General features: G+C 53.2%; 62 protein-coding genes, 1 riboswitch and 1 other annotated feature (2 of these 64 only partly in view). Of the genes, 7 read left to right on the top strand and 55 right to left on the bottom strand.

The genetic code is table 11. The annotated features are described in order from the left end of the window. Positions 1-278, top strand: partial view of a polysaccharide deacetylase family protein gene (locus FHS19_RS11215; protein WP_183581925.1) — the 3' end only. 661 nt of this gene lie to the left of the window's left edge; 278 of the gene's 939 nt are visible here — the last part of the coding sequence; the start codon falls outside the window, past its left edge; the stop codon is at positions 276-278. A 38-nt stretch (positions 279-316) separates the two neighbouring features. Here FHS19_RS11215 and FHS19_RS11210 read toward each other — a convergent pair whose 3' ends face one another. The 3 genes from FHS19_RS11210 to FHS19_RS11200 are packed head-to-tail and all read right to left on the bottom strand — an operon-like array spanning position 317 to position 2,201. After that, positions 317-1,174 carry a metallophosphoesterase gene (locus FHS19_RS11210; protein WP_183581924.1) on the bottom strand — a complete coding sequence of 286 codons (858 nt, stop codon included), beginning with the start codon at positions 1,172-1,174 and terminating at the stop codon, positions 317-319. Then, entirely contained in the window at positions 1,168-1,611 is a 444-nt protein-coding gene (locus tag FHS19_RS11205) for a hypothetical protein (protein WP_183581923.1), read from the bottom strand. Before FHS19_RS11205 ends, FHS19_RS11210 begins: the two co-directional genes overlap by 7 nt. Continuing rightward, positions 1,608-2,201: a CPBP family intramembrane glutamic endopeptidase gene (locus tag FHS19_RS11200; RefSeq protein ID WP_183581922.1), complete on the bottom strand. Its 594-nt coding sequence runs from the start codon at positions 2,199-2,201 to the stop codon at positions 1,608-1,610. The genes FHS19_RS11205 and FHS19_RS11200 overlap by 4 nt, the downstream gene beginning before the upstream one ends. Positions 2,202-2,448: 247 nt before the next feature. Continuing rightward, positions 2,449-2,683: a binding site (T-box leader), on the top strand. Between the two features lie 243 nt (positions 2,684-2,926). Here FHS19_RS11200 and serA point away from each other — a divergent pair. Further along, positions 2,927-4,522 (top strand): phosphoglycerate dehydrogenase, encoded by a 1,596-nt coding sequence (gene serA / locus FHS19_RS11195; protein ID WP_076170068.1) that lies wholly within the window; start codon positions 2,927-2,929, stop codon positions 4,520-4,522. A 167-nt stretch (positions 4,523-4,689) separates the two neighbouring features. Here the strand turns inward: serA and FHS19_RS11190 are convergent, their stop codons facing one another. The 34 genes from FHS19_RS11190 to FHS19_RS11025 form a co-directional block, all read right to left on the bottom strand. Then, a complete protein-coding gene (locus tag FHS19_RS11190) occupies positions 4,690-6,123 on the bottom strand; it encodes an ATP-binding protein (protein ID WP_183581921.1) in 1,434 nt (477 codons plus the stop codon). A 1-nt stretch (position 6,124) separates the two neighbouring features. Further along, positions 6,125-6,841, bottom strand: coding sequence for a response regulator transcription factor (locus FHS19_RS11185; protein ID WP_076170066.1), 717 nt, complete (start codon positions 6,839-6,841; stop codon positions 6,125-6,127). A gap of 179 nt (positions 6,842-7,020) precedes the next feature. Next, entirely contained in the window at positions 7,021-8,283 is a 1,263-nt protein-coding gene (ccsA, locus tag FHS19_RS11180) for a cytochrome c biogenesis protein CcsA (protein ID WP_183581920.1), read from the bottom strand. Further along, a complete protein-coding gene (resB, locus tag FHS19_RS11175) occupies positions 8,280-9,971 on the bottom strand; it encodes a cytochrome c biogenesis protein ResB (RefSeq protein ID WP_183581919.1) in 1,692 nt (563 codons plus the stop codon). Before resB ends, ccsA begins: the two co-directional genes overlap by 4 nt. Continuing rightward, positions 9,971-10,495: a thiol-disulfide oxidoreductase ResA gene (gene resA / locus FHS19_RS11170; RefSeq protein ID WP_183581918.1), complete on the bottom strand. Its 525-nt coding sequence runs from the start codon at positions 10,493-10,495 to the stop codon at positions 9,971-9,973. Before resA ends, resB begins: the two co-directional genes overlap by 1 nt. Before the next feature lie 128 nt (positions 10,496-10,623). Next, positions 10,624-11,364 carry a pseudouridine synthase gene (locus FHS19_RS11165; RefSeq protein ID WP_183581917.1) on the bottom strand — a complete coding sequence of 247 codons (741 nt, stop codon included), beginning with the start codon at positions 11,362-11,364 and terminating at the stop codon, positions 10,624-10,626. Between the two features lie 47 nt (positions 11,365-11,411). Then, a complete protein-coding gene (locus FHS19_RS11160) occupies positions 11,412-11,726 on the bottom strand; it encodes an N-acetylmuramoyl-L-alanine amidase (protein WP_246426541.1) in 315 nt (104 codons plus the stop codon). 81 nt (positions 11,727-11,807) lie between these two features. Further along, complete coding sequence (locus FHS19_RS11155) at positions 11,808-12,341, bottom strand: spore maturation protein (protein ID WP_076170061.1); 534 nt, start codon at positions 12,339-12,341, stop codon at positions 11,808-11,810. A 9-nt stretch (positions 12,342-12,350) separates the two neighbouring features. Beyond that, the gene (locus FHS19_RS11150; protein ID WP_183581916.1) at positions 12,351-12,998 is read right to left on the bottom strand and encodes a nucleoside recognition domain-containing protein; all 648 of its coding nucleotides are present in this window, start codon (positions 12,996-12,998) and stop codon (positions 12,351-12,353) included. Between the two features lie 35 nt (positions 12,999-13,033). After that, positions 13,034-14,224: a D-alanyl-D-alanine carboxypeptidase family protein gene (locus FHS19_RS11145; RefSeq protein WP_183581915.1), complete on the bottom strand. Its 1,191-nt coding sequence runs from the start codon at positions 14,222-14,224 to the stop codon at positions 13,034-13,036. A 160-nt stretch (positions 14,225-14,384) separates the two neighbouring features. Then, positions 14,385-14,852, bottom strand: coding sequence for a GerW family sporulation protein (gene ytfJ / locus FHS19_RS11140; RefSeq protein ID WP_183581914.1), 468 nt, complete (start codon positions 14,850-14,852; stop codon positions 14,385-14,387). Positions 14,853-14,970: 118 nt separating this feature from the next. Continuing rightward, entirely contained in the window at positions 14,971-15,654 is a 684-nt protein-coding gene (locus tag FHS19_RS35475; RefSeq protein ID WP_183581913.1) for a DUF2953 domain-containing protein, read from the bottom strand. 141 nt (positions 15,655-15,795) lie between these two features. Beyond that, on the bottom strand, positions 15,796-16,395 hold the full coding sequence (gene scpB / locus FHS19_RS11130) for an SMC-Scp complex subunit ScpB (RefSeq protein WP_183581912.1): 600 nt from the start codon (positions 16,393-16,395) through the stop codon (positions 15,796-15,798). Next, a complete protein-coding gene (locus tag FHS19_RS11125; RefSeq protein ID WP_183581911.1) occupies positions 16,364-17,158 on the bottom strand; it encodes a segregation and condensation protein A in 795 nt (264 codons plus the stop codon). Before FHS19_RS11125 ends, scpB begins: the two co-directional genes overlap by 32 nt. Before the next feature lie 125 nt (positions 17,159-17,283). Continuing rightward, on the bottom strand, positions 17,284-17,751 hold the full coding sequence (ribH, locus tag FHS19_RS11120) for a 6,7-dimethyl-8-ribityllumazine synthase (RefSeq protein ID WP_183581910.1): 468 nt from the start codon (positions 17,749-17,751) through the stop codon (positions 17,284-17,286). 22 nt (positions 17,752-17,773) lie between these two features. Beyond that, positions 17,774-19,015 carry a bifunctional 3,4-dihydroxy-2-butanone-4-phosphate synthase/GTP cyclohydrolase II gene (locus tag FHS19_RS11115; RefSeq protein WP_221223902.1) on the bottom strand — a complete coding sequence of 414 codons (1,242 nt, stop codon included), beginning with the start codon at positions 19,013-19,015 and terminating at the stop codon, positions 17,774-17,776. A gap of 56 nt (positions 19,016-19,071) precedes the next feature. Continuing rightward, positions 19,072-19,737, bottom strand: coding sequence for a riboflavin synthase (locus tag FHS19_RS11110; protein ID WP_183581909.1), 666 nt, complete (start codon positions 19,735-19,737; stop codon positions 19,072-19,074). Positions 19,738-19,837: 100 nt separating this feature from the next. Beyond that, positions 19,838-20,947 (bottom strand): bifunctional diaminohydroxyphosphoribosylaminopyrimidine deaminase/5-amino-6-(5-phosphoribosylamino)uracil reductase RibD, encoded by a 1,110-nt coding sequence (gene ribD, locus FHS19_RS11105; protein ID WP_183581908.1) that lies wholly within the window; start codon positions 20,945-20,947, stop codon positions 19,838-19,840. A gap of 417 nt (positions 20,948-21,364) precedes the next feature. Then, positions 21,365-21,536, bottom strand: a riboswitch (FMN riboswitch). A 184-nt stretch (positions 21,537-21,720) separates the two neighbouring features. Next, the gene (locus tag FHS19_RS11100) at positions 21,721-22,152 is read right to left on the bottom strand and encodes a peptidylprolyl isomerase (RefSeq protein ID WP_183581907.1); all 432 of its coding nucleotides are present in this window, start codon (positions 22,150-22,152) and stop codon (positions 21,721-21,723) included. Positions 22,153-22,377: 225 nt separating this feature from the next. After that, the gene (gene lysA / locus FHS19_RS11095) at positions 22,378-23,709 is read right to left on the bottom strand and encodes a diaminopimelate decarboxylase (protein WP_183581906.1); all 1,332 of its coding nucleotides are present in this window, start codon (positions 23,707-23,709) and stop codon (positions 22,378-22,380) included. Positions 23,710-23,825: 116 nt separating this feature from the next. Next, positions 23,826-25,451 (bottom strand): spore germination protein, encoded by a 1,626-nt coding sequence (locus FHS19_RS11090; protein ID WP_183582904.1) that lies wholly within the window; start codon positions 25,449-25,451, stop codon positions 23,826-23,828. Positions 25,452-25,602: 151 nt separating this feature from the next. Continuing rightward, on the bottom strand, positions 25,603-26,025 hold the full coding sequence (locus FHS19_RS11085; protein ID WP_183581905.1) for a stage V sporulation protein AB: 423 nt from the start codon (positions 26,023-26,025) through the stop codon (positions 25,603-25,605). After that, entirely contained in the window at positions 26,022-26,663 is a 642-nt protein-coding gene (locus FHS19_RS11080; RefSeq protein ID WP_183581904.1) for a stage V sporulation protein AA, read from the bottom strand. The genes FHS19_RS11085 and FHS19_RS11080 overlap by 4 nt, the downstream gene beginning before the upstream one ends. A 121-nt stretch (positions 26,664-26,784) precedes the next feature. Continuing rightward, positions 26,785-27,540 carry an RNA polymerase sporulation sigma factor SigF gene (sigF, locus tag FHS19_RS11075; protein WP_183581903.1) on the bottom strand — a complete coding sequence of 252 codons (756 nt, stop codon included), beginning with the start codon at positions 27,538-27,540 and terminating at the stop codon, positions 26,785-26,787. An 11-nt stretch (positions 27,541-27,551) separates the two neighbouring features. Further along, the gene (gene spoIIAB, locus FHS19_RS11070; RefSeq protein ID WP_183581902.1) at positions 27,552-28,013 is read right to left on the bottom strand and encodes an anti-sigma F factor; all 462 of its coding nucleotides are present in this window, start codon (positions 28,011-28,013) and stop codon (positions 27,552-27,554) included. Continuing rightward, the gene (gene spoIIAA / locus FHS19_RS11065; protein WP_076170047.1) at positions 28,010-28,363 is read right to left on the bottom strand and encodes an anti-sigma F factor antagonist; all 354 of its coding nucleotides are present in this window, start codon (positions 28,361-28,363) and stop codon (positions 28,010-28,012) included. Before spoIIAA ends, spoIIAB begins: the two co-directional genes overlap by 4 nt. Before the next feature lie 91 nt (positions 28,364-28,454). Further along, the gene (locus tag FHS19_RS11060) at positions 28,455-29,642 is read right to left on the bottom strand and encodes a D-alanyl-D-alanine carboxypeptidase family protein (protein ID WP_183581901.1); all 1,188 of its coding nucleotides are present in this window, start codon (positions 29,640-29,642) and stop codon (positions 28,455-28,457) included. A gap of 269 nt (positions 29,643-29,911) precedes the next feature. Next, on the bottom strand, positions 29,912-30,736 hold the full coding sequence (locus tag FHS19_RS11055; RefSeq protein ID WP_183581900.1) for a purine-nucleoside phosphorylase: 825 nt from the start codon (positions 30,734-30,736) through the stop codon (positions 29,912-29,914). A gap of 14 nt (positions 30,737-30,750) precedes the next feature. Beyond that, a complete protein-coding gene (gene xerD, locus FHS19_RS11050; protein WP_183581899.1) occupies positions 30,751-31,665 on the bottom strand; it encodes a site-specific tyrosine recombinase XerD in 915 nt (304 codons plus the stop codon). Positions 31,666-31,758: 93 nt separating this feature from the next. Next, positions 31,759-31,992: a YqzK family protein gene (locus tag FHS19_RS11045; protein WP_183581898.1), complete on the bottom strand. Its 234-nt coding sequence runs from the start codon at positions 31,990-31,992 to the stop codon at positions 31,759-31,761. A 185-nt stretch (positions 31,993-32,177) separates the two neighbouring features. Continuing rightward, on the bottom strand, positions 32,178-32,645 hold the full coding sequence (fur, locus tag FHS19_RS11040; RefSeq protein WP_094596210.1) for a ferric iron uptake transcriptional regulator: 468 nt from the start codon (positions 32,643-32,645) through the stop codon (positions 32,178-32,180). Positions 32,646-32,738: 93 nt separating this feature from the next. Beyond that, positions 32,739-33,389 carry a stage II sporulation protein M gene (spoIIM, locus tag FHS19_RS11035; RefSeq protein ID WP_089548079.1) on the bottom strand — a complete coding sequence of 217 codons (651 nt, stop codon included), beginning with the start codon at positions 33,387-33,389 and terminating at the stop codon, positions 32,739-32,741. A 55-nt stretch (positions 33,390-33,444) separates the two neighbouring features. After that, a complete protein-coding gene (locus FHS19_RS11030; RefSeq protein ID WP_221223901.1) occupies positions 33,445-34,686 on the bottom strand; it encodes an endonuclease Q family protein in 1,242 nt (413 codons plus the stop codon). Continuing rightward, positions 34,683-35,267: an NUDIX domain-containing protein gene (locus tag FHS19_RS11025; protein ID WP_246426540.1), complete on the bottom strand. Its 585-nt coding sequence runs from the start codon at positions 35,265-35,267 to the stop codon at positions 34,683-34,685. The genes FHS19_RS11030 and FHS19_RS11025 overlap by 4 nt, the downstream gene beginning before the upstream one ends. Positions 35,268-35,368: 101 nt before the next feature. Between FHS19_RS11025 and mciZ the strand changes: the two genes are divergently transcribed. Both mciZ and FHS19_RS11015 read left to right on the top strand, forming a co-directional pair. Then, complete coding sequence (gene mciZ, locus FHS19_RS11020) at positions 35,369-35,521, top strand: Z-ring formation inhibitor MciZ (protein ID WP_183581897.1); 153 nt, start codon at positions 35,369-35,371, stop codon at positions 35,519-35,521. Positions 35,522-35,679: 158 nt separating this feature from the next. Further along, positions 35,680-36,900: a tetratricopeptide repeat protein gene (locus FHS19_RS11015; RefSeq protein WP_183581896.1), complete on the top strand. Its 1,221-nt coding sequence runs from the start codon at positions 35,680-35,682 to the stop codon at positions 36,898-36,900. Between the two features lie 124 nt (positions 36,901-37,024). Here the strand turns inward: FHS19_RS11015 and FHS19_RS11010 are convergent, their stop codons facing one another. Then, positions 37,025-38,149 carry a tripeptidase T gene (locus FHS19_RS11010; RefSeq protein ID WP_183581895.1) on the bottom strand — a complete coding sequence of 375 codons (1,125 nt, stop codon included), beginning with the start codon at positions 38,147-38,149 and terminating at the stop codon, positions 37,025-37,027. Positions 38,150-38,246: 97 nt separating this feature from the next. Here FHS19_RS11010 and prli42 point away from each other — a divergent pair, with 97 nt between their 5' ends. Beyond that, on the top strand, positions 38,247-38,348 hold the full coding sequence (gene prli42 / locus FHS19_RS11005; RefSeq protein ID WP_105444651.1) for a stressosome-associated protein Prli42: 102 nt from the start codon (positions 38,247-38,249) through the stop codon (positions 38,346-38,348). On the opposite strand, the gene lipB is transcribed toward prli42, so the two are convergent. From lipB to lpdA, 5 genes are all read right to left on the bottom strand, one after another. Next, positions 38,334-39,056, bottom strand: a complete 723-nt coding sequence (lipB, locus tag FHS19_RS11000; RefSeq protein WP_183581894.1) for a lipoyl(octanoyl) transferase LipB — start codon at positions 39,054-39,056, stop codon at positions 38,334-38,336. The genes prli42 and lipB overlap by 15 nt on opposite strands. A gap of 50 nt (positions 39,057-39,106) precedes the next feature. Next, on the bottom strand, positions 39,107-40,483 hold the full coding sequence (locus FHS19_RS10995) for a dihydrolipoamide acetyltransferase family protein (RefSeq protein ID WP_183581893.1): 1,377 nt from the start codon (positions 40,481-40,483) through the stop codon (positions 39,107-39,109). Positions 40,484-40,508: 25 nt separating this feature from the next. Continuing rightward, positions 40,509-41,495 (bottom strand): alpha-ketoacid dehydrogenase subunit beta, encoded by a 987-nt coding sequence (locus tag FHS19_RS10990; RefSeq protein WP_183581892.1) that lies wholly within the window; start codon positions 41,493-41,495, stop codon positions 40,509-40,511. Then, complete coding sequence (locus FHS19_RS10985) at positions 41,495-42,526, bottom strand: thiamine pyrophosphate-dependent dehydrogenase E1 component subunit alpha (protein WP_183581891.1); 1,032 nt, start codon at positions 42,524-42,526, stop codon at positions 41,495-41,497. Before FHS19_RS10985 ends, FHS19_RS10990 begins: the two co-directional genes overlap by 1 nt. Positions 42,527-42,663: 137 nt before the next feature. After that, the gene (gene lpdA, locus FHS19_RS10980) at positions 42,664-44,085 is read right to left on the bottom strand and encodes a dihydrolipoyl dehydrogenase (protein ID WP_183581890.1); all 1,422 of its coding nucleotides are present in this window, start codon (positions 44,083-44,085) and stop codon (positions 42,664-42,666) included. Between the two features lie 215 nt (positions 44,086-44,300). Here lpdA and FHS19_RS10975 point away from each other — a divergent pair, with 215 nt between their 5' ends. Then, positions 44,301-44,600, top strand: a complete 300-nt coding sequence (locus FHS19_RS10975) for a DUF2627 domain-containing protein (RefSeq protein WP_076170032.1) — start codon at positions 44,301-44,303, stop codon at positions 44,598-44,600. A gap of 45 nt (positions 44,601-44,645) precedes the next feature. Here FHS19_RS10975 and FHS19_RS10970 read toward each other — a convergent pair whose 3' ends face one another. Continuing rightward, positions 44,646-44,972 (bottom strand): hypothetical protein, encoded by a 327-nt coding sequence (locus tag FHS19_RS10970; protein ID WP_183581889.1) that lies wholly within the window; start codon positions 44,970-44,972, stop codon positions 44,646-44,648. 125 nt (positions 44,973-45,097) lie between these two features. Further along, on the bottom strand, positions 45,098-45,310 hold the full coding sequence (locus FHS19_RS10965; RefSeq protein ID WP_183581888.1) for a hypothetical protein: 213 nt from the start codon (positions 45,308-45,310) through the stop codon (positions 45,098-45,100). Positions 45,311-45,508: 198 nt separating this feature from the next. Here FHS19_RS10965 and FHS19_RS10960 point away from each other — a divergent pair, with 198 nt between their 5' ends. Then, positions 45,509-46,114, top strand: coding sequence for a thymidine kinase (locus FHS19_RS10960; RefSeq protein ID WP_183581887.1), 606 nt, complete (start codon positions 45,509-45,511; stop codon positions 46,112-46,114). 68 nt (positions 46,115-46,182) lie between these two features. Here the strand turns inward: FHS19_RS10960 and FHS19_RS10955 are convergent, their stop codons facing one another. The 10 genes from FHS19_RS10955 to dxs form a co-directional block, all read right to left on the bottom strand. Then, entirely contained in the window at positions 46,183-46,395 is a 213-nt protein-coding gene (locus FHS19_RS10955; RefSeq protein WP_183581886.1) for a DUF3006 domain-containing protein, read from the bottom strand. Between the two features lie 5 nt (positions 46,396-46,400). Beyond that, positions 46,401-47,306, bottom strand: coding sequence for a ComEC/Rec2 family competence protein (locus FHS19_RS10950; protein ID WP_312887198.1), 906 nt, complete (start codon positions 47,304-47,306; stop codon positions 46,401-46,403). Positions 47,307-47,353: 47 nt separating this feature from the next. Beyond that, positions 47,354-48,193: a stalk domain-containing protein gene (locus tag FHS19_RS10945; protein ID WP_183581885.1), complete on the bottom strand. Its 840-nt coding sequence runs from the start codon at positions 48,191-48,193 to the stop codon at positions 47,354-47,356. Between the two features lie 285 nt (positions 48,194-48,478). Continuing rightward, positions 48,479-49,282, bottom strand: coding sequence for a sporulation transcription factor Spo0A (spo0A, locus tag FHS19_RS10940; protein WP_183581884.1), 804 nt, complete (start codon positions 49,280-49,282; stop codon positions 48,479-48,481). A 184-nt stretch (positions 49,283-49,466) separates the two neighbouring features. Then, entirely contained in the window at positions 49,467-50,792 is a 1,326-nt protein-coding gene (gene spoIVB / locus FHS19_RS10935; protein ID WP_183581883.1) for a SpoIVB peptidase, read from the bottom strand. A gap of 103 nt (positions 50,793-50,895) precedes the next feature. Beyond that, on the bottom strand, positions 50,896-52,632 hold the full coding sequence (gene recN, locus FHS19_RS10930; RefSeq protein WP_183581882.1) for a DNA repair protein RecN: 1,737 nt from the start codon (positions 52,630-52,632) through the stop codon (positions 50,896-50,898). 42 nt (positions 52,633-52,674) lie between these two features. Next, positions 52,675-53,124: a transcriptional regulator AhrC/ArgR gene (gene ahrC, locus FHS19_RS10925; RefSeq protein ID WP_183581881.1), complete on the bottom strand. Its 450-nt coding sequence runs from the start codon at positions 53,122-53,124 to the stop codon at positions 52,675-52,677. Between the two features lie 30 nt (positions 53,125-53,154). Beyond that, positions 53,155-53,637, bottom strand: a complete 483-nt coding sequence (locus FHS19_RS10920) for a hypothetical protein (RefSeq protein ID WP_183581880.1) — start codon at positions 53,635-53,637, stop codon at positions 53,155-53,157. Positions 53,638-53,825: 188 nt separating this feature from the next. After that, positions 53,826-54,683: a TlyA family RNA methyltransferase gene (locus tag FHS19_RS10915; protein WP_183581879.1), complete on the bottom strand. Its 858-nt coding sequence runs from the start codon at positions 54,681-54,683 to the stop codon at positions 53,826-53,828. Positions 54,684-54,719: 36 nt separating this feature from the next. Further along, positions 54,720-56,324: the 3' portion of a 1-deoxy-D-xylulose-5-phosphate synthase gene (gene dxs, locus FHS19_RS10910; protein WP_183581878.1), read on the bottom strand. It continues 303 nt past the right edge of the window; only the last 1,605 of its 1,908 coding nucleotides appear in the window; its start codon lies off the right edge, out of view — the gene reads right to left on this strand; it ends in the stop codon at positions 54,720-54,722.

Here is a 56,324-nt window from a genome sequence, read left to right as displayed (position 1 = left end):
CTGGCGGTGATACCGGCAAAAAAATCGCCAAGGAGAACAGTCTCCTCTACATGACCTGGTCCAACGGCTCGCTCGATTGGACGATGAGCTCCAAGAGCAGCGGCAATGCCGGCAGGGTTGTGGCAAATGTGCTGGATCAGCTGCACAGCGGCAGCAACATTTTAATGCACGAGCTTCCGTGGACCGTCGAAGCGCTGGATACGCTCCTTACCAAACTGGAAAGCAAAGGCTACACCTTCGTGGATCCCGAAAGCATCGACACTCAAATCAAATCATGATGCAATGCGCAAAAAAAGCAGCCGGTATATCGGCTGCTTTACTTGTTTATCCGTGTTTTTTGTTGTGATTCTGTCCTTAGCGTAAGGACATGCATTTCCGCAGGGCAGCACAGTCGGAGCGGAACGCGTCTTGTGCCAAAACCGCGGCTGATCAGCATGCGGGGCCGAAGGACCGCCGCCTCCGGCTGCTCCCATTCAAACCATCCCGAAGCATATTGGCGGTAAAATTGATTCAAACGGACCGGGCCGAACCAAGGCAGCGTAATTTGTCCGCCATGGGTATGACCGGCAAGTACAAGGTCAGCCTGGATCGTCTTTTGCTTCTGCAGCCAGGCCGGGTCATGAACGACCAGGAGGCGGCAGTCCGCCCTGGCATCACGGTCCGGCAGCTGTGGAACCGGCGGATAGTCGTTTCGCTTGTACCGGGGATAATCAACGCCGGTTAACCAAATGCGCGCGCCGTTTCGCTGCAGCGGAACATTCTGATCCCGAAGCAAAGTAACACCGCATGCGGCCATCAGATCTTCCAGACCGTCCGGATCGGCCTTATAATCATGATTCCCGTATACGGCAAACACCGGGGCGATTTCGGCCAGCAGCCTTAAATTGTATTCCACTTGGCTCAGCGGCACATTCCGTTCCATAATATCCCCGCCGAGGATCACCCAATCGACCGTTCCGGCCAGCTGCCGCACCGTCTTTCCCGACAGCCTTCTGCTGTGCAGATCCGATATGAACAAGAGCTTGCAGCCGTCAAAGGGCCCCGGCAGCCTTTCCAGCCCCACGTCGGCCTGTTGAACCAGCTCCAGCCTCGCTTCATACGACATCCTGGCGAAAAGCGCTGCAGCCGCAGCCGCGGCGCCTGCCCCCGCCCAGACGAGCCAGGGGGCTACCATAGATCCTCCAGCGGGGGAGCGCCCTTAATTCCCCAGTAAACAAGAAATGCCGTTAAACCGATAAATAAAAAGATTAACGAGTTCGTAAAATATTTACTGATCTTGATTCGCCGGGAGCCGTATGTGTCCGCCCTTGCCGGAACGGCGGTTTCGTCGCCCGTCTCCCTTTTCCCGGCAGTCCGGTAATTTCGCCGAGTCTGCGGGGCTGCCGCCGAGCCGGAAGCGGCTGCCGCAGTTTTGGCGGCCGCCGGCCGCTTTCCTGCATCTCCGGCCGTTTTTCCGCGTCTGAGCGTCCCGGCCGCCCGGGTTGAAGACGTTGCTGCTGCCTTGGACTTGGATGAAGTCCGTTTACCGGCACCGGCTGAAGAGGCCTTTTTTACCGGGGTCTTCTTCCGATTTTTTCTGTACGTTTCAACTCTGCTCAATTCGCTGTTCATGATTCCCTCCGAAATCGAATCACTAGCCCGGATACACAATCAATCATAAAATGGCATAAGACCGGGGCAAGCAGTGTTCCGGAATGTATGTAAATATATCCGAGGCCGTAACTGCTCAAAAATACCCAGCCGGTTGGAATCCAGTGCTTCAAATACCGGACGTGAATGACCGCAAATAATATACTGGTCCAATACGGACCGAACGCATGCTGTACGGCTCCACGGAACAGCAGCTCCTCGCATACCGCCACGACCGCGGAGATGACTATAATATGCCATACGGGACGGCGCTGAAACAGCATGTTGTTGATCCCACCGTCATCCATCACTTCCTCCGGCTTAATCCGGGAGACGAGGAAATCGACGGCAAACATGACGGCGGCCAGCCCAAGCCCCCATGCCGCAACTTGTGCGGGATGCTGAAGCTGAAACAAGGCAAGCGGATTTCTTCGCTGCAGCAGAATCCATACGAGACCGATCAACAAGGTGAGGCCTTGGGTGATATACAGATTGATCAGAAGTAGACGGTCATTCAGCTGTTCAGGCTTAGCCTGCTGAATTTTGGGTAATTTCCATTTCCTTTTTTTCATGATGAGGCCTGCCTGTCTATTAAGTTTCTGTTCCTAGAGAGATTGCAAACATCCCACAATATGAAGGCTTTACACCAACATCTGTTTGTGTCTTGCGGGACCCCCGAAATATACGAAATAGCATTGTTAAAAAAGTCCTCCCAGCATTAGAATCATAGCAGATTAAGAGCAGAACATTCAAGGGAAGCACTTTTACCTATTGACACGCTTGATAGGCGCGTGATACATTATGGAAAAATTAATTGAGCGAAACACGATGAAGGAAAGAAGAGGCTTTATCGTCTCCAGAGAGCCGGTGGTTGGTGCAAACCGGTGGCAGAGAAGTCATCTTTAGCGTTCCAGAGCAACTGCATTGAACCACCAAGTAGGTGCAGTCGGATGATTCCGTTATCAATCAGGTCTCCATTTGGAAGACCTTGAGGCTGCCGTTCGCGAAAACGGCGGTGAATTAGGGTGGCACCACGATAACTCTCGTCCCTTACTACGGAAGTAGTATGCGGATCGGGAGTTTTTTTGTTGTCCAATCCAGCAATAATGATAAGCATCCGGCCAGCTGTACTTTCATCCTTTGTTACAGTACCGCGTTGCTTTATGGAATAAACTCAGCTGTCTGCCTGGGTGCCTCCCTTGAGGTCAGCTGCTCCACTTTCGGCTTCACGGATATGTTCCTTTGGGACATGTCCTTATATATAAGCGTTCTAGATATTTAAGGAGGATGGAAACCAATGTTTAAAGTGTTAGTATCGGATCCGATCAGCGATCTCGGAATCCAGCAGTTAGTCGATGCACCTGATGTCACGGTAGAGAAAAATACAGGGCTTTCCGAAGACGAGCTTGCGGCGATCATCGGGGATTATGACGCCCTTCTCGTTCGCAGCCAAACGCGTGTGACCGAAAAAATCATGGCCGCGGGAACCCGCCTGAAAGTCGTCGGCCGCGCCGGTGTCGGCGTGGACAACATCGACCTCGAAGCAGCAACCCAACGCGGCATTATCGTTATCAATGCCCCTGACGGCAATACAATTACAACCTGCGAGCATACTTTTGCGATGATGATGGCACTGGCCCGTCACATCCCTCAAGCGTATGCCAAAACGATTGGCGGAACTTGGGACCGCAAATCGTTCCTTGGCGTCGAGCTTCGCAACAAAACGCTTGGCGTACTTGGTATGGGACGTATCGGCAGCGAGGTGGCGAAACGTGCCAAAGCTTTCGGCATGAACATTTTGGCATTCGACCCGTTCCTGACCCAGGAGCGCGCCGAGAAGCTCGAAGTGAAGCTGGCGACAGTGGACGATATTATCCGGAATGCCGATTTTATGACGGTGCATACGCCGCTTACGCCGGAAACCCGCCATATGATTTCCCGCCCGCAATTTGAAGTGATGAAAAAGGGTATGCGTATCATCAACTGCGCCCGCGGTGGCGTCATTGACGAGATGGCCTTGGTTGAAGCGATCGATGAAGGCATCGTTGCCGGCGCCGCTTTCGACGTGTTTGAATCGGAGCCGCCGCAGCAGGACCATCCGTTCCTGAACCATCCAAAGATCATCGTTACGCCTCACCTCGGCGCTTCCACCATCGAAGCCCAGGAGAACGTAGCCATTGACGTGTCTGAAGAAGTGCTGCATATTCTGCGCGACGAGCCGTTTAAAAACGCCGTTAACATGCCGCCGGTGGCACCGAGCATCATGAGCCGTCTGCAGCCTTACTTCTCTCTCGGGGAGAAACTGGGCAGCTTTGCCGCCCAAATTACGAAAAACCAGGCGATCCATGAAATTCATGTGGACTATGCGGGAGATTTGTCCGACATCGACACGCTTCCGCTGACTCGTTATATCGTCAAAGGTGTGCTTGCCCACCACCTTGGCAGCGAAGTCAACATCGTCAACTGCATGCATCTCGCCAAAAACCGTGAAGTCAACGTGGCCGTATCCACGGCTCCTAAATCCAAAGGATTTACGAACCTGCTTACCGTGACCCTCAAAACTTCCGAAAACGAAGAGCGTCTGGTAGCGGGCACCCTGCTTAACGGCTATGGCGAACGGATCGTGCAGCTGAACAAATTCCCTGTCGATATCGCTCCAGAGGGTCATCAAATCCTGATCTCCCACAACGATAAGCCGGGTATTATCGGCCAAGTGGGAACGCTGCTCGGCAAGAACGACGTCAACATCGCTTCGATGCAGGTCGGCCGGAAAATTATCGGCGGCGAAGCCATCATGATTCTGACCGTTGACAAAGGCGTACAGAAAGAAGTGCTGAATGAGCTGACGACGATTCCTGAGCTCAACAGTGCCGTCGAGATCGTCCTTTCCTGATCGATCCCTACTTTATTAAAAACAGCGTAAGCCGGTTCGCCAGAACCCATGCTTACGCTGTTTTTTTATGGATGGATAGAAGCGCTGATGTTCCACGTTGAACAAGATTAATCTTTTTTCTTCAACAAAAAAACACCCCGTCAGAGGTGTTTCCTGTTCTTTTTCCATTATTTACGGCTTTCGACAGGCAGCAGCATCGTAAAGGCCGTTCCTGCACCCAGGATGCTGTCCACCTGAATGCTGCCCTGGTGCGATTCCACGATGTTCTTAACAATGGCGAGTCCAAGACCCGTACCGACCGATTCCCCGCGTACCCGTGCCTTGTCTGCCTTGTAAAACCGTTCAAACACAAAGGGCAGATCCTCCGGCGGAATACCCACGCCCTCGTCCTTGACCACGACCCTGATCATCGGCTTTTTGTCCGACATGATACGGTCCGCAAGGATACTGATCTTCTTCTCTTCAGGCGTGTGCCTGAACGCATTGTCCAGCAGATTGGTCATCACCTGCTCCAGGCGGTCTTCGTCGGCCTCCTCGAGCACCATATCCTCCGTCTTGCGGTCATAGAGGAGCTCGATATTCCGCTCCTTGGCCCGGACCGCAAACTTGCGGTACACGCGCTCCAGCAGCTCGTTGAGGTCCAGCCGCTTTTTGGCCATGTCGACGTGCCCCGCTTCCATCCGCGCCATGTCAAGCAGATCCTTGACCAGCCGCCCCATGCGAAGGGACTCGTCATGAATGACCTGAATGAGTTCCTGACTCTCCTCCGGCGATGCCGCCATGCCATCCAGCAGCGCTTCGCTGTATCCCTGCATCATGGACAGCGGCGTTCGGATCTCATGCGACACGTTGGCGACGAAGTCCTGGCGCATTTTCTCCAGCTGCACTTCTTCGGTTACGTTACGGAGCACCGCAACCGCCCCGCGGATGTCGTTATCCGAATACAGAGGCGCCATATGAACCGACCAGACGCCCTGCTTGACGTGAAGATTCGTGCTCGTGTCGCCGCTGCCCTCCAGCATATTGTCAAACAGGTCCAGCAAAGGCTCGGGTACCTGTTGTTCTTCCTCCCCTTCGGCATCCTCCTGGTCCAAGTTCCAGTGGATATCCTTCCATTGGGTGATCAGCTTCTGTCCCGGCGGATTGGTCAAGATCACCTTGCCTGAAGTATCAAAGGTAATAACACCGTCGCTCATACTTCTGAGGACGCTCGCCAAATGCTCCTTCTCCTGGTTCAGGTTGCGGATGTTGTCTTCCAGCTCGGCCGCCATATGATTGAACGTGTTCGCCAGCTTCCCGATCTCGTCGCTCGTATTGATCGACAGGCGCGTGCTGTACTCTCCTTTACGGATCGCTTCGGTAGCCTGAATCATCTGCTGCATCGGCTGCGTAATCTTCGTCAGCAGAAACAGCGCAAAGAAGGTCGTCATCGAAAACCCGATGATGGCAGTGTACGTAAACAGCCGCTTGATATCTCCGGAGTTCGAATAATTCATATCGATATATGGAAGCAGAAATAATCCGAGAATAATCAGGATGCATGCCACCAGGCAGATGATCGTCGCCCAGAGCTTACCGACAAGAGAGGTCCAGAAATTCATGTTATTTCGGTACCTCGAGCTTGTATCCGACGCCCCAGACCGTGGTGATCATCGCTGCCGACTCAGGTGATACCTTGTTCAGCTTCTCACGCAGGCGCTTCACGTGCGTGTCGACCGTCCGCAGGTCGCCGAAAAATTCATAATTCCATACATCCTTCAGCAATTCTTCCCGGGAAAAAACCTTGTCCGGCGAGACGGCCAGGTAATGCAGCAGCTCGTATTCTTTAGGCGTCAAGCTGACCTCTTGTCCGTTCGCTGTCACCCGATGGGCGTCGTGCTCAATCACAAGATGCGGGAACACGATGTTGTTGCTCGAATTCGTTTCCTTCGACAGATACGCCGTTGCCGAAGAGCGCCGCAAAATAGCCTTTACCCGATAAATGACTTCCCTCGGGCTGAATGGCTTCACGACATAATCGTCCGCCCCGACTTCAAAGCCTTGAACCCGGTTGATCTCCTCGCCCTTGGCGGTCAGCATCAGCACCGGCGTCGATTTGAGCTGGCGCAGCCGGTTGCACACCTCAATGCCGTCCATGCCGGGCAGCATCAAGTCCAGCATGATCAGGCCATAATCCTGATTGGAAGCTTTACGAAGCGCGGTTTCGCCGTCCTCGGCCTCCTCAACTTCATAGCCTTCCTTTTCCAAATACATTTTCAGCAGGCGGCGGATCCGTTCCTCGTCGTCCACGACCAGGATCCGGTTTGTATGTTCTGACATAAGACAACCTCAACCCCTTCTATGTTTCTGTGAAGAACCTGTCAACTCCATGCTAATCTTAACAAAAATCCGTTTCAACATCCAAGCGTGCAATGTGAAACGGATTATTCAGTGCTAAATGGATTGAACTAAAGTAAGAATGTGCTCTAGTTCAATCCATATAAAATTGTATTTTCGAATCAGCTAGTACCCGCATAGGAGTGGAGTCCGGCAATGACCAGATTCACGCCGACGAGGGTAAACATGACCACCAGGAAACCGAGAACCGACAGCCATGAAGACTGGCGTCCCTGCCAGCCGCGGGACAATCTCAGATGCAGATAGGCGCTGTAGAACAGCCAGCAGATGAGCGCCCATACTTCTTTCGGGTCCCATCCCCAGAAGCGTCCCCAGGCGACCTGGGCCCAAATCATCGCGAAAATCAAGGCGCCGAGCGTAAAGATCGGAAACCCGATGGCGATGGCGCGGTAGCTGATCTCATCCAAATCGTCGGGATCGATTCCGTCGAGGAACGGTGAGGCCGCACGTCCAAGCGGCTTGCGCGCGATCAATCGCAGGATTCCGTACAGGATAATGCCTGAGATCACCGTCCAGATAATCGTGTTGAACTTGCGTCCCGCGTTGATTCCGTTCATCCAGGACGGTGCGCTGAACAGCGGCTTCGTCATGCCGAGGAACGGTTGATAGCTCTCGACCTTGCTGTGGTACGGGGCCACGATCGGCGGCAGCTTGTATTCAACGGTCTGGGTGACGCTTGTCGTTTGCCCTGCCGTTCCGGAAGCCTTCGTCTGGGTAAACACGGATTCATAACCGGCTGCACGGAAGGCAAAGACCGTAATGATAAACGAGATAACCAGAATGATCGAGAAAAATACGATTTCGACCCAGCGCTGCTGGCGTCTGTCCGTTTTTTCCTTGCTGCTGAAATTCACGGTGCGCAGCAGGTACATAAACCCTGCTGCAAAAGCGATTGCGAAGAACGATTCCCCGGCCGCCGCCATCGTAACGTGGATTTTCAGCCAATAGGACTGCAGCGACGGAATCAGCGGCTGCACTTCCTGCGGAAATACCGCGGCATATGCCATGATGATAATCGTAATCGGAACGGCGAACAAGCCGAGAATCGTTTTGCGGTAAATGAGATATACCACCGTAAACGCCACCATGACCATCATCGAGAGGAACGACATGAATTCGTACATGTTGCTGACGGGAATATGCCCGCCGCCCGCCCACCGGGTAAAGAAGTACGTTAGCTCCAGCACCAAGCCGAGAGAGGATACCCCGAATGCGATATTCCCCCACTTCTTGCGGTGCGACTCCGGATCCCGGTTGCTCCACCGGCGGCCCATAATGGCGACCGCGAACAGGATGAACGCCGCACAGTACAGGAAAAATGCGACGACGAACATGTTGCTGCTGAAATTTAACAATCCACTCATGAATGATTCCCTCCGTTATCCAAGGACTTCTCGTCCACTTCCAGATTCATTTTGCGAAGTATCGCCGCAATCTCCCGGCGGATGCCGAACCAGTTCTTGTTGGTATGCGCACCGAGCGTCAGGTTCCCGTTGTCAATCCGCAGCCAGATCCGGCGGTGCTGCCAATAGAAGCCGAGTACAAGTCCCAGCATGACGATGGCGGCGCCCACCCAGACGAAAGGCATCGCTTTGTCCACCCGGATGTTCAAGTAGGTGGTTGACATGGCAAAGTCCACATTTTCCATTCCCTTGACATCCAGTTCAAGCGGAACGCTGCCGCCGTTCATTTTGGCGTTAATGGCATCCTGCTGGAAGCGCTCCTTGTCGATTTGTTTCGGGAAATAGAAATAGTGCACGCCTTCGGCTGGCAAATTCGGCCCTTTAATCAGGAAAAGAAAAGCCGGCGCGTTTGGATTCGGAGTTTTGGTGACAGGCTGACCGTTCTCGTCCAGCCCAAAATCATTGTACTTCTCCTTCAGTTCAAGCGAATACGGCCCCACCTTGTAGTTCCGCTCAGGATCCTTGATGCTCAGTTGAAACGTTCCGTAATCTTTGCCGGTCTCCTTATCCACCAGGGAAGGCTTGACCGAACGGAGGATCGGTGTTAAATCGTAGTCAAACTGATAGGCCTTGAGGCCTTTGTAATCCATCGGATCGTTAACCTCGATATTGTGCTTGTCAACGACCTTCAGCACAGGCTCCTTGGACGGATCATTGCAGCTCGCCGTACATTCGTAAAGGGTCGCCTGCGTCTTGAACAGCTTTGGAAGCACCTTGTTTTTGCCCTGAAATTCCTTCGGTAAATCTTGTTCCGAGTAATATTCAACCGTAAACTTCTCGTTTTTCAAATAATACGACGTATTTGGAATGTGCTTGATTTCTCCCTCTGGAAAAGCGACATGCTGGTCCATATGAAGGCCGGGCAAGCCGCGGGCCAGCACGGCCAGCAGGAAAATAATCAGTCCGATGTGGATGACGTAAGGCCCCCAGCGGCTAAAGCGGTACTTTTCCGCAAGTAAAGCGTTATCCAAGGTATGTACGCGGTAGCCTCTTTTCTTGATGTGGACGGATGCCTGCTCCACCCATTCCTTGGACTCCAGTTCTACCGGTCCCCGATACACCACGCGTTGACGGGTCAGGAACTGCTTGTGCTTCAAAATTCTTTGCTTGGTAAGCGCTTTGTACAATGGCAGCACCCGGTCCAGACTGCAGATGACCAGCGACGCGCCGATCATGACGAGCAGGAGGATAAACCACCAGGATTCGTACGTATGCGACAGACCCAGCTTGTAATAGATCAATCCGGCAGTGCCGTAGGTTTCCTTGTAGTACGTTGAGGGATCAATGTTCAGAAATGTGTTTTCCTGGGGGAAAATCGTCCCGAGCATCGATCCGAGCAGGGTCAGGATAATCATGTATACGGCGATCTTTACAGACGAAAAGAAGTTCCAGATCCGGTCTATGAAATTCGGGTTGGCACGCTGAGAGCGTCGTGCCATCCCGTCATAGCGCATCTCCAGAACTTCGTTGGACTCGCGGTCCTGTTCTTCCAATGGCCTGCCGCAAGCCTCGCAGAGCACCGTTCCTACGGGGTTTTGGTGCCCGCATTCGCACTTGGTGTTCTTGAATGCAATAACTTCCCTTATCATCAGGAATTCACCAACTCTTCAATTTGCTGGTCGAGAGTTTGCAAATCCAGCTGTCCCAGATGGATCTTATTGATTTTCCCGTTTGGCGAGACAAAAAACGTCGTAGGCAGCGGGGATATTCCGTAGGATTGAATGGCGTCCTTCTCGGGATCCAGCATTACCGGGAAGCTGACATGGACCTGCTTCACAAAATTTTCAACGGCCATCTTGTCCTCGCCGGCGTTGATTCCCACGATGACGACATCCTTATCCTTCCACTTATCATACTGGGCCTGCAGGGCGGGCATTTCCTTCACGCACGGTTCGCACCAGGTTCCCCAGAAATTGACAACAAGCGCCTTGCCTTTATATTCATCAAGCGAATGAACCTTGCCGTCCAGCCCGAGCAAGTCAAAGTTCGGCGCCTTACTGCCTTCCGTCGGTTTGCCATTAGAGCCCGAAACCTGTGTCGTAATGGCGTAACCGCCCAAAATGACAATCAACAGCAGGATAATGATTTGAACCTTTTTTCTAGATTTACCCATGCCAAAAGCTCCCTTTCCATGACAAATCACATATTTTAAGCGCAGAGTTTGAACAACCTATGAACAATTATAGCGAAATAATGTCACAGGTGCTCCGGGAGTATTTGAAAATTATGTGTCCTTCCGTTCTATCTTTTGTTTAAATTTCCCGATTTAGCCATATTTAATAAACTTTGTACTTCTTCCTTGGTCAGATGGCGGTACAAACCGCGCTTCAAATTGTGCAGCAGCAAGTCGCCGAACGCCACGCGCTTCAGCCGGATCACCGGGTGTTTGATCGCATCAAACATGCGTCTGACCTGCCGGTTGCGGCCTTCATGAATCGTGATGCTGATCACGGCTTCGTTCTTCTCCGTATCGATGTCTTTGTATTCGACCTCCGCAGGGGCCGTCATACCGTCCTCCAGCTTAATCCCGGCTTTGAGCTTGTCCAGGTCGCTGCCGTGCGGGATCCCCTCCACCGTCGCCAGGTACGTTTTGGGCACATGATGCCGAGGATGGGTCAGCAGATTGGCAAATTCGCCGTCATTGGTCAGCAGCAGCAGACCTTCCGTATCGTAATCCAGACGGCCGACCGGATAAACCCGCTCCTTGATGCCTTTCAAATAATCAGTTACGATTTTTCGTCCCTCCGGGTCGGACGCACTGGTAATAACCCCTTTCGGCTTGTTAAACACGATGTAAATCTTCTGCTCGTGCTTGATCGGTTTGCCGTTCACCTTGATGATATCTTGATTCGGGTCCGCCTTGGTCCCCAGCGTGGTTACGGTTTCCCCGTTAACTTCCACTTTGCCGGCCAGAATCAATTCTTCGCACTTACGGCGCGAAGCGATACCGGCCTGCGCTAACACTTTCTGTAATCTCTCCATGTTCAATAGGTCACCTCAACCCTAATGATAACCATCAACAGGATAAATCACAAGTTCGTTCCATGGAAAATCCGCTCCTGGGCAGGTGTCGGAGTGAGGAAACAAATAGAGGGGGAAATGTTGTAGCGGCGTGCCAGCTCCACAATAAGCTTGCTGGCTACGAACAGCTGCTGTTTTTCGGCAGCGCGAAACAGGGTGTATTCGCGGTTGAAATCACCCTGGAGGCAGATGTGGATATGGGACGGATCGGTCACGTAAGGAGAAGAAACGACCGAGGCATCCTCCCCGATCCAAAAATCATACCCTTTTCCGTTGATGGACGGGCATGCGGAATGATGGATGATGAAGCCTTCGAAAGTCATGCGGATCACCTCATTTAAACTAGCCTGAGCTTGTTACAGTATATGAGGTGTCCATGAAACCGTTCCAAACGGCAGGCCGGTTTATCCGAAGAACAACAGGCACACGGCAATGGCCGCCGCAAAGCCTACCGCATCGGACAAAAGACCAACTTTAAGCGCATACCGCCCGTTGCGGATTCCGACCGCTCCCAAATAAACGGTGAGCACGTACAGTGTCGTATCGGTGCTTCCTTGAATCGTTGAAGCCATCCGTCCGATCATGGAATCCGGGCCGTACACCGAGATTAGATCGGTAGCAAAGGCAAGGGAGCCCGTCCCTGTCAGCGGCCGCAGCAGACCCAGGGGCAATATTTCGCTCGGAACTCCCAAATGCTGAAGGAAGGGACCTGTCCAGCCCACAAAAAAATCAAGGGCCCCCGAGGCCCGGAAGATGCTGATCCCTACCATCATACCGACCAGGTTAGGAATGATTTGAATGGCCGTTTGAAATCCCTCTTTGGCTCCGTCCACGAAGGACTCGTACACCGGCACCTTCTTGGTAAAAGCATAGAGGGGAATAAACGCGATCAATACAGGGATTGCCCAGGCCGATATCAGATTGATGAACGCCACCATACGCCCTGCTCACCCTTTCAGCTCGGATTGGGAAGAAGAAACGGGACCCGCGTGTACCGGCGGTTTCCCCGGCCTGCTGCGCATAAACTTGCGCCGGTACCAGCGGTCCATCACGATGGCGGCCAGCGTGGCCACGGCGGTCGCCATCAGCGTGGTGCCGACAATATCGGTCGGATTGGCGGACTGATAGTTCATCCGGATGGCGATCAGCGTTGTCGGAATAAGGGTGATGCTGGCCGTATTGAGCGCCAGCAGCGTGCACATTGCCGGACTGGCGGCCGTCTTATCGGGATTCAGCGTCTGCAGCTCCTGCATCGCCTTGATGCCCATAGGCGTGGCTGCGTTGCCGAGACCGAGCAGATTCGCACTCATATTGGACAATATGTAGCCCATGGCAGGGTGGTTTTTCGGCACATCCGGAAATAAAAAGGTCACGATCGGGTTCAACAGCCGGGCTATTTTTTTCAGCAGTCCCGAGTCTTCCGCCAGACGCATAATACCAAGCCAGAAGACAAGTACGCTGATTAACCCGAAACATACCGTAACCCCCGTCTTTGCTCCGTCGAAGGCCGCAGAAGTAACCAGTTCAATTTTCCCCTGGGCTGCTGCAAAACCGAATCCAATCAGAATAAGCGCAAGCCATATCGCATTGATCATTTCGTATCCCCTCTCCCCCGGTTGTTACATGAACATCAGGCGCCGGGCTGAAGCAGACGCTTCATCACCACGCTGAACCAATCTCCCCAATTACTTTCGTTAACAGGTGCCATCGTTTGCTCAGCCGTTGCTCCGGACGCCGTTCGTTCCGGCAGCACGCTTCCTTTTTTGTACACCGGAATTTCTCCGATCTTTTCCCCTTTCAGTGATACCTCGATTTTCCCTCTCAGCCCGAATCTCAAATCCGGTGCCCCCTCCTCCGTCCCAGGATAGAGCACCAGCTTCTTATTGACCTGAGCTTCCTCGCCATCGGCAAAAGGGTACTGGAACGTTTGGCTGACTACCAGGTCCTGGCCCTGCACCGGCTCACCTTTCTCAGTCAGCTGCTTCAGCGGGTAGTATTCAAACCCGTAATCCAGCATTCTGCCGTGGTCGTTCCAGTCGTCCCCGTCGTTCAAGGTCACGGCGACCAGCTGCTGGCCGTTACGGGTTGCCGAACTGACCAAGCAGCGGAACGCTTTTTTGGTATAGCCGGTTTTGACCCCGTCCGCTCCTTCATAGAGGCGGAGCATTTTATTTTTGTTATCCCATTTGTAGTCCCACGATTCATTCGGATTCGGAACCTTTTTCGTCGGCGTCTTCACGATTTCCTTAAAGACCGGATTATGCATTGCATATGCCGTCAGCTTGGCCAAATCGTTGGCCGACGAATAATGGCCTTCCTCGTCCAGTCCGTGCGGATTCATAAAATGCGAATGGGACAGGCCCAGCATGCGGGCTTTCTCGTTCATCAAATATACAAACCCTTCCACTGAACCGCCGACGTGCTCGGCAATCGCCGTGGCGGCGTCATTGCCTGAACGCAGCATCAGGCCGTACAGCATATTTTCCAGGGTCATTTCTTCCCCCAGCTTGAGATAGATGGAAGAACCTTCTTTGCCAAAGGCGTTTTTGCTTACCTTCACTTCGCTGTCCAGCTTGCCGTGCTCAATCGCCACGATCGCAGTCATAATTTTCGTCAGGCTGGCGATCCGGAGCTCATCGTCCCCGTGGCTGGAGTACAGCAGCCTGCCTGAAGTGACATCGATCAAGGCTGCAGCCTGAGCGTGGGTGCCGAGAGCGGGTAAATTTTTAGCGGCCGATGCCCGGCTTGTACCTGTGAAACTGCTGGCGATGAGCGTGATAACCGCAACCCAGCTCCATATACGTTTATGCTTGATCCACATGTTATCTTTCCTTTCGGTTCGTCAAAATCTTGTACAAGTATATGCTTGGCCTAACCCGGGTATGCCAAACGTGCAAAACCAGAAAAAACCATACCCTTTTTTCAGAAATCGTTTCTTCACAAAAAATCCCTCCCGGCTGACGGAAGGGATTGGCACAGGCTTAAAACAATGAAGGATTGATCTCCGAAGTCGTCGTTTGGGCTGGATTGACAGCGCCCGTTTGCGGATTCGTTTGGAACATCGACGTGATTTTATCCACCATGGACGGTGCGGAATCAATTAATTTCTCGAATAAATGCGTTTGATTATCGAGTGGAACGATATTCACGCCTGCTTTGCCGACAACAAGAAATGCGATCGGACGAATCGAAACTCCGCCGCCGCTGCCCCCGCCGAATGGCAAGGACTTGGATTCATGTCCGGGTGCCGCGCTCACGCTTTTACTGATTTCATCCGCGTTAAAATCACTACCCCCTGCGGCAAAGCCAAAGCCCACCTTACTGATCGGAAGGATGACGCTGCCGTCAGGAGTTTCTACAGGGTCGCCTACGATTGTGTTGACATCAACCATGCCTTTGATGTTTTCCATCGCAGTCTGCATTAAGCCTTGAATCGGATGCTCTGCCATGATGATTCCTCCTAGTGTGTTGATAATAAGCTCTGAGCCACAGATGTTAGCTTGCCCATATCCCTTCGAAGTATGTAGTTCCGCCTTCTCCGCCGGTACCGTTAAATTAAGTAAGCCCCTATCGCAGAACCTGCTTGGCCAATCGGAACCAATGGATCGGACCTCCCGGTACTTTAAGGATTCGAACCATCAACACGATGCCGGCATACAAGGCATACCCGCAGGATATGCGGGCAACGCAGGACAGCTCCGTGGCAAACTGCGGCTCATCCTTAAACACTGGAACGACAAAGAGCCTTGGATTGTTTCGCATACGTACTTTAAAGGACAGCCAACCCACCAGGGTCGTTTTGAGCCCCCATACGGTTCCCGTCGCAATCGCCGTCCAGGCTGCATCGCCGGTCGATAAATTGGTGGACCAATCCAGCTTCATGATGTTCACATGCTGCATTGTTCTGTAAAACCATTCCTTTAAAGACGCCGTAGACCTGAGCATAACCCTCACTTCATCTGCCCAATGATCCAGCCGTCTTTTGTTAATATGCGCTTTTCCGACGGTTGGGCCGTTACGGAAACTGTTTTTACTTTCAAGCCGGAGCATGAAGCCCTTTTTCATATTGGCAAACACCAGTGAAGGCATCTCATAATGCATCTTTACGATTCCATACAGCATCTTGACGTCCAATACGGCCTTGTCATCCTTATTGTGCTTGCTGTACCATAATGTAATGGTAATGCTTGACATTATGACGGCAACCAGCAGAATGATCAGGAGAACAATAATGGCGATTACAATCCACACGTATAAACCTCCAAGTCTGTCCATAAATCTTCCTGTGCATAGTATGGCATTCCCTAATGGAAAAGATTCGGCCCCAAGCTTTTTTTGAACGCCAAAAACCCACCCGGGAAATCCGGATGGGTTTTGTGGTTTATGCCATTTTTACGGCACATCGTCAAACGTCAACTGTCTTCCGTCCAGCTTCTCGAACAAGAGCTGGGTTTCTTCCTCCAGATTATCGGTATTTTCAAAAATGGCCGGTTCCGGGAGCGCCTGAAGGTTCGGCAGGCCAAAGTAATCGAGGAACGACTTGGTCGTACCGTACAAAATCGGACGCCCGATCGCCTCGGCCCGCCCCGTCTCCTCGATCAAGTCCTTGTTGACCAGCGTCTGGATCGCCCGCTCGGATTTGACGCCGCGGATCTCCTCGATTTCCACCCGGGTAATCGGCTGCCGGTAGGCCACGATGGCCAGCGTCTCGAGTGCCGCCTGCGACAATGACGACCGGGACGGGGAATAGGCGAGGCGCTCAAAATACGGGGCGTGATCGGACAGCGTGGCAAGCTGATAGCTGCCGGCAATCTGTACGACCTGGATCCCCCTTTTCTCCCTGACAAAGTCCTCTTTCATTTCCTCCAGGGCATCGGTCACCAGCTCGGTACGGTGCTCAACGATCTCGGCAATCTGCTTGGCCGTCAGCCCTTCATCCCCCACCAAAAAGAGCAGACCCTCAATAATCGATTTCAATGTCGGAAAGTCCATTCGAGAGACCTCCCCCTTTCCATTCCATCACAATGTCGTCGAATAGCTTTTCCTGGTAACAAATAATTTGTTTCATCTTCATGAGCTCCAAAATGGCCAGAAACGTCACCACGATTTCATGCCTTACCATCTCATCATGCAGCAGCTTGGAAAACAGCAGCTTGCCGCCGGGCCCACTGGTTTCCAGGGCATGCACAACTTCGCGGATCCGATCCTTCACCGAAATTTCGTCCCGCTGGATTTTGGCGTAGCTGGTCCGCTTTGACGCCTTGCGCAGCGCCTTCTGAAAAGCCGCGACCAAATCGGTAGCGTGCAGTCCTTTGACCGGATTATCCGACACGCGCGGCACCCACGGCGTCAAATCCTCAGGCTCCTTGGAGTAGATCAGGCTCCGTTCAAATTCCTTTTCCTGCAAATGCTTGGCAATCCCTTTATATTTGCGGTATTCGATCAGCTTCTGCACGAGCTCCGCCCGCGGATCGATTTCTTCTTCTTCATAAAAGTCAAACTCGTCCATTTCAAAAACCGGAGGCTTCGGCAGCAGGAGCTTGCTCTTGATCGACAGCAGCGTGGCCGCCATAACCAGAAACTCGCTCGTGATGTCCAATTCGAGCTCCTGCATGCTCTGCAAATATTCCATATATTGATCGGTAATATCACTGACGGGGATATCCTGGATGTCGATTTCCGCTTTGTCAATCAGGTGCAGCAGCAAATCTAGCGGACCTTCAAACGTCTCCAGCTTGTATAATACGGTGTTCACGGCTTATCCTCCCGTCACATAAAGTACACCCGCCAGGCGGGGCTAATGTCCCAAAGCTCGCTTAAGGCACCTTGCGGACATAAAAAATGCAGTACCCGAAAAAAGGGTACTACATTAAATAAGCACTATTTTAGCTGTTTCGTCAAGTTGGCCATTTCGATTGCCGCCACCGCAGCGTCGTATCCTTTGTTTCCGGCCTTTGTTCCGGCCCGTTCCACCGCCTGCTCAATGTTCTCTGTCGTCAAGACGCCGAAAATGGTGGGAACGCCGGTTTTAAGGTTGATCGCCGCCACGCCTTTGGCCACCTCGTTGCACACGTAGTCGTAATGGGAGGTTGACCCCCGGATGACCGTGCCAAGCGTAATGACTGCGTCGTACTTACCGCTTTCCGCCATTTTCTGGGCAATCAGCGGAATTTCGAAAGCGCCCGGGACCCACGCTACGTCCACTTCATCTTCCTTAGCGCCGTGACGCTTCAGGCCGTCGAGTGCGCCCCCCAGCAGCTTGCTGGTGATAAACTCATTGAATCTTCCAACAACGATGCCGTATTTTAATCCTTCGGATACCAAATTTCCTTCAAAAATATGTGCCATGTGCTTCATCAGCCTCCTATAATTATTCGGTAGTAGTCGTTAATGAATCGGCCTGCTCAAATTTCAGCATGTGCCCCAGCTTCATTTGCTTCGTATGCAAATAGTTCTCGTTGTCCTTATTGGCCTGCATTTGAATCGGCACGCGCTCGACGATTTCCAGCCCGTAGCCCTCCAAGCCTTTGATTTTACGCGGATTGTTCGTCAGCAGCCGAATTTGGCGAATGCCGAGATCCTTCAAGATTTGCGCTCCGATGCCGTAATCGCGAAGATCCGCCGGGAATCCGAGCTTCAGGTTAGCATCGACCGTGTCAAGGCCCTCCTCCTGGAGCTTATAGGCTCTCAGCTTGTTGAGGAGCCCGATGCCGCGTCCCTCTTGGCGCATGTACAGCAGCACGCCGCGGCCTTCTTCGTTAATCTGCCGGAGTGCGGCTTCAAACTGCGGGCCGCAATCGCAGCGATGGGAGTGGAACACGTCTCCTGTCAGGCATTCGGAATGGACACGGGTAAGTACCGGCTCTCCGGACGCGATATCCCCTTTGACGAGCGCCAAATGCTCTTTATTGTCCACAGCGTTCGTATAGGCGACGACCTGGAACTCGCCGAAGTCCGTCGGCATCCGCACCGAAACCTCGCGGGTAACGAGCTTTTCCTTATTGTTGCGGTACTGGATCAAATCCTTGATGCTGATCAGCTTGAGGCCGTGTTTTTTGGCGATTTGCACCAGATCCGGCAGCCGCGCCATCGTACCGTCCTCCTTAATGATTTCGCATATGACCCCGGCTGGGTAAGATCCGCTCAGACGGGCGAGATCCACGGCCGCTTCGGTATGGCCGGTCCGCCGGAGCACGCCGCCGGTTTTGGCAATCAGCGGAAACATGTGGCCCGGACGCCGGAAATCGGCTGCGGTCGCTTCGGGATCGGCCAGCGCTTTGGCAGTCAGGGACCGCTCAAAGGCGGAGATGCCCGTCGTCGTCTCGCGATGGTCAATGGAGACGGTAAAGGCCGTGCCGTGATGGTCCGTATTGTTCGACACCATCGGCTTAAGGCCGAGCTCGGCGGCTCTTTCCTCGGTGATCGGCATACAGACCAATCCGCGCCCTTCCGTTATCATGAAGTTGATGACTTCAGGCGTAGCCTGATCCGCTAGGGCGACAAAATCACCTTCGTTCTCGCGGTCCTCATCGTCCACGACGATAACGACCTTGCCTGCAGACAAATCGGACACCGCATCCTCAATGCGGTCAAACACAAAATCCTCCTCCATGGGTTTCCCTCCTATTCCTGCATGGGCTTATTGGCCTGTCTGTCCTCTTGCCTGCCTCATGCAAATCCGTGTTGTGCTAGCAGTTCCATGCTGATTCCCGATGGTTCCGGACGCCCGTTCCCTTCCCCTGTTCGGTAGTGAAGCAAATGATCCACATATTTTCCAAGAATGTCGCATTCCAGATTCAGCGCATTTCCAGCCTTTTTGTCCGCCAGACTTGTCTCCGCAAGCGTATGCGGGATTATGGAAACGGTGAATGTCCGGGCGCTCGTCTTGACGACCGTCAAGCTGATGCCGTCCAGGGTAATGGATCCTTGCGGGATGATGTAGCGGAGCAGGCCGGTATCTTCCGGCTCCACCTCGATCAGCACCGCATTCTGATCCCGGTCCATCGCCCGGATCGTCCCCGTCCCGTCGGCATGTCCCTGCACGATATGTCCGCCGAAGCGGGCGCCTGCCTGCATGGCGCGTTCCAAATTCACCCGGCTTCCAGGCCCCAGCGATTTTAAATTGGAGTGGCGGTACGTTTGCGGCATAACGTCCACCGAGAACGAACGGGCACCGACCTCGACAGCCGTTAGGCAGACGCCATTGACCGAGACGCTGTCCCCGATTTTGAGATCGTCCATAATCCGGGAGGCCTCGATATGCAGGATCATCGCTTCCCCTTTGCTTGAGACGCCCCGCATAATGCCGACTTCTTCAACCAGACCGGTAAACATCGCGACCGCTCCTTTCTGTCCTGTAATAAAATATTTCATACGATTCATCGTTGACCGTGTACAGCTCATTTATAAGTTAAGTATCGTTCTGCCGGTCATGTCATGCTGGCCAAACCGGCTTTCCGCTGATGCAGACGTTATCCCCGAGCACTTCGGTCTCTACGTCTTCAAGCCGGACGGCGTCCGCCATCTTGTCCGCGCCCCGCAGCGAGAAGTTGACGGGGGCCGCTGGACCACCAACGATTTTCGGTGCGAAATAAAGCACGATCCGGTCGATCAGCCTGGCCTCCAGCATGGCACCGTTCAGCAGGCCGCCGCCTTCCACCAGAATCGAGCCGATCTCCCGTTTGCCAAGCTCTGTCATCGCCAGGCCAAGATCGACCTGCGGGCCCGATCCGCAGCGGATCGTTTCTACACCTATCGCCCGAAGCGCTTCCGCCTTATCCGGATCGGCGCCTTCCGTCGTCAATATGACGGTTGGCGCAGCACCATCCTGAACAACGTTGGACTCAAGCGGGATCCTCAGCGAGGAATCCACGACGATCCGCACAGGATTCAAACCCATGACGCCCGCAAGCCGGGTGGTCAGCTGCGGATTGTCCGCAATTACCGTATTTACGCCAACCATAATGCCTTGATGGCGGTGGCGGAGCGTGTGAACCTGCTCCCGGGCCGCTTCGTTCGTGATCCATTTACTGTCTCCCGATTCCGCCGCGATGCGCCCGTCCAGCGTGCTCGCTGTCTTGACCGTCACATAAGGCAGCCCGGTCGTAATGTACTTGATAAACTTTTCGTTCAAGCGGCGGGATCTGTCACCCAATAGCCCGACTTCCACCTCAATTCCGCTGCGGCGCAGCATATCGATGCCTCTGCCCGCCACCTGAGGGTTGGGATCTTCACAAGCTACGACAACCCGCTTCACCTTCTCGTGTATGAGCCGTTCGCTGCAGGGCGGCGTTTTTCCGTAATGGCTGCAGGGCTCCAGCGTTACATAGACGGTACTCCCTTCCGCACGGTCACCCGCCATATTCAGCGCATGTACTTCCGCATGGGCGGTTCCCCGCTGCAAATGCGTTCCAAGCCCAACCATGGCCCCGTCTTTGACGACAACGCAGCCGACAACCGGATTGATCCCGGTCTGACCCTGTGCCCGCTCCGCCATATCGAGCGCTAGCGCCATATAAAATTCATCGTTGACTATCCCTTCCATTCATCTCCCCCCCTTTGATCGTAATTTTTGGCGTCCCCTCAAGTTTAAGTCTCGGCTTTAGGCGCTTTGCAGATACTGCGCATTTTGCGAATTCGTTGGCAGATCAACTTCCAAATTGCCGCTCAGTCTCCACTGCTCAAACCGTTCACTTAGTGGGGACCCTTATTCCTTGTAAAATGCTAAAATACAAAAAGCCCCGGGATGGCATAAACCATCCTCGGGGCTGTGAGAGATAAGTCAGATACACTCCAATAAGGGCTGCAGAATCCCAAAAGTCAGGATCAGCCTAAGTCATCGGTGCGAAAAGGCGTCAACAAACAGAAGCCGCCCGCCAGGACAACCTTCCACATTGTGAAAACAACCACGTACACGTGACATCTTATTGGACAGCTGCACTCCGTACTGAAGTGCACGCCTTCTCTCCTTCTCCCATCCAGACTATACTGTCGGTCCCGGATTTGCACCAGGTCCACCGTACGCTAAGCATCAAACGAAGCGTCCGGGTCACGGACTGAGACGGGCGCCAGAACTGATCTGCTGCCGCGTCATCACCGCCGGTAGGGAATTTCACCCTGCCCCGAAGGATATAACCAATATCAATATGCAATTGTCAGATGAAATGGCTGCCTAGTGGAAGCCCCATCTATACTAGGAAATGTTAACACTGCATCGGAAAAAAATCAATACGCCTCATTTCCCGCATTAAACAAAAAGCCGCTTGTCCCTTTTTTTGAAACAGGGAAAGCGGCTGATGAGTCGTTTAAACTTGCGGATTAAGCCTCGTATACTTCGACTGTCTTCATCACGTCACGGCCTTGGAACGCATCGACGTATTCCATGCCCTTCGTCACTTTGCCGAATACGGTATGCTGTCCGTCCAGATGCGGCTGCGGCTGGTAGCAGATGTAGAACTGGCTTCCGCCAGTGTTGCGGCCGGCATGCGCCATAGCCAGCGTTCCGCGCTCGTGTTTGTTCGGGTTGATTTCGCAGTTGATTGTGTAGCCAGGGCCGCCGGTTCCGGTGCCGTTCGGGCATCCGCCCTGGGCAACGAATCCCGGAATGACGCGGTGGAACACCAGACCGTTGTAGAAACCGGAGTTTGCTAATTTTTCAAAGTTCGCCACCGTGTTCGGAGCGTCTTTTTCAAACAGATCGAGCAGCACTTCGCCGCCGTTTTCAAGAGTGATTTTTGCTTGCTTGGCCATTATGTCAATGACTCCTTTCATGTCTTTCCTGAGTGTTAACAGACATCTTCTAGTTTACTATGAAATGCCGGGCGAAGCAAAATAATTCCGCTTTCTTCCTACACCTATAAACGCGCAAAAGGACCCCTCTGCATTCCCCAATACAGAGATGATCCTTTATACTGCGCACCAATTCATTTAACAGAGTCGCTGACGAACAGCGCCTTCCCCCTTACTGCATGCTCCTTACTTAAGCACAGCCTGCTTCGCGATCCGCTCAGGTATGACATCGTGGCCGATGATATCCTGAAGGCTCTCGCGGCGAACGACCAGGTCGCTTTGACCCTCGTTCACAAATACGACCGCCGGTTTGCGGATCCGGTTGTAATTGCTCGCCATCGAATAATTGTAGGCCCCGGTGCACGAAACGGCGAGCAGATCACCGTTATTGACTTTCGGAAGCTCTGCATCCCAGATCAGCATGTCGCCGCTCTCGCAGCATTTGCCGGCAATGGACACGGTTTCTTCCGGTTTGTCGTTGGCACGGTTGGCCAGCATGGCTTCATACTTCGACTCGTACAGCGCCGGGCGCGGGTTGTCCGTCATGCCGCCATCCACGGCCACGTACTTGCGCACACCCGGAATATCCTTGCTGGTGCCGACGGTGTACAGGGTTGTCCCCGCATCGCCCACGATGCTGCGGCCCGGTTCCACCCAAATTTCCGGCAGGTTGCTTCCCCACTCGGCAAAATGCGTTTTCACCGCGTCGGTAATCGCCTTCACGTACTGGTTGACTTCAAGCGGCGTGTCGCCTTCAACGTAACGGATGCCAAAGCCTCCGCCGAGGTTAACCACTTTGAACTGCACGCCCAGTTGCTCTTTGACGCCTTTGGCAAATTCGGCAACGCGCTGTACCGCCATCTGGAATCCGTCCACCTCGAAGATCTGAGACCCGATATGGGAATGGACGCCAAGAAGCTCCAAATGCTCCTGAGCGGCAGCTGCTTTGACCGCTTCAAACGCAGAGCCGTTGCCGATGTCGAAACCGAATTTCGAGTCAGTTTGGCCGGTTGAAATATATTCATGCGTATGAGCTTCCACCCCTGGTGTGACGCGGAGTAAAACGTTAACCTTCACCTTTTTCTCAGCCGCCACCGATTCCAGCACATGCAGTTCAACAAAATTGTCTACGACGAAGCAGCCGATGCCGGCATCGATCGCCATTTCCATCTCTTCCACCGTTTTGTTGTTGCCGTGGAAATGGATGCGCTTGGCCGGGAAGCCTGCCTGAAGCGCCGTGAACAATTCGCCGTCGGACACAACGTCCAGGGACATGTCCTCTTCCTCTGCGATCCGGCACATGGCCATGACGCAGAAAGCCTTGCTGGCGTAAGCCACCTGGAATTTCAATCCGGACGCGCGGAACGCATCAACGTATTCGCGGCACCGCGTGCGGACCAGCTCCTCGTCCACGATATAGAGCGGCGTACCATACTGCTTCTTCAGCTCGGTAACGTCACAGCCACCGATTTCCAGGTGACCGTCCGCATTGATTTTACTTGTACCATGTAGAAACATATTATGCATCCCTTCGCTTTCCTTGGAAATGTAAATATTCCATGTGAACTTTTACATCAGTATACCAGACAAGGGAAGAGAATGAATGGATTTTTTTGCACAACATTTGTGTTTTCCTACGATTGTTCCCGGTTGTCCGGGTTTTTCGCCATCCGCGTATTATCCCTCGTTTTGTTGAAAGACGGCCTTTTCTTGCTCTCGAGTACCGGGAAGCGCAGCAGTACTTCAGACAGAGCCTTTGCATTAAACGGTATAAACGGCCAGAGATAAGACGAGTTATAGGACCGGTGCAGCGTCAGCAGCAGGATCAGCAGCGTCGTCCCGACAACGAATCCCTGCACCTTGAAAATCGCCACCGCTACCAGCAGCACAAGCCTTACCATCCGGTTGGCCAACCCCAGCTCATAGCTCGGCGTGGCGAACATGCCGATGGCCGCTACGGCCATGTACAAGACGACCTCGTTAACGAACAGGCCCGTTTTCACCGCGATATCCCCGACGAGAATCGCCGCGATGAGGCCCATGGCCGAGGCGAGCGGGGTCGGCGTATGCACGGCGGCCAATCGGAGCAGATCGACGCCGAACTCGACCAGCAGAAACTGGGCGATAAGCGGAATTTTGGCGGTATCATGCGGTCCGATAAAAATTAAATCCTGAGGCTTTAAATACGGATCCGTCACGAGCAGCATCCACAGCGGTAGCAGAAACATGGAGGCAAAAATACCCAAAAACCGGACCCACCTGAGGTACGTCCCCATAAAAGCCGTCTGCCTGTTCTCTTCGGCATGCTGGCACAGATCGAAAAACGTAGTCGGCATAACCATCACGCTCGGCGAAGTGTCCACGAACACCACGACCCTGCCTTCCAGGATATGCGAAGCGACCACGTCCGGTCTCTCCGAATATCTGACGAGCGGGTACGGATGCCATCCTTTGTTGATGATCGCTTCTTCCAGCTGCTTGTCGCCTTGGGGAAGGCCGTCAATGTCAATACTTTTGATTTTCTTCCGGATGGAATCTACTTGAACCTTATCCACAATGTCGTCGATATAGGCAATACAGACGTCCGTCCGCGTCCGCCGCCCGACCTGTACAAGCTCGCTTTTGAATCCGGGGTCACGGATCCGCCGCCGCACGAGGGCGATGTTGGTAAGCAGCGTTTCGGTGAATCCGTCGCGCGCTCCCCGAACGACCCGTTCGATGCTCGGTTCTTCGGGACTTCGGACCGGATAACTCCGGGTGTCCATAATGATGCATGCCTGTTCACCTTCGATAAAAAGCACGCACATCCCCATCAGCGCTTTGTTGATGGCCGCACTGAGCTTGTCGCTCATCTCTACCTGAATGTGGGGGATGTAAAGATCAAAAAAGGATTTCAGCGCATCGGAGGTAAGCTGGTCGGCGGACAAATAGGTTAACCGTTTCAAAATTTCCACCAGGATGTTGTCTTTGGCAAAACCGTTGATAAAGAACAACCCCGTGCTCTGGCCTGCCAGGGTCATTTCGCGGAACACGATGTCAAAGGAAGAACCCAGGCCCACCACTTCCTTAAGCGTGTTCTTGGTCGTCTCCAGGCTTTCCGGGATTTCATCCTTATCCTGCCAATAGATGATGGATTCCTCGACGGTGTCGGACCTTTCCCGGTCACGTTTTTCCTGCATCCGCTTGTCCTCTCCGCCGTCACCTTTCGCCTCATGTTCTCCCCCGGTATGCTCTTCGCCGCCTTCTCTGCGGCCCGCCATCCTCCGGTGCTTCTCCCCCTCCTTGGCGCGATGAGAAGCGTCCTCCTTCTTTGCTTTCGATTCGTCCCCATACTGCATGATCATCGCAATGCCAGCGGGGTCCTCTACGTTGATTTCCTGATCCTTGTCATCTCTCACGAAGCGTTCCTCCTTACTTTCTGTACACAAACCAGTCAAACAGGGAGCCCGCCACTTTCCCCGTGACCATCGCCATCAAAAAACCGAACAAGTAGCGGGTCATCTGCAGCCTTTTGGCCAAGATGGGCAGCACATTGAGCACCTCAGTGAGCGCGGCAGCCAGCAGGCCGATGAATATGCCGTTAAACAGCCCGATCAAGAGGCTGGCCAGCGGTCCCAAGGATAGTTTCCAATTCCAAAAGTCAAACACGGTCCCGACCAGCGACCCCGTTACCATGGCCCCTTCATACCAGTGAACCCGGCTATAGGATGAAGTCAGCTGGGCCAGCCTCGGGATCATGTCGAGAACGATGAATAGCGCAATAACGCCGCCGCCTACCGCAATCCCCCCGGCTATCCCGAGCAGTATTTGGATGAACCAGCCGACCAGAATCAAGACGAATCCCCCTGACGGCTCGCGGTTTTCATCCGTTTATATTCCTCGGCAACCACGTACTGGTCGATATTTTCCTGGTACAGAAACATTTCCACTTCCAGCGGGGTCGGTTCCTCGTTCCACTTCTTTTTGAATAAATGGTTGAAAAAGACGACCATGCCAAATCCGATGCCGAAGGAATAAGCCGTCTGGAATAAGTAGGGATGCTCGTCCCGCCGGCCGGTCACCATTTCCACCGTACGGATTTGCACCTCTTGCATGTTCACGTCCGCATGGAAATTCATGATCGTCAGCGCTGATCCGAAGAAAAGGAGGAGCCAGACGAGGATGAATAGAATCAGCGACGGCTTCTTCTCCTTTCTGACCACTTCCACCAGGGAGTGCTTGTTCCCCATCGACTCAATGCGGACACCTGGAATGAGCTCCTGGATCTTCGGTATGATGTGCATCATGTCAATTAACAACAAATTTCCATCCCACTTGTGGGGATGAACCAGCTCCAGGCTGCGGAGCGAAGATTCCCACTCGGGTTCGCATAAAATCCGGGCGATGTGACCGAGGGTCACAACCCTTCCATGGGAAATCGGTACGCGGCTGCGCAGCTGCAGGTAGACCGTAGGCAATCCGTGATCAGACATCCAATCACTCCTTTTGCTGCTTAATTACCGTTAGTATAGGAAAAAGGTCTACATTCTAGTCCGGTTTGCATCGCTGCCCAAAAAAAGGAACCGCCTTCCCTTACGGAAGACGGTTCCTTGTTCACTGGGCAATCTGATCGCGGATCAGCTGCAGTATTTTTTTCTCGAGGCGCGAAACCTGCACCTGGGATATCCCGAGCCGGGTGGCCACCTCCGATTGGGTCTGGTCGCGGTAGTACCTTAAATAGACGATCAGCTTTTCCCGCTCCGACAAGCCGTCGATCGCTTCGTTCAGCGCCAGTTTGTCAAACCAGCGTTCCTGGGATTCGTCGGCGATCTGGTCCATCAGCGTAATCGGATCCCCGTCATTTTCGAACACCGTCTCGTGAATTGAGGTCGGCGGCTTGTTGGCCTCCTGGGCGAACACAACTTCCTCGGGCGTTACCCCCAGCTCCTCGGCCACTTCCTTGACGGTCGGCAGCCGGTCCAGGTGCTTCGACAGCTCGTCCTTTTTCTTGCGGACCTTGTTGGCCATTTCCTTCAGCGACCGGCTGACCTTCAGCGTTCCGTCATCGCGGAGAAAGCGCTGAATCTCGCCGATAATCATCGGAACGGCATAGGTTGAAAACTTGACGTCATAGCTTAAATCGAATTTGTCGACCGATTTCAGCAGGCCGATGCATCCGATCTGAAACAGATCCTCGGGTTCGTATCCCCGGTTCATAAACCTTTGCACGACAGACCAGACGAGACGGATGTTGCAGTTCACCAGCGTATCGCGGGCCAAGCTGTCCCCGGTCTGGCTGAGTGCGATCAGACGTTTGACTTCGGCATCATCCAAATAAGTCTGCGAACCTTTCTTCACATCAGCATCCATGCGCCCAACCCCTAATTATACAAAGCTTTCTTAGATTCGATCCTCTTCTTCATCTTGATTGATGTTCCGGAACCGGGCTCGCTGGATACCTCGAATTCATCCATAAAGTTCTCCATGATCGTAAAGCCCATGCCCGACCGTTCCAGCTCCGGCTTCGACGTATACAGGGGCTGCTTGGCAAGCTCCAGGTCCTCGATCCCTCTGCCCCGATCCTCTACGGTCAGGGTAATGGTGTCTCCCACAATTTCCGCAGTGATCGTGACGATCCCCTCAGGGTCGCTGTCGTAACCGTGAATGATGCTGTTGGTCACCGCTTCGGAAACAACCGTCTTCAGGTCGCTCAGCTCATCCATGGTCGGGTCCAGCTGTGAAATGAAGGCGGCCACCGTCACACGGGCAAACGACTCGTTTTCCGACTTGGCTGCGAACTGGAGCGTCATGAAATTGCGTTCCATGGCCTTTTCTTTACTCATGACACGACCTCCAGACCTGAGAGGGCATGACCCTCGTTATCATAAATGGGCATAATTTTGAACAAGCCGGACATATCGAGTAGTCGATAGACGGTAGGATTGACGTCGCACACCGCCATTTTGCCGCCCTTGGCTTTGATCAGCTTGTACCTTCCGAGGATCACACCCAGGCCTGAGCTGTCCATGAACTGTAAATTTTTCAGGCTGAGCACCAGATGGTCCGTCAGTCCGCGCTGGATCGTCTCATCCATTTTCATGCGGACATGGTCAGCCGTATGGTGATCGAGCTCTCCCGATAAGCGCACAATCAAGATGTTGCGGTGATGCTCCATTTCCACTTGCAGATTCACGTTTGCTCACTCTCCTCCCTGTCATGAACAACGATTTCTACGGAGTAAAACCGGATTCCTGCATCACGACAAAACTAGAAGAAAACCGCTATCAATCTACAAGAAACAATTTTGATGTCGTCCGTTTGAACAGCTTCCACCATCCGGCCTTGCCCACCGTCTCCGGCGACTTCAGCTCAAATTCCTTCAGCACCTTGCCGCCCTCGTAAACGACCAGCTTGCCGAGAACCTGTCCCTGCTGAACCGGAGCCTTGATCTCCTTCGGAACGACCATCTCGTGGCGGATGTCCGCTGCCTTCGCATTTTTCTTTGTCAGGACGCTGTAGGTTTGTCCGGCCTTCAAGGTCAGTTCCTTCGTATTGCCTTTGTTCACCTTCACCGTACCCATCACGTCACCCGGATTGAAAATGGTATGCGTGCTGTACTGGGCAAACATATAGTCGAACATTTTGGACACTTCTTCGTTCCGCGTCTTGGTGTTAGGTTCCCCAAGCACCACGGCGATCGCTCTCAGGTTGCCGTTCTTGGCCGTAGCCGAGAGGCAGAACTTCGCCTCGGAGGTATACCCCGTTTTGAGACCGTCAGCCCCTGTATAAAAGCGGACCAGCTTGTTCGTATTCACGAGCCAAAAGGGCTTTTCGGAATCTTTCCGCAAATAGTCCTGATAGGAACCGGTGTATTTCGTGATTTCCGAATGCTTCAACAGCTCACGGCTGATCACCGCGATGTCGTGGGCCGAAGAGTAATGGTTCTCGGCAGGAAGCCCGTTGCAGTTCACGAAATGGGTATCCTTCAGCCCGAGCTCCTGCGCCTTGTCGTTCATCATTTGGACAAAAGCCTGCTCCGTACCGGCGATTTTTTCAGCCATCGCCACCGAGGCATCGTTGCCGGAAGCCATTGCGATGCCCTTGAGCATTTCGTTGACCGTCATCTCCTCACCCGGCTCAAGGAATATTTGCGAACCGCCCATCGACGCCGCATATTCGCTCGTACGGACCATATCGGTCATTTTCAGTTTGCCTTCGTCAATGGCTTCCATGGTCAGCAGCATGGTCATAATCTTTGTAATGCTTGCCGGCGGAAGTTTATCATGGCTGTTCTTCTCATAAATGACTGTTCCCGTATCCGCATCCATAAGGATGGCTGACCTAGCATTCGCCGCCAGCTCCACGGCCGGAGTCTGACCGCCTTTTGGCGCTTCCTCGGCATACCCCAGATAAGGCAGCGCCACCGTGGACAGCCCGAAGGACAGCGCGAGCGCCAGTATCGTTCTTTTCAAAATAAGTCCCCTCCTGACCTATTGTATAGATTGAACTAAAGTATTTTCATTGAACTTCCTGTTATTAAGGCCCGATACGGCCTATAACTTTCATTTCTTTAGTTCATTCTATATGGTTCAATTGAAATGGTTGCTGTCTTTCAGTTTCGTCAGGATGACAGGAAAATATTCCATGCCGGGGGCGGCTTATTCCGAAATATTTTTGAAAAGCGCAAAAAAACCCGCAGGATCTCTCCTGCGGGGCTGCTTTGAATTAACTTGCCTTGATATTACATATGAGGGATAACCGCAAGCACCAGGCCAAGGAACTTCTCGCGGACTCTTTCGGTCGTTTCCATGACCTCTTCATGGGACAATGGCTGATCCAGAATGCCAGCCGCCATGTTGCTGATGCACGAAATGCCGAGCACTTCCAGGCCGGCGTGCCGGGCCACGATCGTCTCCGATACCGTCGACATGCCGACAGCGTCCGCACCCAGCGTGCGCAGCATACGGATTTCGGCCGGTGTTTCGTACGTCGGTCCGAGCAGGCCGGCATAGACGCCTTCGCGGATCGGAATGTTCTTCGACGCGGCCGTGTCCTTCAAGAGCTGGCGGAGCCGCCGGCTGTACGCCTCGGACATATCAGGGAAGCGGACACCGAGCGCCGGGTCATTCGCGCCGATGAGCGGATTCCGGCCGGTCAGGTTCAGATGGTCGGTAAGGACCATCAGGTCTCCCGTCTCAAAAGAAGTGTTGATCCCGCCGGCCGCATTGGTCACCAGCAGGCTCTTGACGCCAAGCTCTTTCATGACCCTTACCGGAAAAGCCGTCACTTCCGGGCCGTAACCCTCATACATGTGAAAGCGCCCCTTCATCAAGACGACGCTTCGTCCTTCGATCGTACCGAGCAGAAGCTCTCCCGCGTGGCCTTCTACCGTCGACACCGGAAAATGGGGGATATCCTCGTAGGCAATCGATATGCCGTCCTGTATCAGGTCAGCCAATATACCGAGACCGGAGCCGAGAATGAGGCCGACTTCCGGTTGAACGCCTCCCTTGCTCCGGATAAAGGCGGCTGCCTCTTGAATTTGCTTCAGCTGTGTCGTTGACATGCGTATAATCTCTCCTAATCGGTATTGGAATGATCCCGTCCCCGGGGGTGGTGCTCTTCATAAACGTCCTTCATCGTTCTTTTCGTACTCGTGGTGTACATTTGGGTCGTCGCCATATCGGCATGCCCCAGCATCTCCTGAACGGAGCGCAGATCGGCCCCGTCCTCCAGCAGGTGCGCGGCAAAAGAATGCCTGAGCGTATGCGGCGTAATATCGCCTTCGATCTCCGCATCGGCTGCGTACTTTTTCAACACCTTCCAGAATCCTTGGCGCGTCAAGCGGCTGCCGGTCAGGTTCAGGAACAGGGCACTGTCTTCCGAGGAAGTTTCCCGCACGAGCGGATCCCTCATTCCGGTTACATACTCCCTGACCGCCCCGGCGGAAATCCCATTGATCGGAAGCACTCTTTCCTTGCCTGCGCTGCTTGTGCAGCGGAGGAAATGCATGTCCAAATTGACATCGTCCACATTCAGGGAGATGAGTTCCGATACTTTCAAGCCGGTACCGTAGAGCAGTTCCAGCATGGCTTTGTCCCGGAGCCCCTGAGGCGCGGAAACGTCAGGGGCTTCCAGCAGCCGGTTCACTTCCCCGATAGACAGTACTCTTGGAGGCTTCTTCTCCAGCCGGGGAGCATCGAGTCCGAGACTCGGATCCTGCCGGATGACGGATTCCCGGATCAAATAATGAAAAAAAGACCGTATGGAAACCAGCTTGCGGGCGAGCGTCGCCGGGGCCATGCGCTCCTGCTTCTTCAGGTTCAAATACATTTGGATATGCGTCCGTTTGACCTGATCCGCCGAGTTCAGCCCCCGTTCCTCTACAAATTCCACAAACTGGCGGACATCACGGGTGTACGATTCAAGTGTGTTACTGGACAGCCCTTTCTCCTCACGGATATACCGAATGAAGGGCTGTACATACTGCATCATGTTGTGAAACAGCTCCTTCGGGTTCATTTTGGATTGACGTATCTTCGTCCTGTTCTACTTCGACAGCTGGGCGGACGTCCCCTGCCGGAGGCATTATTCACCATACCAAAAATAAAAACGAAGCCTGTCCCCCATTCGCTCACCGTCTTGCGTGCCTTCACCGGACTGGAACGCCTTGACGGCATGGCCCTCCGGAATCCGGTAATGGTCCACCGGTGTGATCCAGGCGGTGAACAGGGTCAGCACGTGGTAGAACATATAAGCCAAAGAAACGAATACGATCAGAAACTTTAGCATGGACAGCCATTTTCGCAGCGGAATGATCATCCTGGAAGCACCTCACATTCTTGAAGGAGACGCGGCTCCTTCCCGTTCATCCTTGCTATTTCCAGCATATGAACGTTTGTCCCTGTGTATGCCCCAGGACGCCCGGACCAAAAAAGCCCCCCTTCCGGCGCATGCCGGGCAGAGAGCTTTGATCGTCAAGATCATATTATAATATCGTTGTATGATTACTTGTCATCGCTGCCGCCGTTTTCTTCCTTCGCCTTACAGCGGTAGCATACCCCGTGGAAATCAAGACGGTGGTCCGAAACGGTGAAATTGAATTCCCGTTCAACCCGCTCTTCCAGCGGTCCAAGCCAGTCCTCGCGGATCTCATCCATGCTTCCGCATTTCACGCAGATCATATGATGATGGTGGTGCTTGGCCGTATCGGTGCGTAGATCATATCTGGCTACACCGTCGCCAAAGTTGATCTTCTCGACCACATGCAGCTCGCTCAGCAGCTCCAAGGTACGGTACACGGTTGCCAGACCGATTTCCGGAGCCTTTTCTTTCACAAGCATAAATACGTCTTCCGCACTCAGATGGTCTTCTTCATTCTCCAATAAAACTCTGAGGGTAGCTTCCCGCTGGGGTGTCAGCTTATAGCCCTGGGATTGTAATTGTTGTTTGATTTTATCGATCCGTGCTTCCATTGTCTCCCTCCCCACAGGAAAATCTCTGCACCTATCTATAACCGCTTCTCTCATTATATGGGGAGTTGCCAAACAAAGTCAAACGCTTTTGCCTTACATGCCGGAGATGGCCGGAGCGTGAATCAGCATGGGCGTTACCCACCTCATCATCGTGGGGGTCACCCAGGTTTCAAACGATGAGATGCCGAGCATGATCAGGCCCATGACGAGCGTCATCCCGACATACGACGCAAAGGGGCGGGTAATGTTGCCCGGACGCTGGAGCATGACCCGGTTTTTAATAATATGAAGCGAAAAGGCGATCGCCGATACGCTGCATACGATCAGCACCGGAATGATTAGCAGGTTCGGCGGCGCCACCGACACCAGCGCAAACAGCAGGCCATGCCACGAAAATTGCCCGACCAGGTAGCCCACCGTAAAGCCGACCAGAACGCCCTTTAAAAAATCGAGAATCAAAATTCCGGGCAAGCCGATGACCGACAGGCCGAGTATCCAAATCAGCCCGACCCATTTCAAATGCAGGCCAGCGATATCCCAGTAGGAGTGCGCAGGCTGGCCGGCCTCCGCTCCCTGGTTGACGGTTACGAAAAAATTGCCCAAATATCGTCCCAAGTCCTGCTGCTGTTCAAGAGAAAGAGCATTGACCATGAGCGCGCCGAAGATGACTCCAACCAGAAACAGTACGGCGACAAAAATATACAGGATGTTTTGTTCTTTCAGGGCATGGCGGAAAGCTCGCATGCAGTTTCTCCCCTTTCCAATCGCATACCCTTACTGTATGAAGGCAAGTCCCAAACTATGTCTTGGGCAAGGAGGTCCCTTCCACTTTCCCGTAAGTTCCCCCACCGCCCGAGGTCAGCTTCAGGCTGCCGTTTCTTGCCATGACGATCATCCCGGCCAGATCGGTGCCTACAACCTCCGCAATTTCTGCTTCAGCCGCATGGTGGAGAATCGACATTTCCGTACCGAACCGCTCCAGCAGCAGCTTCATTTTGGCCTTGCCGAGACCCGGAATGAACTCAAGCGGAACCTGGTAATGATATGCCGGCCGGAAGGCAGGCATGTATGGCTCCTTGCGGTCGGCGATATCGAGGATCCGGTCGAGCACCCCCTGCACCCGCTTGGTGCTGCCGCAGAACGGGCAGTCTGCACCCCCATGTTCTACGTCCAACACGCGGCTGCAGCCATGGCAATAGGTACGGTGGTACTTGCCCAGACGGGGATTGAGGCCGTAGTTCCCTGTCACGCACCTGCCATCCACCCTCTCCAGCGCCTTGCGGAATTCGGCAAAGGTCGGCTCAGCCAAACGGATCCGGTTGTACTCGCGGGCGATTTTACCCAGGGAATGGGCATCGGAGTTGGTTACGAAGGTATACGGATCGAGCTCCGATATCAGTCCGGCCATTTCCGAATCGGAGCTCAGCCCAAGCTCGATTCCGCTCACAAGCCCAGGGTCAAGCACATGCTCCATTCGCGGCGTCATGCTGCCGTACAAGCCTTTATGCGGTGTAAACACGTGGGCGGGAATCAGGATGCCTCCCATGTCATACACCTTGGCTTGCAGCTCCCGTCCTGAAACGTAAATGCGCTGCGAGCTCAGGTTTACGTTCTTCATATGGCCCGACATCCAGGCCGTAAAGCGCTGCATCGTCGACAGGTCCGCAAAATAAACGAGCAGATGCGCAGCGCCTCTGCCCTGTTCGTAAATTTCAATTTCGGAGCCCAGAAGAATCGTCGTTCCCCGGTATGCGATCCCCCCGCCCTGAGCTTCGTTCATTTCACCGGATTCCAGGCAATCGATAATATCCTTCTGAACGACCGGCGAGTGGCAGTCGATAATGCCCACCAGCTCGATCCCTTTGCGCTCCGACGCTTCCTTGGCGATGTTTGCGAACGTCAGGTTGGCGCTGCCGCTGATTTTGACGGCATGCCCGTCGTTCGTTCTGCCGATATGGATGTGCAGATCCGCAAAATATTCGCTCAAAATATCCGACTCGTATGCAAGCTCTTGGTGACTGAAACGTTCCGGATGACTCATACGCGGAATTCACCCGTCAGCTTGTTCAACTTCCAGGCGTACACCGCCATGAGTGTCTTGGCATCGCTGATCCGTCCTTGCGAAACGGCTTCAAGCGCCTCTTCCATCGTCAATTCCAGCAGCTCCACGAACTCATCTTCATCCGGCGCCGCATCGCCTTCTTGAAGATCATGGGCCACATAGAGGTGGATCACCTCATCGGCAAACCCGGGAGAGGTATAAAAGGAATGCAGCAGCTCCAGGCGGCCGCACGAATATCCCGTTTCCTCCATAAGCTCGCGCTTGGCGGCTTCCAGCGGATCCTCCCCTGGCTCCAGCTTCCCTGCCGGGATTTCAAGCTCGCACCGTCCCATCGCCTGGCGGTACTGGTCGACCAGAATCAATCGGTCATCCTTGATGGCCAGAACAGCTACCGCACCGGGGTGGCGAATGATTTCCCGTGTGGCCGTATTGCCGTCGGGGAGCCGGACCTTGTCAATCTGCAAAGATACGACTTTTCCCTGAAAAATAGGCTCGGTCGACAAGGTCTCTTCCTCAAGATGCTTGGACAGGTTCTGCATATATGGCAAAGACTCTTTCATTCTATGATCCTCCTTATAGTTAAAAGCTAGCATTTTTGGCCATGATGACACATATGGTCTTATTATAACAAACTTCACCCCAAGGAAAGAGGGATCCCTTCATGAAAAGTTACCATACTGCGCACTCGGTCCATATGGTAGGACGGGCCTGGCAGATTAAAATCATGCTCCGCCAAATGCAGAAGGAATGGGGCCCCGACACGCCGCTGCAGCACATTTTGCAATCGCTCGGGGCCACCCGTCGGGATCATTAAGGGACGGTGAATCGTTGTCCTTTAATATCCCCCGTCATGCCCCGGTATTTTCAGACTCGAGCTGAAACCGACAAGAGATTTAAATTTTCAAACATTTTTTTTGCATTCTCACCAACTATTCACTCACCAGGTTGTTCTATATATTGGAGGGTACAATTATGACCAAAGATGATTTGATGATGCTGCTGCAAGCATACCCGAATTCCCCGTCCCTGCATTTTAAGCTGGGATTATGGTATAAATCGCGCGGACATAACAGCGAGGCGATGACGCACATTCGGACGGCCCTGACGTATGCAAGCGAAGACTCCGGAAGTTTGCCCCATGCTGAAAGCTTTAACGAAGCGCAGGGATGGCTCGAGTACGGAAGACTCCTGTACGCATGCAGCCGTACCGAGGAAGCCGAAGATGCCTTCCACCGAGCGATCATTCTCGGACAGCATCATCGGAAAATGCTTGCGGAATGGGGAGCTCTGCTCTTTGACGCCGGAAAGACAGACGCGGAAATATGCCGGCGGCTGCTGGAAATGGCCCGGATCTCCGATACGACCGAACTGCAGGTTGGCCAAACCCTGGCGGATCTGGGTGCGTACGAAGAAGCCTGCAGCATCCTAAACCGTTATACGAATGACGTACGGTTCAATGAGTCCGTTCAACTCATTTATATTTTGTGCCTTATTCACACCCATCAATTCAAGGAAGCGCACGCGCGGCTCACGCAGCGTACGATGGATCCGGACAAGGTCGTGGTGAAGTCAGCTTCGCATTCCGTTACCGCGTCCCAAGCGGCATATTTGTGCTGCCGTGTGCTTCAGGGAAACCGGGGGTTATCCGAATTGTCCAGGTTTAACAGGCTGGAGACAGCTAAATCCGCGATCGTGCTCGGCATGGTGGACATCGGCATGTCCCTTCAGCCCGAACCTTCGTTCCATGAATCCAGCGAATTGATCTATACTCTGTACCGGCAGGGCTATGTGGAACAGGCGAAAACGCTCCTGAACAAGCTGGAAGGAATCCCGACCTACGAGAGAAGTCAGAGCTCGCTCGATCTTTGCTTTATTGCCGCCGAAATGCTGTATGATCAAGGTGACTTCGGGAAAGCAGCGCAGCTGTTCGAGTCGATCTATGCAACGGATCCGTCCCATTCCTTGTCACGGTTTGCGGCCGCCTCCTGCTTCTTGGAGGAGACACGCACCTCATTGGATCATAGACAGGAACGTCAAGTGATCGGGAGCGACCTGTATTTTCAAATTGACGAATATTTGACAAATATCACCTTGGCCCAGCAAATTATCCAATCGACCGGCTGGCATACAGTATGGACCCCCGCACAGCGCAGAAATCATCCTGCCGCGGATCGCCAGCGTTATGTTCACTAGCTGCGAATCTTCCCGTTAAAAAAGATAAGCCCAGCAAAAAAGCTGTTCCAGAGCGGTTTGCCGCATGCATGGAACAGCCTCTTTGTGCAGCCCTGGACTTGACTGCTATATAGGGTTGAAGCTTTTATTTGACGGTTTCCTGAATGATGCTGAGCACCATTTCAGCCGCTTTGACCATATCCTCCGCGCGAATCCGTTCCTTCGTCGTATGTATGTCCTCATAGCCGATGGCCAGATTCACCGTAGGAACTCCGAGCCCGTTGAAAATGTTGGCGTCGCTGCCGCCGCCCGAACGGAACACTCTTCCGCTCAGACCCAGGCGCTCAATCGCACGTTTGGCCAAGCTCACCACAGAATCGTTTTCGTTAAAATTAAACGCAGGATACACAATTTCGCTCCGGAACTCACACTGGGCGCCAAACTCACGGACGGTCGTTTCGAGCGCCTCCCGCATATGGGCGATCTGCTGATCGACCTTATCTTGAACAATGCTGCGCGCTTCGGCGTCAAGCTGGACAAAATCGCACACCACATTGGTCGCTCCGCCACCGGAAAATTTACCGATGTTTGCTGTCGTCTCCTGGTCCAGCCGGCCCAGCTTCATCCGCGACACCGCTTTGGAGGCGACCTGAATGGCGCTGATTCCATCTTCCGGATTCACACCGGCATGCGCCGATTTGCCATAAATCTTCATTTGGATTTTAGCCTGGGTTGGTGCCGCAACGGCGATCGATCCGACCTCTCCATTGGAATCGAGAGCAAATCCAAGTTCTGCGTCCAGATGCTGCGGATCCATCGAACGTGCTCCCAGCAGTCCGGATTCCTCACCGACGGTAATCACGAATTGGATCTGTCCATGGGGAAGCTGCTGCTCCTGGATAACGCGGATCGTCTCCAGCAGAACAGCCAGGCCCGCCTTATCGTCCGACCCCAGGATCGTCGTCCCGTCGCTGCGGATCCAGCCGTCTTCGCCTAAGGTAGGCTTGATCCCTTTACCCGGGGCTACGGTATCCATGTGGCAGGTGAACAATAGCTTTGGAGCTTCCGCGCCGCCTTCCCCCTTCCAGGTTACGATCAGGTTGCCGGCGCCATGTCCGGTTTTGGCCTGGGAATCGTCTTCAACGACATCCAGTCCAAGCTGTGTAAATTTCTGTTTGAGCAGCGCAGCGATCTCCGCTTCATGGCCCGTCTCGCTGTCCACCTGAACCAGTTCCATAAACTCCTGTATCAAACGGTCTTGTTTAATCAATGGACTTTCCTCTCCTTCGGCGTTAAGTTACAATAGTACATAGGTTGTCCCGGCTCGAAATCGAGCCTTCCATAAATGATGAATAAAGGAGCTATTTATGCAACGAAAAAAATGGTTTCGCGTGTTCGTATACCTCATGCTCATTGCCATGGTCGGATCCGTCGTATTTGGACTCGTCGAGTCCTTAATAGCCCGCTGATTTCAGCGGGCTTTCCTCTTCCCCTTGGGCTGAAACGGCCTCAACAAATCCGAATACCTCGGTAAAAAACGGAACGATCTCCTCCGCTACCTGCTCGACCGTGATCGGCTTTCCAATGCAGTCCTCCAAAGAAGTGACGCCATACTCCTGAATTCCGCACGGAATAATGCCCTGAAAGCCTTCGTTTTGAATGCCGGACGTAATATTAAACGCAAATCCGTGGCTGGTCACGAACCCTCTTTGGTGTTTGCACTTGTTGAATTTGACCCCGATGGCGCAAATTTTCAGGTCGCCTACCCAGACACCTGTATACTCGGGTTTGCGGCCTGCCTCAATTCCGTAATGCGCCAGGTAATTGATGATGACCTGCTCCAGATTTCGCAAATAACCATGCAGATCCAGTCCTTCCTTGCCCGCCAGCAGCAGCAGCGGATAGCCGACCAGCTGTCCCGGACCATGATAGGTGATGTCGCCGCCGCGGTCGATTTCGAACAGCCCGATGCCCTGCTGCTTCAGCTGTTCTTTGCTGAGCAAGAGATGCTCCGGATGCCGCTGCGATCCAATCGTATACGTCGGTGGATGCTGCAAGAGCAGCAGGGTCTCCTGCTGCTCTCCAAGGTCTATGCGGCTGACGATGCTCTTCTGCAAATCCCAGGCCGCACCGTAATCCATCATCGGCGTATAGGATACTTCAAGTTTGGTTGTCATGACTGCTTCACGCCCTTTCAGATGATGACCAATCTTTCAGAGACTTTCCATTAGTAAACTTTAGTATCCAGCGTATAACCCTCTACGTTTTCCTTCACGCGCTGCAGGAAGCGTCCGCAGATGACACCGTCCAAAATCCGGTGGTCCAGCGACAGGCAGATGTTCGCCATCGAACGGACGGCGATCATGTCGTTGATCACGACAGGCCGCTTCACGATCGATTCGAAGGTCAGGATGGCCGCTTGCGGATAGTTGATAATCGGATAAGACAGGATCGAACCGAACGACCCGGTATTATTCACCGTAAAGGTGCCGCCCTGCATATCCTCCAGCTTGAGCTTTCCCTGACGCGTTTTGGTTGCCAGCTCTTCGATTTCCCGGGCGAGGCCGGCAATGTTTTTCTGATCAGCCCGTTGAATAACCGGCGTCATGACAGAATCTTCCGTTCCGACGGCCAGAGAAATGTTAATGTCCCGTTTCACGATGATTTTGTTGACTGCCCAGACCGAGTTCATGATCGGGTATTCCTTGATCGCGTTGACCACGGCCTTCAGAAGAAACGCCAGATAGGTTAAATTATAGCCCTCTCTGCGCTTAAATTCATCCTTCAATTTGTTGCGCAGCAGCACCAGGTTGGTCACGTCGACCTCGATCATCGTCCAGGCATGCGGAATTTCCGACACGCTTTGGCGCATGTTCGTCGCAATGGCGTTGCGGATCGGGGTGACGTCGATCATCGTCTCGGCGCGCCCGTTCTGATCCTCGATTTCCACAGCCGGAATACGCGGCGACTCGGTCATATGCAGACCCGACTGCCGGCTGGATGCCGGCGGAACCGGGATATACTGCTCCGGACGGACCGCAGGATTGGCATGCGGCAGTCCTGCGAACGGAGAATGAACCTCTTTCTTCGCCGGAGCTTCGGCAGCCCGGCCGGTTTCCGCAGCCGCACCGCCGTTTTCGATATAAGCAAGGACATCCTTGCGGGTAATCCGTCCACCCATGCCCGTTCCCTGGACGGCGCTCAGGTTCACGCCATGCTCGGCGGCCAGGCTTTGCACCGCAGGTGAATACCGGCCGCGCATCGACTGGTCTCCAGAGGCTTCCGCCTGTACTGGGGCCGATGTAGTACGCGGCTCCGCCTGCGGCCGTTCCTCCGCCGGAGCTCCCGCAGCGCCTGCCGCCGCAATGCGGCATATAACCTCGCCGACGGCAACGGTCTGGCCTTCCTCGGCGACCCATTCTCCCATAATCCCGTCCACCGTGGACGGAATTTCCGCGTTGACCTTATCGGTGATGACCTCACAGATTGGCTCATACTGTTCCACCTTATCGCCAGGCTGCTTCAGCCATTTGGCGATGGTGGCGGACACGAGAGATTCTGCCAGCTGCGGCATCACCATATCGGCAAACTTTTGATTTGACATATTTTCACCCCTTCATACGCAATTCTCAATAATCCGCCAATTCGTGCATGGCTTGCTTGACCTTGTCCTTGCTCAGCATAAAGAACTTCTCCATCGGCGGACTGATCGGCATGGCCGGTACGTCCGGACCGCACAGCCGCTTGATCGGCGCATCCAGATCGAACAGGCATTCTTCCGAAATGATGGCGGACACCTCGGCGCCCACGCCGCCCGTTTTGTTGTCCTCGTGCACAATTAGCACCTTGCCGGTTTTGCGGACCGCCTCAATGATGGCGTCACGGTCCAGCGGCTGCAGGGAGCGCAGATCCAGAATATGAGCCGAAATGCCTTCTTCTTTCTCCAGCTCTTCGGCGGCCTGAAGACAGAAGTGCAGCGGCATGCTGTAGCCGATGACCGTAATGTCGGTTCCCTCGCGCAGCACGTTGGCTTTGCCGATCGGTACAGTATAGTCGTCCAAAGGCACGTCGCCCTTGATCATGCGGTAGCATTTTTTATTTTCAAAAAACAGCACCGGGTCCGGATCATTGATCGCAGCCTTCAGCAGACCTTTCGCGTCATAGGCTGTAAAAGGTGCCACGATTTTCAAGCCGGGGGTGCCGAAGAAGATCGATTCCGGGCATTGGGAATGGTATAACCCCCCGAAAATGCCTCCGCCGATCGGCGCACGAACGACGACCGGACAGCTCCAGTCGTTGTTGGAACGATAACGGATTTTCGCGGCCTCACTAATAATCTGGTTCGTTGCCGGCAGCATGAAGTCGGAATACTGCATTTCCGCGATCGGCTTCATGCCGACCATGGCCGCGCCGATCGCAACGCCGGCAATGGCGGATTCCGCCAGCGGCGTGTCGATGACCCGCTCTTCGCCGAACTGATCCTGCAGGCCTTTGGTTGTCGTGAACACGCCGCCTTTAACGCCGACATCCTCGCCGAGCACAAACACGTTTTCGTCTTTTTCCATTTCTTCTTTCATCGCCAGACGAATCGCATCGATATATTCCATTTCGGCCATTAGTATACCCCCTCTTCACTATCGCCCGCATACACATGCTTCAGCGTGTCCTCGGGTTTCGGGAACGGAGCATTGTCGGCCGATTCGGTGGCTTCCTTGATCTCAAGAGCCAACTGCGCTTGCAAGTCAGAATCCTTTTCTTCATCCCAAATGCCGCAGCTGATCAAATATTGTTTGAAACGGACAATGCCGTCCTTTTTCCAGTTCTCTTCTACTTCCTCTTTGGTCCGGTACGCCAAGTCGTTATCCGAGGTGGAGTGCGGAGACAGGCGGTACATCAAGGCTTCGATCAGTGTGGGTCCTTCGCCGCGGACAGCGCGTTCACGCGCTTCCTTCACGGCTTTGTAGACCGCGAGCGCATCGTTGCCGTCCACTCGAATGCCCGGAAACCCATAGCCGAGCGCCCGGTCGCTGACTTTGCCGCTGATCTGCTTATGAAGCGGAACCGAAATGGCATACTGGTTGTTTTCGCACATAAAAATCACAGGCAGCTTATGTACGCCAGCAAAGTTGGCTCCCTCGTGAAAGTCCCCCTGATTGCTCGAGCCTTCGCCAAAGGTGACAAACGAAACGATATCCTGTTTTCTCATCTTGGCGGACAAGGCAACGCCTACGGCGTGGGGCACTTGGGTCGTGACGGGGCTTGAGCCCGTTACAATCCGCAGCCGCTTGCTGCCAAAGTGTCCGGGCATTTGCCGCCCGCCGCTGTTCGGATCCTCAGCCTTCGCAAAAGCCGACAGCATCAGCTCGCGTGGCGTCATTCCAACCGACATCACAAAAGCATAGTCGCGATAATAAGGTAAAAAGTAGTCCTTTTCCCGGTCCAGCGCAAACGCCGCGGCTGCCTGAGCCGTCTCCTGGCCGATTCCCGATACGTGAAAGTTAATCTTGCCAGCCCGCTGCAGCAGCAGGTTACGCTCGTCAAATTTGCGCCCGAGCAGCATATATTTGTACATGTCGATGACTTGGCCGTTGGTGAGTCCAAGCTGCTCATGCTCATGTGGCGTGTGAACAGTACCCTGATCATTCATGGGAGGTACCTCCTTATTTTAGAGCCTGCAGTCTTCTGTCCCTGATCTACTATTAAAACCTGGTACTAAGACTTGGCTTAACCCTATTATAATCATAACTGCGGCGAAAAGAAAAGAACCGATTCTAAATTTTGGTCTTACATTCCGATGGATTTGCCGTCTACAGCCAGCATCGCCTCTCCCAAAATTTCCGAAAGCGTCGGGTGCGGATGCACCATTTGTCCGATCTCCCATGGGGTTGCATTCAGAAACTGGGCCAAAGCCGCCTCGCTGATCAGGTCGGTCGCATGGGCTCCGATCATTTGCACGCCTAAAATATCGTTCGTCTTAGGATCAGCTACTACTTTTACGAATCCTTCCTTGCTCCCCTGCACCAATGCCTTCCCAATAGCCTGGAACGGGAATTTGCCGACCTTAATCTCGAATCCGCGGCTGCGTGCTTCCTTCTCGGTGATGCCGACGCTGGCCACTTCAGGTCTTGTGTACACGCATCTTGGAATCAGATCCGCATCTGCCGGGTGAACGTTTTCTCCCGCTAAATGGTTGACGGCCGCGATCCCTTCATGGCTTGCCGCATGGGCGAGCTGCAGTCCGCCAATCACGTCGCCGATGGCATAAATATGCGATTCTCCAGTTTGGTAGTATTCGTTAACCGCTATGAAACCGCGTTCCACCCGGACATCCGTATTCTCCAGACCGATGTTTTCTACATTCGCCTGGCGGCCGATCGATACGAGCAGCTTGTCCGCTTGGAGCCGTTCGGTCTTTTCCCCGACCCGCACATCGATGTGCACCTGTTGATCCGCTGCTTCGTAAGTCTCCGTCTGCAGCTGGGCCCCGGTAACAATTTTGACACCCCGGCGCGTGAGCGACTTCTGAAGCTCCCGGGCAACCTCTTCATCTTCTGCAGGAAGAAGCTGGCCGGCCGCCTCCACGACGGTGACCTCCACGCCGAAATCGTTCAGCATTGAAGCCCATTCGACGCCGATCACGCCGCCGCCGACGATGACGATAGACTTCGGAAGCTCCTCCATTCGAAGTGCCTCGTCGCTGGTCAGAATATGAACGCCATCGGCTTCAAGTCCAGGCAGCACTCTTGGACGGGAACCTGTAGCGATGATCAAATGGGTTGGAACCACCGTCTCCATCTCCCCATCCGCCAGCTCCACGGCAACCGCGCCGCTTTTCGGCGAAAAAATGGAAGGACCGATGACGCGCCCTTTTCCATGTACCACCTGAATTTTATTTTTGCGCATCAGGTATTGAACCCCTTGGTGCAGTTGATCTACGATAGCTTCCTTTCGCGCCTGAACCTTTGGAAATTTGAGAGCGGCCCCCGCTGTTTCGATGCCGTAGCTCTCGCTTTCTTTGATCTCCGCGTATACTTCCGCGCTCCGCAGCAAAGACTTACTTGGAATGCAGCCGCGGTGCAGGCATGTTCCTCCAAGCTTGTCCGCTTCGATAATAACGACTTCCTTGCCCAGCTGAGCTGCCCGGATCGCGGCCACATACCCGCCGGTACCGCCGCCCAGAACGGCTACGTCACATGATATTGTCATTGTCCATCCCTCATCTTAACAAGTTTATAATGAAACCATTTGGCGCATAACTTATTACAAGTCGTATCCGGAGCGTGATGAACTCCATCGCCCTTATATTGTACTCGGTTTTCACCCCATTACAAAATGTTATCACATGTCCGGAAATAGACAAAGATTCGCTGGACAAGTTATGATATAGTGGACTAAAACAGGCCAACAGGAAGGGATTCTTCATGAAACTGATTATTTCCCGCTTTATCGCCATCCTGATCCTCGTCATTCCGGGACTGGCGGCAATGACAGGATTTTTATTTATGAAAGATGCGGTATTCGAATATTATTCGCTCCATGGCGATGCGAGCGTCGCCCATCCGTCGTTCGCATGGGGACATTTTGTTCTCGGCCTGCTCCTGTTCGTGGCAGGGATGAGCTTTCTCGGCGGCTGGATTCTGTTCCGGGACCGCAAACGAAACTATGTAGGGCCACGGTTCAAGGAGAAGCGCAAGCCCAAACCGCCTGTACAATCTTCATAATGATTCCAAGACCAGGAATCAAACAAAGAACCCCGGACTGCAGGTTTATCTCAGAACGGGGTTTTGTTGTTGGTCCGAATCTTGATCGGTTTCGCTAGCGATGATGTCAAGGACGATGTCCTCCTCCACCAATCCGTACTCCGGATTCCCCAGCACCGGAAGATTCGTCAGCGTTCTGCTCGTTAAGACAACCTTTAGCTCGTTATCCCGGTTGTAAAGCACGGACTCGACCACAAAGAAATTGTTCAATATTCCCGCAATGACGGCGATTTGCTGCGGGCTCAATTTTGGCGGGGGCACGCCGGCTTTGGCATACTTTACAACCGGCTTTGCCGGCTTGCGCCGTTTCTTATTATCAGTGGACCGGTTCACCCAATCACCCCGCTACAATGTATTATTCCTCTCACATTAGGATATAGCGGAGGGTGCGAATTGGTGTATCCTAATTTGCCGCGAAAGCTGCAACAAGCAACTAAACATGAACCGGACCGGATAAATTATTCGTACAGCGCCTCTCTCAGCTTGGTGGACATCCGGGATTCCTTTGACGAAGATTTCAGCTGCGTCAGCCGCAGTTTATGGTTTTGCTGAACCGCTTCTTCGAGATCCGCGAGCAGACTGCCGACCAGTTCTTCCACTTGCGGATCCTTACCGAGCTCTGCTGTCAGTTCAGCAATCCTGGCTTTGTAAGCTTCTATTTTTTCCTGCATGATGCGTCTCCTCCAAATGCTCATTCGATCCTGTTTACATTAACCATACCACGGCCAAACACCTGCACGCCACTTTCCGTTATTTTTGTAGCCATGTCCGTTTTAATTGTGGTACTCTATAAAAGTCGCAATTTTTCGTGTTTTGTCGTCATATAGAACATGAACGGGTTACGCTAACGGGAAAGGAGCAGGCTGAACGTGAATAAAGGACGGATTACCGTAATTACGGGACCCATGTTTAGCGAAAAATCGGGTGAACTTATCCGCCGATGCCAAAAACTGATCCAGTACGGGCGGAAAAAGCTGGTGGCTTACAAACCTGAAGAGGATCAGCGCTATGCGAAGGACGAAATTGTCAGCCGGATCGGATACCGGCTGCCAGCCATCTCCATTCCGCGGCAGTTGACCGCTGACATGACCGCCAAAATATTAGCGGAAACCGCTGACGCGGATGTAGTTGCTTTTGACGAAGTTCAGTTCTTCAGCAAACCGATCCTCGGTCTGGTGGAAGAGCTGGCATACAGCGGGAAGCATGTCATCGTGGACGGACTGAATCTGGACTATCGGGGAAAAGAATTCGGCTACATAGGCGGACTGCTGGCCATGGCCGACGACATCCAGCTGCTGACCGCCTTCTGTGCGGTATGCGGCAGCCCGGAAGCCGTGTTTACCCAGCGGATTGTCAACGGCCACCCCGCCCCGCTGGGCTCGGTCATCATGATCGGGGATTCCGATGATTACGAGCCCCGGTGCCGGTGCTGTTTTGTTCCACCGCACAAGGTCAGCGCCAAAGGAAGCGCCTGATCACATAAAAAAACTCTTCGCGATGATGAGCGTGATTTGTTCCGCACATCATCCGGCGAAGAGTTTTTTTATGACCCCCAAACATCGTCCATCAGCTTTTTAATCTCGTCCGTACGCCGTTTGGTTGCAGCCGGATCGGTCACCCATTTTCCTTCCTTTAGTTCTACAGCGTCTCCCGCCTTCACTTTAGGATCCACTTGTTCACGGGGAACGGCCTGGATGTTACCGTCCACTTCAATTCGGCAATAAGGTCCTTCAAAGCTTTCGACATATCCCGTCATCGTTCTCACCTTTCCGTTCGGAATGTAACCTTCTGCCCATTCGACTCCGCTTCAATCGTTCCCTGAAGATCGTTGCGGTATACCTTGACGCCCTGCTGCTTCAGCCGGTTAAGAATGACGCTTTTCGGATGTCCGTATGTATTGCCTTCACCTACCTGTATGACCGCATACTTCGGACGAACCCGTTTGAGAAAGGCGAGCGTAGTCGACGACTTGGAACCGTGATGCCCCACCAGCATGACATCCGCCTGCAGGTCCGATCCGGCATCCAGCATATCCCGTTCGCTGTCCGACTCCGCGTCACCGGTCAACAGAAACGAAGTGCGGCCATACGTTATTTTCACCACGGCGCTCATGTTATTGGAGTCGTCATAACTTTTGCGGGGCGCCAGCATATCGACATGAACCTGATCGTCCATCTCCCAGGAGATTCCAGCCTTCGCCGTTTGTACCTTCAGTTTTGCGTTCTTTACGGCACGCAGTACGGATTCAAACGTTTTCGTATTAGCCTGTGCTTTTGGCATATAAATGCTGCCTACCGGGATATGGTTAATGACCGCATCCAATCCGCCGATATGGTCGGCATCGGGGTGTGTTCCGATGACCGTATCCAGCTTGGTGATGCCGTACTGCTCCATGAATTGCAGCATCAGCTCTTCTTTGTCATTGTTTTTGGCATCAATCAGCATCGTTTTACCGGAAGGGGAAATAATAAGCTGAGAAGCTCCCTGCCCTACGTCAAGAAAAACGACCCGAAGGTTTCCCCCGCTGGTGCTCGCTGGGGCGCTGTTGTTCTCCGGTGCCGCCGGTGTGATCTCCAGACTGCATCCGTTCAGGATCAGCAAAGCCGTGATGACGCTTGTCAGCAGTAAAGTGGTTATCTTGGATGTCTTCATCATCGTTCCTTTCACGGCTGTAGCCTTTACAAGTTAGTAATAACTGCCAGTACGTTATCATATCACGAACCGTACTCGGGGTACAAGGCAAACTGGGCATCACCCGCCTGAAGAAGGCCGTTTTTATACGTGTAGCTTAAGGTTAAATCGCCGATAAATTCAGCAGGGGACACCTGCACGGCCGTAGTCGCTTTCAGGGTATTCCCCTCCAGGGTATAAGTCATAATACTCCCGATCCCCGGCGGATTCTTTACAGGGCCGGACTGCAGTTTGGAGATGGGGATGACCGTCGGCTCGCCGCGAATATCGATCTCGATTTGCTTGTCCGTCACTTGACTGCCGAACTGCTTTAAAAACGCCGTATAGGCATCCTCAACAGGTATGGGATCCGCTGTTTCGGCATACACGAGTGGATTGGATGTATATACCCCGGTTCCATATCCTGTTGTTAAAATGATAACGATATCCTTTTTGCCGTCACCCGTTAGATCGGCCCTTTCGATGATCGGAGCATATCCCGGATTGTTCACATTGTACCCCGGGATATGACGGCTGAAAGTCTGAGTTTTCAGTGTCAAATTTTCATAGGTTCCTGATTCGCTGGCATCTCCGCTGATTTGTATCGTCTGATCGTCGGACTGTGCAAAGGATACCTGTTTCTTATCATCAATATGAACCGTATTGGCCTGGCTGTCATAAGTGACTTGTTTGCCAAAAAGCTTCCCGAAGGTTGGCAAGGGTATCATCACCTCATCATCTATGTGAACGGGTGAGGCTTCCGTCACCCACTCGGTTCCGTTGTGCATCACTTTGATGGGGTCCGGTTTTGCCATGACCATAATTGACGTTGCCGACAACACCATCGCAGCTGCGGTGGCAATGATCCATCCTTTAGCTTTCAATGTTAAACTCCTTCCCGTATTCGCCCAGCAAGTTTTCCAATTTCTGATAATATTTCAAGTGTAAATTTAATCAGGCTTGATATCCAGATAAAACTTTGTAACTAAATCGAATGACTTCAAGAAAAATGCAAAACTTGGTCCAATCTATGTATTATTACCCTTTTTTTATGAGATCAGTAAGTAGGGGTACTTTTACGGTAAGATGGATCTTCCTTATATAAAAAAAACGCCATACTATGATCATCGTCATAGTATGGCGTATTCTTTAGGGTCATGCTATTCCTTTCACGACACCTTATGCTCAATGCGCAGCTTGTCGGCCACCATCGCGATAAATTCGCTGTTGGTCGGCTTCGATTTGCTGATGTTGATGGTGTAACCGAACAGATGGCTGATGGAATCGATGTTGCCGCGCGTCCAAGCCACTTCAATCGCATGACGGATCGCCCGCTCGACCCGTGATGGCGTCGTTTTGAATTTTTCGGCGATCGCCGGATACAGCGTTTTGGTAATGGCACCGAGGATTTCGATGTTGTTGTACACCATCGTGATCGCTTCGCGCAAATATTGGTAACCTTTGATATGGGCCGGAACGCCGATCTCATGAATGATGGACGTAATATTGGCGTCAAGGTTTTTCCCTTTCGCCATCGGAACCACATTGGATTTGGTCGTCGATACCGTCATACTGCCTGTCGTGATATGCTGCTGTCCCACGAGCTGACGAATACGGCTGGCTAGAACCTCCATGTCAAACGGCTTAAGAATGTAGTAAGAAGCACCGAGTTGTACCGCTCTTTGGGTGATGTTCTCCTGGCCGAAAGCAGTCAGCATAATGATTTTAGGCTGTGGGGACAGATTCATCTCGCGTAGTCTTTCGAGAACGCCCAATCCGTCCAGATGCGGCATAATAATGTCCAAAATCAGTACGTCCGGTATTTTTCTCGATTCACTGATCATATTTAGCACTTCCTCGCCATTATAGGCGATTCCCGTTACCATCATATCGTCTTGCTCGGTAATATATTCCGCAAGCAAATTCGTGAATTCCCGGTTGTCATCCGCCAACAATACCTCTATTTTTTGCACTGGCTGCTTCCTCCTTAGAATCGTATTCCCTTATTTTTCTGCAGAGATAAGTTTTCGACACCCAGCATTAAATTCCTTCTGTCGAAAATTATTTTTGTTTATTTTTTTACCACATTGAATTATAATTAATATTTTTATCCATTATTCCAACTTTTTCGCGTTGAAACGACAAAAAGTCTTAAGGCTACACGGCCTTAAGACTTTTTTGAGTACTTTCCGATTGAGGGAGAACTCCGGAATCCTGAAGCATCCACTCGATGAAGCAACCGTAACCTGAGCGTGGATCGTTAACAAACACGTGGGTAACGGCGCCTACCAATTTGCCGTCCTGCACAATGGGGCTTCCGCTCATCCCTTGGACGATCCCGCCAGTCTTCTCCAGCAGCCGCTGATCGGTAATCCGGATAACCAGCCCTTTGGTGGCCGGCGATTCCTGCTTCGCCACGTGTACAATATTGACCTTGAACCGTTCGACCTGCTGTCCATCCACCACAGTCAAAATTTCGGCCGGACCTTCTTTAACCTCTTGAGCGAATGCTACCGGGATGCCTTCTTTATACAAGCTGTGCTCCGGATTTTGATTCATCTTGCCGAAGATTCCGAAATGGGTGTTGCGCTCAATATTACCGAGAATTTTACTTTCCTTGAGAAAATGCGCCCTCTTCTCACCAGGTTCGCCATCTTGGCTCTTGGATATCGAAGTTACACTGGACTGCAAAATTTCACCGCTGCCGACGGAAATCGGCGTTTGCGTGTTCATATCCGTTATGACATGTCCCAGTGCCCCGTAAACGCCTTGATCGGGAGCATAGAAGGTTAATGTTCCGACGCCTGCGGCTGAGTCACGAATATACAGTCCTAATCGCCACACCCTGTCTTCCAGATCATATGCAGGGGACAGCTTCGTGCTCATCTCTTTGTTTCCGCGTTTGAATTTGATTTCGACCGGTCGCTTGCTTTTGCCTGCCTCTTCGACTACTTTGGCAACTTTTGCGACGTCGTCCATCGGGATCCCGTTCATATGGGTCATTAAATCACCCAGCTGGATGCCGGCATTCTCACCAGGGGACACCTTTGTATCTGCATCCACGCTGACCAGATGATGCCCGACGACCAATATGCCCGCCGATTTCACCTTGACCCCGATGGTTTGTCCACCCGGTATGACCTTGAGTCCGGGAACGACGTGAATCTGAACGGTTTTAAAAGGGATGGTACCGAATAATTTCAAGGTTACTTTCGCCATTCCGCTGTGCTGCGGTGTCAGCTGCAATGGACGGCCGGGGGTCACTTTGGCAGTTACGGCAGAACCGTTGAGATGCAGAACGCCCGGATGGTCGACGGTAGCTTGCGCCGTCACCGGCATGGAGAGCGCTTGTGCCGTTCCCGCAAACATCCTGATTTCATTCGGGATGGCGGCCAGGCTTTGTACCGGCTCTGTTGTTCCTAAAAAACAAAGAAAGAAGGCAATGAAAAGACCGAGCATTTTATTCCTGAGGCTGGAGTTCAATGGCTGTCACGCTCCCTTTTGCTTCTTTCGCTTGACGAAAGGTGGTCGCCAATTGCGTACCTTTAAGATTACCCCGCCTCTAGGCTTTTATTACTGTCAATCATTACTCTGGTGCGGATTTGACGGCTTTCCGCTCGTCCGCCAGCTTCAGCATTTCTTGGGCATGATGGAGCGTTTTTTTCGTGATTTCCACCCCGCCAAGCATCCGGGCCAGCTCCTCAACCCTGCCCTTCGTCGACAGTTCTTCCACGCGCGTCATTGTACGCCCTTCATCCACGTTCTTTTCGATTAAATACTGATGATCCGCCATGCAGGCCACTTGTGGAAGATGGGTAATCGAAAACACCTGGCAGGTTTCAGCCAGCTTGTTCAGCTTCTCGGCGATGGATTGTGCCGCTCTTCCGCTGACCCCCGTGTCCACTTCATCAAAGATCAGGACCGGAATGCGGTCATGGCGGGCAAAGATGCTCTTCATCGCCAGCATCATCCGGGACAGCTCACCGCCTGATGCGATTTTGCTGAGCGGCCGCAGCGGCTCACCCGGGTTCGGGGATATCATAAACTCGGCGGTATCAAGTCCTTGTCTGGTAAGCCGGATCTTCCGGCCGTCGACCTCGATCCCCCGCGGATCATCAAGCCGCTCCAGACGGACTTCCAGCGACGTTCGTTCCATATGAAGGTCCTTCAGCTCGGCCTCGACCTGTCTGGCGAGATCCGCAGCACACTGCTCCCTCGCTTCGCTTAGCTCTAGGGCGGATTCAATCAGTCCGTTCAGCAGTCCTTCCCTTTGGGATTTGAGCTGCTCCAGACGCTCATCCTTGTTCTCCAGCAGGCTCGTTTCCTGCAGGATTGATTCATAATAGGCCAGAATCTGCTCCACGCTGTCCCCGTATTTACGGCGGAGTGTGGAAATGAGATCCAAACGCTGCTCCACCTCTTCCAGCCGCTCAGGGTTAAACTCAACCTGATCCCGATAATCCCGGAGCTGGAAAGCGGCGTCCTCCAGCTGGTAAAAGGCGGACTGCAGCTGCTCAAGTACCGGCCTCAGACCTTTCTCATCGTACTTCATGACGTCTTCCAGCCGGGAAATGGCCGTGCTGATCACGCTGATTCCCTGATGCCCGTTCAGCAGCTCATAGGATCCCGAGACCGCATCCATCATTTTCTCGCTATGGGATAGCTTGACCCTTTCTTCGCCCAACCATTCATCTTCTCCGGATTTTAATGAAGCGGCCGAAATTTCTTCCAGTTGGAAACGATAGAGGTCGAGCATTTGATAAGCTTTCTGGCTGGATTCCATCAGCTCCCGCAGCTCCTTCTCCACTTTGGAGAACGCCGCATAGCGCTCCTGATATTCCCGTTTGATGGGCCCGATGAGCGTATCCCCGTAAGTATCCAGCAAGCTGAGATGCCTGTCTGCTCGCAAAAGGTTCTGATGCTCATGTTGGCCATGAATGTTGACCAACTGCTCGCCGACTTCCCGCAGCATCGTCAAATTAACGAGCTGCCCGTTGATTCTTGACGTGCTCTTTCCCTGAGACGTCAGCTCCCTGCGGATGATTAAATGCTCTTCATGGCTTCCTCCGACACCGATCTTGGCCAAGGCCTCCCACACCGGATGGCCTTCCTGCAGCTCGAACATCGCTTCAATCTCCGCCTTGTCGCAGCCGTAGCGGATCAAGTCAGCCGAGCCCCTTCCTCCGGCAATCAGTCCCAAGGCATCGATAATGATGGATTTCCCGGCACCGGTCTCCCCGGTCAGCACGTGAAAGCCGGGATGAAAATGGACGTCGACGGATTCAACGACCGCCAAGTTTCGGATACTCAATGTTAAAAGCATGATAAAAAGCGCACCTCCGCTAAGGCAAATCTATGATTTGTACTATGAAATAAAGCTGTTGATCATCTGGACCAGCCGTTCGCTGTCCTCATTCGTCCGGCAAATGATCAGCGCCGTATCATCGCCGCAGATCGTTCCCATGATTTCATTCCATTCCATATTATCCAGCAGGACGGCAACGGCATTGGCCGTTCCCGGCAGGCACTTCATGACGACCAGGTTGTTCGTGTAATCGATGTGCACGAAATTGTCCACAAGCGCGCGTTTAAGCTTCTGAATCGGGTTGTAGCGCTGATCCGTCGGCAGTGAATATTTATACCTGCCGTCATCCATCGGCACCTTAATCAGGAGCAGTTCTTTGATGTCCCTGGACACGGTTGCCTGTGTCACCTGAAAACCCGCTTGACGCAGAGCCTCCACCAGCTCGTCCTGGGTCTCGATCTCCTGCTGGGTGATAATCTCGCGTATTTTAATATGGCGTTGTCCTTTCATAGTGGCCTCCCAAATGTTAGTTGCTCATATTTAATCATCATAACCATTCCAGTCCTCTTCATCCCAATCAAAATGAATACGCCGGATTTCCCCTTCGTCAGCATCGACGAAGAGCACGCCGCCTGAGCCCGGGTACAGCAGAAAATAGGGCAGCAGACGGTCGCGCAGACCGGATCCGGTCCATTCCAGGGGCAGACGCCTTCTGGCGACTTTCACAAGGTACAATACCTCTTCATCGTCCCTCACGACATAATCGATAAACAGGCGACTGTGATACTCCTCCCCGTCCGCCTCAAACAGCAGCGGGATCTTGATTTTGCCGCCGATCACTTCATAGCCTGCCTCCTCCAGCAAATCTACCGCGGGATGGTCATGTATCTGTTCGTTAATCGGCATTTCCGGAACACGGGCAGGCAGAGGGTTAAACAGCCAAGATCTCAGACCGTAAACGATCCAAACGATCAGGAGCACGGCGATCAGCACCATGACCAGCAAGTCTGCACGTCCCTCCATCCTCATCACCTCGCCTTGGTATTCGCGGAAATGCGGAAAAATCCCTTTTTTAAATGTATAAAAATCCGTTTTTTGAATGTATAAACGCATATAAACAAGCTCATTATAACCCAAACAAACGTTCTCATCAATGTTAATTCGAAAGTTTTTATTTCAGTATAAGGAAGTTTTGTCCCTACAAAAAGAACTCATCCCTTGGATGAGTTCCCTGTAAACGTATGGCGTGCTTGCGCAACTACATCAGAAACCAAAGTCTGCAGCTCTGCTCCGGCCATTGGTTGTCCTGCGGCTTCCGATGAGCTCGCGGGCACATGCCAATGAGCGAGAAATTCGATGTTCCCCTCACCTCCGGTAATCGGCGAGAACGTCAGTCCTCTTAGCATAAAGCCCAACTCCGCGGCAAAAGACAGCACATTCATCAGCACCTCGCGGTGAACCTCAGGTTCCCGGACAACGCCGGACTTTCCGACCTTCTCCCTGCCGGCTTCAAACTGCGGCTTAATCAGCGCAGCCACGTCGGCAGGTTTGTTCAGGAGCGCCATTAGCGGGGGCAGGATGATGCGCAGCGAAATGAAGGATACATCGATGCTGGCAAAATCCGGGGCAGGTCCTTTCAGATCCTCGGGCGTCATGTAACGGAAGTTCGTCCGTTCCATCACGCATACCCGCTCGTCGTTTCGCAGCGACCAATCCAGCTGATTGTATCCTACATCAATGGCATACACATAGCCGGCCCCGTTCTGAAGGGCGCAATCGGTAAAGCCCCCGGTGGAAGACCCGATATCCAGCATCGTTCTGCCGGTCAGCTCGATCCTGAAGGTTCGGAGCGCCTTCTCCAGCTTCAGACCCCCGCGGCTGACATACGGATGTACCGCTCCCTTGACCCTAAGCGGCGTATCGCGCGGAATTTTCGTTCCCGCCTTTTCGACCCGTTCTTCTGCGGCCAAGACCAGACCGGCCATAATCGCCGCCTTGGCTTTTTCCCGGCTCTCGTAAAAGCCCTGCTCAACGAGCAGGACATCGATTCGTTCTTTAGGCAAATTCATCGTTATCTCCTGACTGCACGGCGATTTCGGCGTCCATTAGGAAGGGAACTGGGTTTTGCCGATCTCGAACGGATGCAGGGACATCAGTTTCTTGATTTCGCCAACCACGCCTGCTGCCGTTAGACCGGTCTCCTCCCGCTGCTCCTTCACGCTGCCATGCTCGATAAAGCGGTCGGGCACACCCATCAAGGACACTTTCGTGTCAAATATATGTTTCGAAGCATAAAACTCTAGTACGGCGCTGCCCAAGCTGCCCGCTTCGCTCGCTTCTTCAAGCACCACCATATTCGTGCGGCTCTCGGCAAGCTCCAGCAGCATTTCTTCATCCAGCGGCTTCATAAACCGGGCGTTGACCACCTGCAGATGAATTCCCTCCCGTTTCAGCTGGTCTGCTGCCTCAAGCGCAACCTGAACCATCGGGCCGCAGGCTAAGACGGCATATCCTTCGCCTTCACGGACGGTTTCCCATTTGCCGATCGGAATCGGCACAAGCTCTTCGTCCATATGAACCCCCAGACCGTTGATCCGCGGGTAGCGGTAAGCAATCGGTCCGTCGTTATACTCCAGGGCGGTTTTCATCATATGTCTCAGCTCGTTTTCATCCTTTGGCATCATCATGACCATGTTCGGAATGTGGCGCATAAACGCGATGTCGAACACGCCCTGATGCGTCTCCCCGTCATCCCCTACGAAACCTGCACGGTCGATGGCGAACATGACGTTGGCATTGTGCCGGCAAATATCGTGAACGATCTGGTCATACGCACGCTGCATGAAGGTGGAATACACGGCGAACACCGGCTTCATGCCCTCCATCGCCAACGCAGCGCACATCGTCGCCGCATGCTGCTCCGCAATGCCGACGTCGATCATACGGTCCGGGAACCGTTCGCTGAACGGAATGAGCCCGGAACCTTTGGGCATTGCAGGCGTGACGGCGATGATGCGGGGATCCTGTTCTCCCAATTCGATCAGCGTCTTGCCGAATACGTCGGTGTACATCGGATTTCCAACCGATTTGAGCACTTGGCCAGATTCGATTTTGTACGGTGTAATTCCGTGCCATTTATATGAATCCGCTTCTGCGGGTTTATATCCTTTGCCTTTGGTGGTGAGCACATGCACGAATACCGGTCCGCGCACGTTGTCGGCCTGCTTGAACGTTTCGATCAGCTTGTGGATATCATGGCCGTCCACCGGTCCGAGATAGGTTAAGCCCAGCTCTTCGAACAGCACGCCGGGAACCATCATGTATTTGAGGCTTTCCTTCAGCCTGGATCCGGTCTTCGCCAGCATGCCGCCGATCGCCGGGATTTTCTTCAGCATCATCTCAAGCTCGTCTTTTGCACGCAAATAATGGCGGTCCGAGCGGATTTTGCTCAAATAGTTATGCATGGCGCCGACGTTCGGCGCAATCGACATTTCGTTGTCGTTCAGAATGACCATCAGGTCCTTCTGTTCATGTCCGATATGGTTCAAGGCTTCGAAAGCCATGCCGCCGGTGAGCGCACCGTCCCCGATCATGGCGATGACTTTGTTGTTTTCCCCTTTTAAGTCCCGGGCCACGGCCATGCCGATCGCCGCGGACAGAGAGGTGCTGCTGTGCCCGGCTTCCCAGACGTCATGCTCGCTTTCTCTGCG

Source organism: Paenibacillus rhizosphaerae, assembly GCF_014192015.1.
Classification (GTDB): domain Bacteria; phylum Bacillota; class Bacilli; order Paenibacillales; family Paenibacillaceae; genus Paenibacillus_AQ; species Paenibacillus_AQ rhizosphaerae.
Note: the sequence above shows the minus strand (reverse complement) of the source record. Positions and strands in the feature narration are given on the sequence as shown.

Excerpts from the sequence above, each read along its gene's own strand:
- FHS19_RS11200 (WP_183581922.1), bottom strand. The coding sequence starts at position 2,201 with ATGAAAAAAAGGAAATGGAAATTACCCAAAATTCAGCAGGCTAAGCCT.
- ahrC (WP_183581881.1), bottom strand. The coding sequence starts at position 53,124 with ATGAAAGGACAACGCCATATTAAAATACGCGAGATTATCACCCAGCAG.
- FHS19_RS11045 (WP_183581898.1), bottom strand. The coding sequence starts at position 31,992 with ATGATCATTCCGCTGCGAAAATGGCTGTCCATGCTAAAGTTTCTGATC.
- prli42 (WP_105444651.1), top strand. The coding sequence starts at position 38,247 with ATGCAACGAAAAAAATGGTTTCGCGTGTTCGTATACCTCATGCTCATT.
- resA (WP_183581918.1), bottom strand. The coding sequence starts at position 10,495 with ATGGGTAAATCTAGAAAAAAGGTTCAAATCATTATCCTGCTGTTGATT.
- FHS19_RS10965 (WP_183581888.1), bottom strand. The coding sequence starts at position 45,310 with ATGCAGGAAAAAATAGAAGCTTACAAAGCCAGGATTGCTGAACTGACA.
- FHS19_RS10995 (WP_183581893.1), bottom strand. The coding sequence starts at position 40,483 with ATGTCAAATCAAAAGTTTGCCGATATGGTGATGCCGCAGCTGGCAGAA.
- FHS19_RS11015 (WP_183581896.1), top strand. The coding sequence starts at position 35,680 with ATGACCAAAGATGATTTGATGATGCTGCTGCAAGCATACCCGAATTCC.
- scpB (WP_183581912.1), bottom strand. The coding sequence starts at position 16,395 with ATGGACTTTCCGACATTGAAATCGATTATTGAGGGTCTGCTCTTTTTG.
- FHS19_RS11055 (WP_183581900.1), bottom strand. The coding sequence starts at position 30,736 with ATGTCAACGACACAGCTGAAGCAAATTCAAGAGGCAGCCGCCTTTATC.
- FHS19_RS11165 (WP_183581917.1), bottom strand. The coding sequence starts at position 11,364 with ATGGAGAGATTACAGAAAGTGTTAGCGCAGGCCGGTATCGCTTCGCGC.
- FHS19_RS11030 (WP_221223901.1), bottom strand. The coding sequence starts at position 34,686 with ATGAGTCATCCGGAACGTTTCAGTCACCAAGAGCTTGCATACGAGTCG.
- fur (WP_094596210.1), bottom strand. The coding sequence starts at position 32,645 with ATGGAAGCACGGATCGATAAAATCAAACAACAATTACAATCCCAGGGC.
- xerD (WP_183581899.1), bottom strand. The coding sequence starts at position 31,665 with ATGATGCAGTATGTACAGCCCTTCATTCGGTATATCCGTGAGGAGAAA.
- ribH (WP_183581910.1), bottom strand. The coding sequence starts at position 17,751 with ATGGCACATATTTTTGAAGGAAATTTGGTATCCGAAGGATTAAAATAC.
- FHS19_RS11210 (WP_183581924.1), bottom strand. The coding sequence starts at position 1,174 with ATGGTAGCCCCCTGGCTCGTCTGGGCGGGGGCAGGCGCCGCGGCTGCG.
- resB (WP_183581919.1), bottom strand. The coding sequence starts at position 9,971 with ATGATAAGGGAAGTTATTGCATTCAAGAACACCAAGTGCGAATGCGGG.
- FHS19_RS11150 (WP_183581916.1), bottom strand. The coding sequence starts at position 12,998 with ATGATCAATGCGATATGGCTTGCGCTTATTCTGATTGGATTCGGTTTT.
- lpdA (WP_183581890.1), bottom strand. The coding sequence starts at position 44,085 with ATGACAATATCATGTGACGTAGCCGTTCTGGGCGGCGGTACCGGCGGG.
- FHS19_RS11025 (WP_246426540.1), bottom strand. The coding sequence starts at position 35,267 with ATGAAAGAGTCTTTGCCATATATGCAGAACCTGTCCAAGCATCTTGAG.
- ribD (WP_183581908.1), bottom strand. The coding sequence starts at position 20,947 with ATGGAAGGGATAGTCAACGATGAATTTTATATGGCGCTAGCGCTCGAT.
- FHS19_RS10975 (WP_076170032.1), top strand. The coding sequence starts at position 44,301 with ATGAAACTGATTATTTCCCGCTTTATCGCCATCCTGATCCTCGTCATT.
- FHS19_RS11205 (WP_183581923.1), bottom strand. The coding sequence starts at position 1,611 with ATGAACAGCGAATTGAGCAGAGTTGAAACGTACAGAAAAAATCGGAAG.
- FHS19_RS11145 (WP_183581915.1), bottom strand. The coding sequence starts at position 14,224 with ATGTGGATCAAGCATAAACGTATATGGAGCTGGGTTGCGGTTATCACG.
- FHS19_RS10985 (WP_183581891.1), bottom strand. The coding sequence starts at position 42,526 with ATGAATGATCAGGGTACTGTTCACACGCCACATGAGCATGAGCAGCTT.
- serA (WP_076170068.1), top strand. The coding sequence starts at position 2,927 with ATGTTTAAAGTGTTAGTATCGGATCCGATCAGCGATCTCGGAATCCAG.
- ytfJ (WP_183581914.1), bottom strand. The coding sequence starts at position 14,852 with ATGGCAGAGCATCCGATTCAAGGCTTAATGCAGACTGCGATGGAAAAC.
- FHS19_RS11155 (WP_076170061.1), bottom strand. The coding sequence starts at position 12,341 with ATGGTGGCGTTCATCAATCTGATATCGGCCTGGGCAATCCCTGTATTG.
- spoIIM (WP_089548079.1), bottom strand. The coding sequence starts at position 33,389 with ATGCGAGCTTTCCGCCATGCCCTGAAAGAACAAAACATCCTGTATATT.
- FHS19_RS11110 (WP_183581909.1), bottom strand. The coding sequence starts at position 19,737 with ATGTTTACCGGTCTGGTTGAAGAAGTCGGCATTATGCGGGGCGTCTCA.
- FHS19_RS10915 (WP_183581879.1), bottom strand. The coding sequence starts at position 54,683 with ATGAATTTGCCTAAAGAACGAATCGATGTCCTGCTCGTTGAGCAGGGC.
- FHS19_RS11090 (WP_183582904.1), bottom strand. The coding sequence starts at position 25,451 with ATGGCGGGCCGCAGAGAAGGCGGCGAAGAGCATACCGGGGGAGAACAT.
- sigF (WP_183581903.1), bottom strand. The coding sequence starts at position 27,540 with ATGGATGCTGATGTGAAGAAAGGTTCGCAGACTTATTTGGATGATGCC.
- FHS19_RS10990 (WP_183581892.1), bottom strand. The coding sequence starts at position 41,495 with ATGGCCGAAATGGAATATATCGATGCGATTCGTCTGGCGATGAAAGAA.
- FHS19_RS11080 (WP_183581904.1), bottom strand. The coding sequence starts at position 26,663 with ATGTCTGATCACGGATTGCCTACGGTCTACCTGCAGCTGCGCAGCCGC.
- lipB (WP_183581894.1), bottom strand. The coding sequence starts at position 39,056 with ATGACAACCAAACTTGAAGTATCCTATACGCCGATGATGGATTACGGT.
- recN (WP_183581882.1), bottom strand. The coding sequence starts at position 52,632 with ATGCTTTTAACATTGAGTATCCGAAACTTGGCGGTCGTTGAATCCGTC.
- lysA (WP_183581906.1), bottom strand. The coding sequence starts at position 23,709 with ATGTTTCTACATGGTACAAGTAAAATCAATGCGGACGGTCACCTGGAA.
- ccsA (WP_183581920.1), bottom strand. The coding sequence starts at position 8,283 with ATGAGTGGATTGTTAAATTTCAGCAGCAACATGTTCGTCGTCGCATTT.
- FHS19_RS10955 (WP_183581886.1), bottom strand. The coding sequence starts at position 46,395 with ATGACGGGATATGTCGAAAGCTTTGAAGGACCTTATTGCCGAATTGAA.
- spoIIAB (WP_183581902.1), bottom strand. The coding sequence starts at position 28,013 with ATGAGTAAAGAAAAGGCCATGGAACGCAATTTCATGACGCTCCAGTTC.
- FHS19_RS11190 (WP_183581921.1), bottom strand. The coding sequence starts at position 6,123 with ATGAATTTCTGGACCTCTCTTGTCGGTAAGCTCTGGGCGACGATCATC.
- FHS19_RS11115 (WP_221223902.1), bottom strand. The coding sequence starts at position 19,015 with ATGGAGGAGGATTTTGTGTTTGACCGCATTGAGGATGCGGTGTCCGAT.
- FHS19_RS11100 (WP_183581907.1), bottom strand. The coding sequence starts at position 22,152 with ATGGCCAAGCAAGCAAAAATCACTCTTGAAAACGGCGGCGAAGTGCTG.
- FHS19_RS11185 (WP_076170066.1), bottom strand. The coding sequence starts at position 6,841 with ATGTCAGAACATACAAACCGGATCCTGGTCGTGGACGACGAGGAACGG.
- mciZ (WP_183581897.1), top strand. The coding sequence starts at position 35,369 with ATGAAAAGTTACCATACTGCGCACTCGGTCCATATGGTAGGACGGGCC.
- FHS19_RS10920 (WP_183581880.1), bottom strand. The coding sequence starts at position 53,637 with ATGGAGGGACGTGCAGACTTGCTGGTCATGGTGCTGATCGCCGTGCTC.
- FHS19_RS11160 (WP_246426541.1), bottom strand. The coding sequence starts at position 11,726 with ATGACTTTCGAAGGCTTCATCATCCATCATTCCGCATGCCCGTCCATC.